This window comes from Burkholderia sp. MSMB2157WGS (assembly GCF_001532755.1).
Lineage (GTDB): Bacteria > Pseudomonadota > Gammaproteobacteria > Burkholderiales > Burkholderiaceae > Burkholderia.
The window spans coordinates 57,672-115,342 of the sequence record NZ_LPJG01000001.1; the positions used below are offsets into that span (position 1 = coordinate 57,672).

Annotated in this window: 48 protein-coding genes, 1 pseudogene and 2 riboswitches (1 of these 51 only partly in view); of the genes and pseudogenes, 19 read left to right on the forward strand and 30 right to left on the reverse strand. The window is 65.1% G+C overall.

Translation table 11 applies throughout. The features are described from left to right. Positions 1-159: 159 nt before the first annotated feature. Positions 160-1,092 (forward strand): LysR family transcriptional regulator, encoded by a 933-nt coding sequence (locus WT53_RS00215; RefSeq protein WP_034209018.1) that lies wholly within the window; start codon positions 160-162, stop codon positions 1,090-1,092. A 132-nt stretch (positions 1,093-1,224) separates the two neighbouring features. On the opposite strand, the gene WT53_RS00220 is transcribed toward WT53_RS00215, so the two are convergent. Continuing rightward, positions 1,225-2,187 carry a helix-turn-helix domain-containing protein gene (locus WT53_RS00220; protein ID WP_034209017.1) on the reverse strand — a complete coding sequence of 321 codons (963 nt, stop codon included), beginning with the start codon at positions 2,185-2,187 and terminating at the stop codon, positions 1,225-1,227. A gap of 41 nt (positions 2,188-2,228) precedes the next feature. On the opposite strand from WT53_RS00220, the pseudogene WT53_RS00225 reads away from it, so the two are divergent. The 5 genes and pseudogenes from WT53_RS00225 to WT53_RS00235 all read left to right on the forward strand — a co-directional run. Next, positions 2,229-2,462 (forward strand): annotated as a pseudogene (locus tag WT53_RS00225) (NADP oxidoreductase coenzyme); the annotation flags it as partial. Between the two features lie 310 nt (positions 2,463-2,772). Beyond that, positions 2,773-3,324: a hypothetical protein gene (locus WT53_RS33240; RefSeq protein WP_155294502.1), complete on the forward strand. Its 552-nt coding sequence runs from the start codon at positions 2,773-2,775 to the stop codon at positions 3,322-3,324. 167 nt (positions 3,325-3,491) lie between these two features. Then, the gene (locus tag WT53_RS00230) at positions 3,492-4,166 is read left to right on the forward strand and encodes a hypothetical protein (protein ID WP_034209468.1); all 675 of its coding nucleotides are present in this window, start codon (positions 3,492-3,494) and stop codon (positions 4,164-4,166) included. 252 nt (positions 4,167-4,418) lie between these two features. Continuing rightward, positions 4,419-4,766: a hypothetical protein gene (locus tag WT53_RS33245; protein WP_155294501.1), complete on the forward strand. Its 348-nt coding sequence runs from the start codon at positions 4,419-4,421 to the stop codon at positions 4,764-4,766. Between the two features lie 277 nt (positions 4,767-5,043). After that, a complete protein-coding gene (locus WT53_RS00235) occupies positions 5,044-5,277 on the forward strand; it encodes a hypothetical protein (protein ID WP_011549124.1) in 234 nt (77 codons plus the stop codon). Positions 5,278-5,355: 78 nt separating this feature from the next. On the opposite strand, the gene WT53_RS00240 is transcribed toward WT53_RS00235, so the two are convergent. The 7 genes from WT53_RS00240 to WT53_RS00270 form a co-directional block, all read right to left on the reverse strand. Continuing rightward, entirely contained in the window at positions 5,356-6,093 is a 738-nt protein-coding gene (locus WT53_RS00240) for a transporter substrate-binding domain-containing protein (protein WP_060258096.1), read from the reverse strand. 206 nt (positions 6,094-6,299) lie between these two features. Continuing rightward, the gene (locus tag WT53_RS00245; RefSeq protein WP_034209015.1) at positions 6,300-7,211 is read right to left on the reverse strand and encodes an ABC transporter ATP-binding protein; all 912 of its coding nucleotides are present in this window, start codon (positions 7,209-7,211) and stop codon (positions 6,300-6,302) included. A gap of 45 nt (positions 7,212-7,256) precedes the next feature. Further along, on the reverse strand, positions 7,257-8,231 hold the full coding sequence (locus WT53_RS00250) for an ABC transporter permease (RefSeq protein ID WP_060258099.1): 975 nt from the start codon (positions 8,229-8,231) through the stop codon (positions 7,257-7,259). Positions 8,232-8,295: 64 nt separating this feature from the next. Next, the gene (atzF, locus tag WT53_RS00255; RefSeq protein ID WP_034209013.1) at positions 8,296-10,167 is read right to left on the reverse strand and encodes an allophanate hydrolase; all 1,872 of its coding nucleotides are present in this window, start codon (positions 10,165-10,167) and stop codon (positions 8,296-8,298) included. Beyond that, on the reverse strand, positions 10,164-13,775 hold the full coding sequence (gene uca / locus WT53_RS00260; RefSeq protein ID WP_034209012.1) for an urea carboxylase: 3,612 nt from the start codon (positions 13,773-13,775) through the stop codon (positions 10,164-10,166). Before uca ends, atzF begins: the two co-directional genes overlap by 4 nt. 199 nt (positions 13,776-13,974) lie before the next feature. Beyond that, positions 13,975-14,631, reverse strand: coding sequence for an urea amidolyase associated protein UAAP2 (locus WT53_RS00265; RefSeq protein ID WP_034209011.1), 657 nt, complete (start codon positions 14,629-14,631; stop codon positions 13,975-13,977). An 11-nt stretch (positions 14,632-14,642) separates the two neighbouring features. Beyond that, on the reverse strand, positions 14,643-15,398 hold the full coding sequence (locus WT53_RS00270; protein WP_034209010.1) for an urea amidolyase associated protein UAAP1: 756 nt from the start codon (positions 15,396-15,398) through the stop codon (positions 14,643-14,645). A gap of 57 nt (positions 15,399-15,455) precedes the next feature. Beyond that, positions 15,456-15,587: riboswitch (guanidine-I (ykkC/yxkD leader) on the reverse strand. 432 nt (positions 15,588-16,019) lie between these two features. Beyond that, a riboswitch (guanidine-I (ykkC/yxkD leader) is annotated at positions 16,020-16,141 on the forward strand. A gap of 139 nt (positions 16,142-16,280) precedes the next feature. Between WT53_RS00270 and WT53_RS00275 the strand changes: the two genes are divergently transcribed. After that, entirely contained in the window at positions 16,281-17,303 is a 1,023-nt protein-coding gene (locus WT53_RS00275; protein WP_034209009.1) for an ABC transporter substrate-binding protein, read from the forward strand. Between the two features lie 386 nt (positions 17,304-17,689). Beyond that, positions 17,690-18,385 (forward strand): alpha/beta hydrolase, encoded by a 696-nt coding sequence (locus WT53_RS00280; RefSeq protein WP_034209008.1) that lies wholly within the window; start codon positions 17,690-17,692, stop codon positions 18,383-18,385. Positions 18,386-18,646: 261 nt separating this feature from the next. On the opposite strand, the gene WT53_RS00285 is transcribed toward WT53_RS00280, so the two are convergent. From WT53_RS00285 to WT53_RS00305, 8 genes are all read right to left on the reverse strand, one after another. Beyond that, positions 18,647-19,081, reverse strand: a complete 435-nt coding sequence (locus tag WT53_RS00285; protein ID WP_230624952.1) for a hypothetical protein — start codon at positions 19,079-19,081, stop codon at positions 18,647-18,649. Between the two features lie 667 nt (positions 19,082-19,748). Further along, positions 19,749-20,618 (reverse strand): LD-carboxypeptidase, encoded by an 870-nt coding sequence (locus WT53_RS00290; RefSeq protein ID WP_034209006.1) that lies wholly within the window; start codon positions 20,616-20,618, stop codon positions 19,749-19,751. A 766-nt stretch (positions 20,619-21,384) separates the two neighbouring features. Further along, positions 21,385-21,693 (reverse strand): hypothetical protein, encoded by a 309-nt coding sequence (locus WT53_RS31535; protein WP_034209005.1) that lies wholly within the window; start codon positions 21,691-21,693, stop codon positions 21,385-21,387. A gap of 205 nt (positions 21,694-21,898) precedes the next feature. Further along, positions 21,899-22,234 carry a toxin-antitoxin system YwqK family antitoxin gene (locus tag WT53_RS31540; protein ID WP_306453920.1) on the reverse strand — a complete coding sequence of 112 codons (336 nt, stop codon included), beginning with the start codon at positions 22,232-22,234 and terminating at the stop codon, positions 21,899-21,901. 359 nt (positions 22,235-22,593) lie between these two features. Further along, positions 22,594-22,944, reverse strand: a complete 351-nt coding sequence (locus WT53_RS00295; RefSeq protein ID WP_034209004.1) for a hypothetical protein — start codon at positions 22,942-22,944, stop codon at positions 22,594-22,596. Between the two features lie 105 nt (positions 22,945-23,049). After that, the gene (locus WT53_RS33250; protein WP_155294500.1) at positions 23,050-23,412 is read right to left on the reverse strand and encodes a hypothetical protein; all 363 of its coding nucleotides are present in this window, start codon (positions 23,410-23,412) and stop codon (positions 23,050-23,052) included. A 214-nt stretch (positions 23,413-23,626) separates the two neighbouring features. Further along, a complete protein-coding gene (locus WT53_RS33255) occupies positions 23,627-24,334 on the reverse strand; it encodes a hypothetical protein (RefSeq protein ID WP_155294499.1) in 708 nt (235 codons plus the stop codon). A gap of 359 nt (positions 24,335-24,693) precedes the next feature. Continuing rightward, complete coding sequence (locus WT53_RS00305) at positions 24,694-25,821, reverse strand: sensor histidine kinase (protein WP_034209002.1); 1,128 nt, start codon at positions 25,819-25,821, stop codon at positions 24,694-24,696. A gap of 414 nt (positions 25,822-26,235) precedes the next feature. Here WT53_RS00305 and WT53_RS00310 point away from each other — a divergent pair, with 414 nt between their 5' ends. Beyond that, entirely contained in the window at positions 26,236-27,354 is a 1,119-nt protein-coding gene (locus WT53_RS00310; RefSeq protein WP_034209001.1) for an alpha/beta fold hydrolase, read from the forward strand. 48 nt (positions 27,355-27,402) lie between these two features. On the opposite strand, the gene WT53_RS00315 is transcribed toward WT53_RS00310, so the two are convergent. The 6 genes from WT53_RS00315 to WT53_RS00340 form a co-directional block, all read right to left on the reverse strand. After that, positions 27,403-29,172: a histidine kinase gene (locus WT53_RS00315; protein ID WP_034209000.1), complete on the reverse strand. Its 1,770-nt coding sequence runs from the start codon at positions 29,170-29,172 to the stop codon at positions 27,403-27,405. 86 nt (positions 29,173-29,258) lie between these two features. Next, positions 29,259-30,671 (reverse strand): HD domain-containing phosphohydrolase, encoded by a 1,413-nt coding sequence (locus WT53_RS00320; RefSeq protein WP_060258106.1) that lies wholly within the window; start codon positions 30,669-30,671, stop codon positions 29,259-29,261. A gap of 121 nt (positions 30,672-30,792) precedes the next feature. Further along, positions 30,793-31,242 carry a GNAT family N-acetyltransferase gene (locus tag WT53_RS00325; protein ID WP_060258108.1) on the reverse strand — a complete coding sequence of 150 codons (450 nt, stop codon included), beginning with the start codon at positions 31,240-31,242 and terminating at the stop codon, positions 30,793-30,795. A gap of 396 nt (positions 31,243-31,638) precedes the next feature. After that, positions 31,639-32,043, reverse strand: coding sequence for a hypothetical protein (locus tag WT53_RS00330; RefSeq protein WP_060258113.1), 405 nt, complete (start codon positions 32,041-32,043; stop codon positions 31,639-31,641). A gap of 170 nt (positions 32,044-32,213) precedes the next feature. Continuing rightward, a complete protein-coding gene (locus tag WT53_RS00335) occupies positions 32,214-33,452 on the reverse strand; it encodes a dicarboxylate/amino acid:cation symporter (protein ID WP_082725049.1) in 1,239 nt (412 codons plus the stop codon). Next, positions 33,436-34,098 carry a GntR family transcriptional regulator gene (locus tag WT53_RS00340; protein WP_034208996.1) on the reverse strand — a complete coding sequence of 221 codons (663 nt, stop codon included), beginning with the start codon at positions 34,096-34,098 and terminating at the stop codon, positions 33,436-33,438. Before WT53_RS00340 ends, WT53_RS00335 begins: the two co-directional genes overlap by 17 nt. Before the next feature lie 148 nt (positions 34,099-34,246). Between WT53_RS00340 and WT53_RS00345 the strand changes: the two genes are divergently transcribed. The 3 genes from WT53_RS00345 (at position 34,247) to WT53_RS00355 (ending at position 36,880) form a co-directional block, all read left to right on the forward strand. After that, positions 34,247-34,711: a GNAT family N-acetyltransferase gene (locus tag WT53_RS00345; RefSeq protein WP_060258152.1), complete on the forward strand. Its 465-nt coding sequence runs from the start codon at positions 34,247-34,249 to the stop codon at positions 34,709-34,711. Between the two features lie 617 nt (positions 34,712-35,328). Further along, a complete protein-coding gene (locus WT53_RS00350; protein WP_060258117.1) occupies positions 35,329-35,619 on the forward strand; it encodes a hypothetical protein in 291 nt (96 codons plus the stop codon). A gap of 94 nt (positions 35,620-35,713) precedes the next feature. Beyond that, positions 35,714-36,880: a porin gene (locus WT53_RS00355; RefSeq protein ID WP_059830188.1), complete on the forward strand. Its 1,167-nt coding sequence runs from the start codon at positions 35,714-35,716 to the stop codon at positions 36,878-36,880. A gap of 141 nt (positions 36,881-37,021) precedes the next feature. On the opposite strand, the gene gcvA is transcribed toward WT53_RS00355, so the two are convergent. Then, positions 37,022-37,978, reverse strand: a complete 957-nt coding sequence (gene gcvA, locus WT53_RS00360; protein WP_034208994.1) for a transcriptional regulator GcvA — start codon at positions 37,976-37,978, stop codon at positions 37,022-37,024. 36 nt (positions 37,979-38,014) lie between these two features. Beyond that, a complete protein-coding gene (locus tag WT53_RS33745; RefSeq protein ID WP_179948978.1) occupies positions 38,015-38,197 on the reverse strand; it encodes a hypothetical protein in 183 nt (60 codons plus the stop codon). Here WT53_RS33745 and WT53_RS00365 point away from each other — a divergent pair. The 3 genes from WT53_RS00365 to WT53_RS00375 all read left to right on the forward strand — a co-directional run bounded on the left by WT53_RS00365 (position 38,118) and on the right by WT53_RS00375 (position 41,183). After that, entirely contained in the window at positions 38,118-39,329 is a 1,212-nt protein-coding gene (locus WT53_RS00365) for an MFS transporter (protein ID WP_060258159.1), read from the forward strand. The genes WT53_RS33745 and WT53_RS00365 overlap by 80 nt on opposite strands. A 5-nt stretch (positions 39,330-39,334) precedes the next feature. Next, positions 39,335-40,231 carry an oxidoreductase gene (locus WT53_RS00370; protein WP_060258156.1) on the forward strand — a complete coding sequence of 299 codons (897 nt, stop codon included), beginning with the start codon at positions 39,335-39,337 and terminating at the stop codon, positions 40,229-40,231. Between the two features lie 217 nt (positions 40,232-40,448). Continuing rightward, positions 40,449-41,183: an ABC transporter substrate-binding protein gene (locus WT53_RS00375; protein WP_060258120.1), complete on the forward strand. Its 735-nt coding sequence runs from the start codon at positions 40,449-40,451 to the stop codon at positions 41,181-41,183. A 56-nt stretch (positions 41,184-41,239) separates the two neighbouring features. On the opposite strand, the gene WT53_RS00380 is transcribed toward WT53_RS00375, so the two are convergent. Together WT53_RS00380 and gltP are read right to left on the reverse strand one after the other, a co-directional pair. Continuing rightward, positions 41,240-42,499, reverse strand: coding sequence for an aminotransferase class V-fold PLP-dependent enzyme (locus WT53_RS00380; RefSeq protein WP_060258123.1), 1,260 nt, complete (start codon positions 42,497-42,499; stop codon positions 41,240-41,242). Positions 42,500-42,552: 53 nt separating this feature from the next. Next, positions 42,553-43,881: a glutamate/aspartate:proton symporter GltP gene (gltP, locus tag WT53_RS00385; RefSeq protein WP_060258126.1), complete on the reverse strand. Its 1,329-nt coding sequence runs from the start codon at positions 43,879-43,881 to the stop codon at positions 42,553-42,555. A 175-nt stretch (positions 43,882-44,056) separates the two neighbouring features. Between gltP and WT53_RS00390 the strand changes: the two genes are divergently transcribed. The 3 genes from WT53_RS00390 (at position 44,057) to WT53_RS00400 (ending at position 47,537) form a co-directional block, all read left to right on the forward strand. Further along, positions 44,057-44,974 (forward strand): LysR family transcriptional regulator, encoded by a 918-nt coding sequence (locus WT53_RS00390; RefSeq protein ID WP_060258128.1) that lies wholly within the window; start codon positions 44,057-44,059, stop codon positions 44,972-44,974. A 300-nt stretch (positions 44,975-45,274) separates the two neighbouring features. Continuing rightward, a complete protein-coding gene (locus tag WT53_RS00395) occupies positions 45,275-46,582 on the forward strand; it encodes a dicarboxylate/amino acid:cation symporter (protein WP_034208991.1) in 1,308 nt (435 codons plus the stop codon). Positions 46,583-46,595: 13 nt separating this feature from the next. Next, positions 46,596-47,537 (forward strand): amino acid ABC transporter substrate-binding protein, encoded by a 942-nt coding sequence (locus WT53_RS00400; RefSeq protein WP_060258131.1) that lies wholly within the window; start codon positions 46,596-46,598, stop codon positions 47,535-47,537. A gap of 88 nt (positions 47,538-47,625) precedes the next feature. Here the strand turns inward: WT53_RS00400 and uvrA are convergent, their stop codons facing one another. After that, positions 47,626-53,520 (reverse strand): excinuclease ABC subunit UvrA, encoded by a 5,895-nt coding sequence (gene uvrA, locus WT53_RS00405; RefSeq protein WP_060258134.1) that lies wholly within the window; start codon positions 53,518-53,520, stop codon positions 47,626-47,628. A gap of 252 nt (positions 53,521-53,772) precedes the next feature. Further along, a complete protein-coding gene (locus WT53_RS00410; protein ID WP_034209464.1) occupies positions 53,773-53,988 on the reverse strand; it encodes a DUF3820 family protein in 216 nt (71 codons plus the stop codon). A gap of 202 nt (positions 53,989-54,190) precedes the next feature. Between WT53_RS00410 and WT53_RS00415 the strand changes: the two genes are divergently transcribed. Further along, positions 54,191-54,379 carry a hypothetical protein gene (locus WT53_RS00415; RefSeq protein WP_059504075.1) on the forward strand — a complete coding sequence of 63 codons (189 nt, stop codon included), beginning with the start codon at positions 54,191-54,193 and terminating at the stop codon, positions 54,377-54,379. Between the two features lie 197 nt (positions 54,380-54,576). On the opposite strand, the gene WT53_RS00420 is transcribed toward WT53_RS00415, so the two are convergent. After that, positions 54,577-55,239: an OmpA family protein gene (locus WT53_RS00420; protein ID WP_059830068.1), complete on the reverse strand. Its 663-nt coding sequence runs from the start codon at positions 55,237-55,239 to the stop codon at positions 54,577-54,579. 115 nt (positions 55,240-55,354) lie between these two features. After that, a protein-coding gene (locus WT53_RS33260; RefSeq protein ID WP_060258137.1) for a YadA-like family protein crosses the window boundary here: on the reverse strand, positions 55,355-57,671 show its 3' portion. It continues 2,165 nt past the right edge of the window; the window shows 2,317 of its 4,482 coding nt (coding positions 2,166-4,482); its start codon lies off the right edge, out of view; the stop codon is at positions 55,355-55,357.

Below are 57,671 nucleotides of genomic sequence, written 5' to 3' on the forward strand. Positions count from 1 at the left end.
ACGAAACAAAACGACATGGATGGCATCAGATCAGTGACAACGTGTCATCAATTGGGCATGATCGACGCGGACGCCCGGCGGCACCGCGCCGCGCAGCGTTCGCGCGTCGGCCGTCCGTGGGCCGCTCGCCACCCGCTCCCCGTATTCACTCGAACGACGATGAGATCCAGTAGCGAAAAACTGTCCGGCAGCATCAGCGTGTTCGCCGCCGTGGTCGATGCCGGGACGTTCGCGGCTGCCGCCGACGTGATCGGCATGACGCCGCCGGGCGTCAGCCGAGCGATTGCCCGGCTGGAAAGAAGGCTGAACATCCGGCTGTTCAACCGAACGACGCGATCCGTGTCGCTCACCGAAGAGGGCCGCCGCTTTTACGAGCAGGTCATGCCGCATCTCGCCGGGCTGGAGGAAGCCGCCGCGGCGGCCGCAGGCGGCGCCTCCGTCGTGCGCGGAAAGCTGCGAATCAATCTGGATCCGGTCGTCTACCGGGCCATTCTCGGGCCACGGCTCGATGCGTTCATGGACGCGCATCCCGAGCTCGACATCGAGCTCATCGCGCGAGACAGCCTCGGCGACCTCGTCATGGACGGCTTCGACCTCGCCGTGCGATTCGGCGAACCGCGGGCGTCCAGCCTGATCGCGAGAAAGCTGCTCGACACCGGCGTCGTGACGGTCGCGGCGCCCTCGTACATCGCGCGCCGGGGACGGCCGGCAAAACCCCAGGACCTCGAGAACGGACTCCACCGCTGCCTGGAATTTCGCAACCCCGAGACAGGCAAGCCGTTCGCGTGGGAATTCCATCGCAAGCGCAAACGCATCGTGGTCGACACCCGCGGACGCCTCACGGTCAACGATCCGGGCGCGCTGCTCAATGCATGCCTCGCCGGTTCCGGAATCGCGCAGATGCTGTTGCTCGGCGCCGAGCCGCTGATCGCCGACGGCCGGTTGATCGATCTCTTTCCCGAATGGGCCGACGAGCGGTATCCGTTGTACGCGTACTACCCATCCCGGCATCACGTGCCGGCAAAGACGCGCGCGTTCCTGGATTTCATGATCGAACTGACGGGCGTTCACGCGGACGTCGGCACGCGCTAGCGCGGTTCCGGCGGAGCCCACGGAACCTTGCCTCGGCATGCGCGGCGTACGACGGCGCCGCCGTCGACGCGGCGACGGCGTTCGAGCCCAGTCGCCCGCGTTGGCGAAGCAACACCGGCCGTACCGAGGACGCTACCGATTGTCGGCGCGCAATTCCCGCACCCCACGGCCGAGCCGGCGCCGCAACAAGGCCCGCAACGTCGCCGCATCCGCATAGCCGACCTCGCTTGCGATCGTCTCCAGGTCGTAACCCATCGACACGAGGTTCTGCGCCCGTTCGATCCGGAGATCCTGGAAGAACGCCAGCGGCGACTTCCCGAGTACCGCCTCGGTACGACGCTGCAACGTGCGCGGTCCGACGGCCAATGCCGCTGCGGCTGCCTGAAGCGAGAAACCCCGGGAAAGATTCTCGCGAGCCCAGCGCTCGAATCGCGCGACCAATGGATCGGCGTGTGCAAGGTAATCCGGAATGATGTATTCGGCTTGCGACGCGCGCTTGTCGATCAACATGAAGCGCGCCACGAGCGTGGCCAGCTCGGGACTGGCCTGACGCAGCAACCACAGCGCCAAATCCAGATGGCCCATGGCCGATCCTGCCGTGATCAGGCGATCCGCGGCGACGACCATGCGTGACTCGTTCAGATCGACCGCCGGATAACGTTGACGGAAAAAAGGCGACAGCGACCACGTGGTCGTCGCCTCGCGATGATCCAGAAGCCCGGCTTCGGCCAGCACGAACGTACCGATGCAGGCGGCGGCCACGCCGATGCCGCCAGCATGCCACGCACGAAGGTGCGCCATCGCATCGCGCACGTCTCGACGCTCCAGCGCCTGGGCCAGGCGCTCCGGCTCCCGGATACCGGGCGCGGGCACGACCACCCAGTCCGGGTGGCGCACGCCGCTTGCCGATTCCACCGGCATCGACAATCCATGCGCGGTGCGAATGCGTTTGCGCACGCCCGCCACCGTCACGTCGAAGGGTGGCGCGGCAAAGCCTTGAGCAGCAGCCAGTTCGTTGGCCATCGCGAAGGTATCCAGCAGCACCGTGAGCCCGGTATCGAACAGACCGTCGAGGGCCAGGATAGTCAATCTCATGTCGTAGACGTCGCTATGGATATCGTTTACGACTATAGCCCAACCATCTGGTCGCCTCCGTTCTCGGCCAGGACCCGGCCGTCCACGGTGGCAGGAGAGTCGTGTTTCTGGCGAGCGACGACGACGAGGCCGCGGCGGAGGTCGGTGCGCTGGCGGAACAACTCGGCTTCGCGCCGATCCGGCTCGGCCGGCTTTCGGAAGGCGGATGGCTGGTGCACGCGCGCGGAAAAAGCTGGGGATACCTGATCTTCAAGGACCTGATCAGCTTTGGCTGACGGAGCCCGGTTTCCACGTATTTCGCCGAATCGAATGGATCGTTGCCGGGCGCCGCCGACGCCCGAACGGCGACGTGCGCGAATGACCGAACGCGTCCGGCTACAGTCGGACGCGTTCGGCTGTTGCCGACCCGGAGCGGTCCTTCGATCCAGACGGCATATACGACCGGTTCCAACATAGAAGAGTCACTCGGGAGCGAGGGATGATCAACGCCTCATGGGCAATTTCCATTGATGGCTACGCCATCGACCGGATAGGATCAGGGACCGAGAACGTTGTGGACTTCCGCGAACGAGTGGCGATCAAATCATGAACTATTTGGACTCTGCATTTGCTCAACTGGCCTTCGCAGCAAAGCTTTATGACTACGCCGAGCATGAAAAGCTCGACATCGCGGAACTTGACCAGCCCTTGACATTTGAGGACGGACCTAGCGTTTGGGTCCTTCCAGACCAAATCTTCCACTCGTATGACGATTTGCGACTGGCCTGCGCAAACCAACTCTCGGTTGCATTCGGCGCCGCCGCAATAACCCTCAATCGTTGCAGGGAAGAATATGAGCAAGCAAGCGGCAGGTCACTACTAGCCACCAACGGCGCTGTGCCGACCTCTGAGGATGAGCATTTCGCAGAACTGGTCTATCAAATCCGCAATGCATTCGCGCACGATATTTCTGAGCCCCGTTGGGAAATCCGTGGCGCAGCGCGTCGGCGTCCATACATGGTCGACCGAGTAGGCGATACGGCCCGCATCATGGTCGATCTAACAAATTTACATGGGCACGCGTTTGAGTATGCCCACATCGACGGGATTGACACACTTCACCGGCTGCGAGAATTTGGTCAACGTTATTGGGGATAACGTCGACGGTGCTGCTATCCCCAAGCCAGCCGAATTTGGAACCTCGTTGGCAGTCGAACATCGACGAGATCATTGTCCCCGCGATTTTCCGTAGTCAAGCATCTGGAGAGAGGGCAAGACCGACGCGAAAGTCGGCAAACGCAAGACGTCTAGGAAGGAGCGCAATGATGAGCAAAGATGACAAAATGAAGAGGCTGCTGAACGATGAGCTAACCGACAAGGAAACGTACTTCGTCGGCAAGATTGTCGCCGCTTGGGCCTCTCTGGAACATGAGGTGTTCGTACAAACACTACATACGTACGTACCCGCTGATGACCGAGAGGAATTGCCGAAGCTGCCTAAAGAGATGAACAACATACAGTTCACGGGCGTGTTGCGCCTGTGGAAAGAGCGTGTGGTGGATCATGCCAACAGTAAGCGCCGGGAGAAGTTGGAAAGGGTCCATGAGGGCATTTTGCGAGGTCTCGAGTATCGCAAAGCGATAGTGCACGGGATGTGGCACTGGTCACTGGACAATGTCGAGCGCATCACGTCAACGCGTATCGTCGGAAAACAGATTATCTCTGTTCACTTCGATGCCGAAGGGCTTTATTCATTCATGACAGATCTGCAGGAGATCAACTTCGATCTCCATTATCCGCGCGGACCGGGTGAACTTGCCATGCAGAGAAGCAAAGAGGGACTTCACATTAGTCGCCGGTTCGCCGCGATGATGACCGGGAAGCTTGACGATGCGTGGCTCCCCGTGCGGTCCGGGAAAACATTAGAGCAAACGCTGCAGATTGATACGCGCGGCTCGGGAGACGAAGAAGACAAGAGCACAGACGATCCGAACCCTTAATTGTCGCCAACACATCTATCGACATTGCGCTCTGTTTGCTGCGACAGGTGCCAGTGGCTGAAGCCGCCAACAAACAGGCATTCAAGTGACCGGCACGCATGGCGGCCAAACGGCCGTTTCTGGCCGGATGCCGCTCTATGCTGCCCCGCGCCGCTCCACGACACCTTCGCGCCCTCCTTGCGACCACCCGGCTTTCTCCTAAGCCGTCATTCGTGTTAGCGTAATCCACTCCCTACCGTTCCGGTTTCTGCCGTGGCTTATCAACTGCACATCGAACGTGATCCGTCCATCTCGCTGGATGAATGGCGGGCCGCTATCCTCGGGCAAGCCTCTTTAAAAGAAGACGAGCACCCGGTCACGTCGGTGAATCCAGTGACGGGCGAAAGGATTTCGATTCCGGGAAGACCTGGCGGTGTCGCGGTCCTTGTCGATGGCGAATGGATCAAGGCCTTTAGCTGGAATCAGGGCCGTGCAAGTTTCAACGCGCCTCGGAATCTATCCGCGGTCGATCCAACGATGGCGGCGGCTATGCAACTGGCCGTGGCGCTTTCTGCCGTCATCCGGGGCGACGAAGGCGAGGTCTACCCGCTTGCTGGCTGAATTCCGCCGGCCGCTGCTCTGCGACGGGCGACTTCCGACCCAGAACGGCCCTTCAGATTTATCCAAAGCAGCCAATCGTTGTGACCTGCGGCGGGGTTTTATAGCCACGCTCGATGAGTATCTTGGCCTCGGCGCGACTGCGGAATCATTCCCGATTAAATCGCTTCTCCCGCAGCGTGCCGTTGGAACCTTCAACGGAGTCGTTCTGCCAAGGGCGGCAAGAACGGACACAGCGTGTACGATCTGGTCTTCAAGAAAACCATCCAAGGAGAGAGGAATGAATCCGGAACAGGCCCGAGCCGAAGAAACCCAGGCGATGGAGCGCATGGTGGCCGCCACGCTGCGCGTGCAGAGTACGTTCGCCTCGATGCAGAAGCAATTTCCGCCGCAAGGCAGCGGCGAGCCTTCGCCGTTCGCGCTGCAAACCTTTGATGCCGCTCTGCAGGAACTTGAAGACGCACAGGCCGCGTTCGATGCGCTGCTGAACGATCTGATCGACGGTAACCGCTAAAGGCTACGCCCTTATCCGCACCGATTGTCGACGATCTAAAAAGCTGTGTCGAACGGCCGTTCGCGGCCGCGTGCCTACCTATCCTGTCTGCAACACGGCCGGATCGATTTCGCGCGCGGTCAGCCCGAATTTCGCCATGCGGGCGCGATGATCCGGCGAGCCGAGATATGAACGAAGCCGTCGGTTAACCGCCGTCAGAAGATCCCGGTTTTCCCGGTTGAACGAAAACGCGCCCAGCGGAGGCGTCCGCTGGTTGCCGTTTACCTCCGGCTCGTGCCCGACGTCCTCGATCATCGAGCGGCCTATCCGGCTCGCAACGATCCGGTTTCCCAAAGCCGTGCTCGCGTAGGCGTCGATCACGCCGGAGAGAACGGCCGCGATCGCGTCGGCTTGCTGTTCGAAGACGACGATCTGCCGCCGACTCACGCCCGACGCGATCGCGGAATCATGCTGCACCTGCCCTGCAATGATGCCGAGACGCGCATCGGGACGTTCGGCGATCGACGCATAGCTGCGCAGCGCCTTCGGGTTGCCGGGCCGGACCAGAAAGCCGTCGTCGATCGCCCACACCGGCACGCTGAACGCGACGGTATCGGCACGCTTCGGCGTCACGAAAAGCGGCACGTTCATGTCCCAGCGACCTGCTTCGACGCCCGGCAGCAATTCGCTAAACGTCGTCGGGCAATACTCGATCCGGGTGATGCCTATCTGCCGGAGAATCGTCCCCGCGAGGTCGAGATCGGCGCCGGTGGCGGTGCCGTCCGCTTCGGTCCAGCCGAACGGCGGTTCTTCGATGTATGCAATGGTCAACTTCATCGCTTTCTCTCGCAAGCCGAAGAATCGATCGGGAATTCATCAGCTTACCGTGGGAAGTCGAGGTCCACTAAGGTCGACAAAATTATTCCGGGTGTATGCAGGTTGATGACATTTTCTTGACGCAACCGCCGATGAAGTCATCGATCCGGACATCGACCGCCTGATGCGATAGGCGTGCCGGCGTGGCGGAACGAATTGGCTCCGCGCTATTCGACGTTATCCGCGACATCCGTCATCCGGATCATGTGAGGCTTGATGCCGTCGTCTTCCGCCGTCGCGGCTTCCTTCGGATGGATCAGCGCCTCGAGCCGCGCCTTCGTCGCGATGAACTCCGGCGTATTGACCTGCGAATAATCGCGCGGCCGCGGCACCGGCACCTCGATCAGCTCCTGTACCCCGCCCGGATTCGCCTTCAGCACGAGAATCCGGTCGGCCAGAAAGATCGCCTCGTCGAGGTCGTGCGTGATGAACAGGATCGTCACGTCGATGTTGCGCCAGATGTCGAGCAGGTGCGTCTGCATCCTTGCACGCGTCTGCGCGTCCAGCGCGCCGAACGGCTCGTCCATCAGCAGGATGCGCGGACGATTTGCGAGCGCGCGCGCAATCGCCACGCGCTGCTTCATGCCGCCCGACAACTGGTGCGGATACACGTCGGCAAAACGCGTCAGCCCGACGAGATCGAGCCACTGCAACGCCTCGCGCTCGGCCTCGCCGCTGCCGCTGCCGTTCATGCGCAGGCCGAACATCACGTTCTTCTTCACCGTGAGCCACGGAAACAGCGTATAGCCCTGGAATACCATCCCGCGATCGGCGCCCGGCCCGTCCACCGGCTTGCCGTCGAGCAGCACCTCGCCGCTCGTCTGCGCGTCGAGCCCGGCGAGGATCCGGATCAACGTCGACTTGCCGCAGCCGGACGGGCCGATCACGCACACGAACTCGCGCCGGTGCGTGCGGAAGCTGATGTCGTCGAGCGCGACGCACTCGCCCTGCGGCGTCGCGAAACGCTTGCCGACGTGCCGCACGTCGAGTATCACGTCGCGGGCCTTCAGGCGTGCGAAGCGCTCGCGCACCGCGTCGGATTGAATCAGGTAATCGGGAACGGCTTGCGGGTTCTGCATGATGCCCTCTGCGGAAATCGGTCGATGGATACGTGCGGGCGGCGCTCACGCTTTCAGCGTGCGGTCCCACGGAAAGAGCCGGCGGCCGAGCAGCCCGAGCACGATGTCGGTGCCGAGGCCGATGATCCCGATCATCAGGATTGCCGCATACACGTTGTCGAAATGCTGGTAGCGCGCCTGCTGACTGATGTACCAGGTGATGCCCGAACTCGTGCCCACCAGCTCGGCGACGATCAGGTAAGTCCACGCCCAGCCGAGCAGGATCCGCTGATCGCGATACAAATCCGGCAGCACGCCCGGAATCACCACGTGCGTGAGCAGCTTCAGCTTCTTCGTGCCGAGCGTCATCGCGGCCTCGAACAGCCCGTATTCGAGCTTGCGCGTGGTGTTCGCGACGATCAGCACCTGCTGGAACAGCGTGCCGATCACGATGATCGCGATCTTCGGCGCGTCGTAGATGCCGAGAATCGCGACCATCAGCGCGCCGAACGCGGGCGCCGGCAGGTAGCGGAAGAACTCCAGGAACGGCTCCTGCAGCCGCGCGAGCGCGCTGAACGTGCCGCAAACGATGCCGAGCGGCACGCCGATCGCCGACGAAATCGCGAAGCCCCAGAAAATGATGCGGATGCTGTGCCACAGGCTTTCGTGCAGCCACACGCCGTCGCGCGATGCGGGCGGTGTCGTGAACGCCGTGTAGAACGCGCGCAACACCTGATGCGGCGCCGGCAGGTAGACCGGATTCGCGCGCACGCCCTCCGGTACCGCCGCATGCGTCGCACGCGCATGCGCGAGCTCGTCGTCGAACACGTCGCGGTCGATCTGCATGCCGGTCTGGAAATAGTCGACGCTTCCCGGGTTCGTGATGCGCATTTGCGGATGCCAGACGAACGGTACGTAGCTGATCAGGCACCAGACGGCGAACGGCAGCAGGAACGACGCCAGCCCGAGCGTCCATTTGCCGCGCGTCGTCAGCTCGCGGCGTACGGCGAGCCATCCGGTCGTGTTGCGGGTCATTGTCATCGGGATCTCCGTATCGTTTCGGATGCCGGTCGCGCGGATACCGCGGCATCGCGCGACCGTGCGTTCATTGCAGTGCGCCGCCGGCGGCTTGCGCGCGATAAGCCCGCCAGCCGCCGAAGCGCGTGATGTCCTGCGCATCGTCGAGCGCCACGCTCTCGCACAGGAAGCCCTGCACGCGCGAACCGTCGGCGAGTGTCAGCGTGCCGATGCCGAGCGGGGCAGCAATCCCGGCGACGAAGCTGCCGTAAGCCTCGACCGGCATCTCCCAGACCTCGACCGCGATCGGCGCGCCTCCTTCCGGCACGCGCACGAGCCCCGGTTTGGCGACGCCGCCGCTTGCGTCGGCGGACAGCGCATAGAGGCGGTAGGCCGGCGCGGTCGTGGTCGCGGCGACGAAGCGCGCGCCGCGCTGCGTGAGCTGCCCGTTCAACGGCTCGCCGCGCAGGTGCGCGCCGACGACGGCTACCCGCACGACACCCGCGGCTGCGACACGCGCCGACATCGCGGCCGCAGGCGGCGGAACGTCGTCGACGGCGGCCGCGCCGTCGCCCCACGCGTGCGCGAGATCGAGCAGCCGCGCATCGTCGTGCGCGCGGCCGACGAACGTGATCCCGAACGGCAAGCCCGCATGCGGCCCGGTTGCACACGTGCCCGCCGGCACCGCGATCGCCGACAGGTCGAGCAGGTTCACGAAGTTCGTGTAGTAGCCGAAGTGCGAATTGATCGCGATCGGATCGGCTTCGAGCGCATCGACGGTCGCGGTCGTCGCCGAGGTCGGCATCACGATCGCGTCGAGGCCGTCCCACGCGCGGGCCGAGTCGACGCGCAGTCCGGCAAGCCGATCGAATGCGGCGAACGCATCGGCGGCGCTGAAGCGCGACGCACCGCCGACGATCTCGCGAATCACCGGATGCAGCGCATCGGGTTCCCGCGCGGCGAATGCGCCGATCGCGGCCAGCCGCTCGGCGACCCACGGGCCGTCGTACAGCAGCCGCGCGGCGGCCAGGAACGGGCCGAAGTCGATCTCGACGACCCGCGCGCCGGTCGTACGCAGTCGCTCCAGCGCCGCGCCCCACGCCGCACGGTACGAGTCGTCGCCGAAGAATTCGAGCTGATCGGCTCGCGGCACGCCGAAACGCAATTGCCCGAGCGGGCGTGCCGGCTGCGCGCGCAAACCGTCCGCACCCAACAGCGGCTGCCACGCGCGCCCGTACGGATCGCCTTCCGTCACGCCGTGCGCGGCGGCGAACACGGTGCGCGCGTCGTCCGCCGAACGCGCGAACACCGACACGCAATCGAGCGACCGGCAGGCCGGCACCACGCCGAGCGTGCTCAGCACGCCGCGTGTCGGCTTGAGCCCGACGAGCCCGTGAAACGCGGCCGGCACGCGCCCGGAGCCGGCCGTGTCGGTGCCGAGCGAGAACGTCGCGACGCCAAGCGCGACCGCCACGGCCGACCCCGAGCTCGATCCGCCCGACGCATAGCGCGGATCGAGCGCGTTGCGGCACGCGCCATAAGGCGAGCGCTGCCCGGAGAGCCCGGTCGCGAACTGGTCGAGATTGGTCTTGCCGACGGGAATCGCGCCGGCCGCGATCAGTCGCTCGACCACAGGCGCGCTGCGCGCCGGCATGTACGCGTAAGCGGGGCAGCCTGCCGTCGTCGGTATGCCGGCGAGATCGATGTTGTCCTTGATCGCGAACGGTACGCCGTAAAGCGGCAACGACGCGATGTCGCGCCCGACGAGCGCGTCGGCATACGGCATCATCTCGTCGCGCGTCAGCGGCCGGATCCACGCATGGTGCGGGTCGCCCGCGTCGAAATGCGCGGCGATCGCGTCGACGAGCGCAGGCGGCGTCAGGCCGCCTGCCGCGTAGCGCGCGCGCAGCGCGGCGATCGAGTGCAGCCCGGGCAGGATCGAGCGTTGTGTCGTGCTCATGCGACCTCCTCGGCGGCGCCCGCCTTCATCACCATCAACCGCTGGCCGGCCACCACCGCCGCGCCGGGCGTGCAATCGATCGTCTCGATCGTGCCGTCTTCCGTTGCCGTCACCGCCACCTCCATCTTCATCGACTCGACGATCGCGACGACCTGCCCTTCGGTCACGCGCTCGCCGGCTTCCACCAGCACCTTCCACACGCTGCCCGATACGTCCGCGGCAATCGCCCGCTGCGTGCCGTCGAGCGCGGCCGCTGCCCGGTCCGCTTGCGCGTCGCCCTGCTCCGCGTCGCCGACGTATTCCGCATGGCCGGCCGCACGCCACCGCTCGCGCTCCGCGTCGAATGCTGCCTGCTGCGTTGCCTTGAACGCGGCGATCGAATCCGCTTCATCGCACAGCAAGCGGTTGTATTCGCGCAGATCGAACACGGATTCCTCGATCTTCAGCGTCGCGCGGCCCGCAATGAAATCCGCCCGCAACGCACTCAGCTCGGCCTCGCTGACTTCGTAGAAGCGGATCTCGTCGAAGAAACGCAGCAGCCACGGCTTGCCGGCCTCGAATTCGCGCGTGGTGCGATGGCGATTCCACATCTGCACGGTTCGGCCGACGAATTGATAGCCGCCCGGCCCTTCCATCCCGTACACGCACAAATACGCGCCGCCGATGCCGACCGCGTTCTCCGGCGTCCAGGTGCGCGCGGGGTTGTACTTCGTCGTCACGAGCCGGTGCCGCGGATCGATCGGCGTCGCGACGGGCGCACCGAGGTAGACGTCCCCAAGCCCCATCACCAGATAGCGCGCGTCGAACACGATGCGCTTCACATCGTCGATGCTCGGCAGACCGTTGATGCGCCGGATGAACTCGATATTGCTCGGGCACCACGGCGCATCGGGCCGCACCGACTGCATGTAGCGCTCGATCGCGACGCGCGTCGACGGGTCGTCCCACGACAGCGGCAGATGGACGATGCGGTTCGGCACGCGCATGTCGGCCACGTCGGGCAGCTCGCGTTCGGCGGCTTGCAGATGCGCGAGCAACGAGGCCAGCGGCAGCGTCCGTGCGTCGAACTGCACCTGGAGCGAGCGGATGCCCGGCGTCAGGTCGAGCATGCCGGGCAGCCGGTGCGCGTCGAGCCAGCACATCAGGGCGTGCACGCGAAAGCGCAGGTTCAGGTCGAGCACGAGCGGCCCGTATTCGACCAGCACGTTGCGATCGCCCGATCGCCGGTAGACGACGCCGATGCCGCCGCCGGCCGATGGGTCGCGATGCAGCACGCAATCGCCGGATGCGGCAGCGGCAACGTCGCTCGCCGACTGCACGACCGCGGCGGCCGATTTCCCGTCCGGCATCCCGGTCGACACGCCCGCGCGCACGAACCGCACGGTGTCGCCCGGCCGCAACTGCCCGAGCTTCCACAGCTCGTCGCGCACGACCGTGACCGGACACACGAAGCCGCCGAGGCTCGGCCCGTCCGGGCCGAGAATCACCGGCATGTCCCCGGTGAAATCGACGGCGCCGATCGCGTACGCGTTGTCGTGGATGTTCGACGGATGCAGCCCCGCCTCGCCGCCGTCCGCACGGGCCCATTGCGGCTTCGGGCCGATCAGCCGCACGCCCGTGCGGCTGGAGTTGTAATGGACGGTCCACTGCGTGCCATAGAGCATCGCGATATCGTCCGGCGTGAAGAAATCCGGCGCGCCATGCGGACCGTCGAGCACGCCGAGCGTCCACGCATGCGTCAGCGCGGGCACATCGGCCGCGGCCAGCGCCGCGCCGGCGTCGCCGCGCCCGGCGTCCGCGTGCAGATGCAGCACGTCGCCCTTGCGCAGCGCACGGCCGGCATGGCCGCCGAACTGGCCGAGCGTAAAGGTCGCCTTGCTGCCGAGATAGTCGGGCACCTGCAACCCGCCCTTGACGGCGAGACACGCGCGCACGCCCGCGCCCGTCACGCCGCCCAGCTTGAGTATCGCGCCCGGTCGTGCGCGCACGACCTGCCAGAACGGCGCCGGTTCACCGTCGAGCGTGGCCGCGAGCGGCGCGCCGCCGAGCACGAACAGCGTCGCGGTATTGAAGCGCAGCGTCGCGCCGACCATCGTGAATTCCAGTCCGGCCGCGTCGCGCGCGTTGCCGAGCAGCGCGTTCGCGAGGTCGAACGCGCGATCGTCCATCGGTCCCGATGGCGGCACGCCGACGCTCCAGTAACCGACGCGCCCGGGCGCCTGCTGCACGGTGGTCTGCACGCCGCCGTCGAGCACGTCGATCGTGTGCGGCGCGAACGCGAAACGCGACAGGAAGGCCGTCGTCGGCGCACCGCGCGCGAACGTGTCCGACCCGACGACGGCACGCAGGTAGTCGAGGTTGGTCTCGATTCCGTACAGCTCGGTACGGTCGAGCGCGGCACGCAGCGCGGCCAGCGCATCGCGCCGCGTGTCGCCGCGCACGATCAGCTTCGCGAGCAGCGGATCGTAATGTGCGCTGATCTCCGTGCCGGCCTCGATCCAGCCGTCGACCCGCACGTTCTCGGGAAACGCGACGTGCGTGAGCAGCCCGGCGCTCGGCTGGAACTGCTTGTGCGGATCTTCCGCGTAGAGCCGCACCTGGATGCTCGCGCCGCGCGGTGTGACGGCAAGCGTGTCGAGCGGCGGCAGGTTGCCTTCGGCCTGCAGGATCATCCATTCCACGAGATCGACGCCCGTCACTGCCTCGGTCACGCAATGCTCGACCTGCAGCCGCGTGTTCACCTCGAGGAAATAGAACCGCCGCGCGGTCGCGTCGAACACGAATTCGACCGTGCCGGCCGACGCGTAGCCCACCGCGCGTGCGAGCCGCACCGCGCTTGCGTGCAGCGCGTCGCGCTCGGCGTCGGTCAGCTCGGGCGCGGGCGTTTCCTCGATCACTTTCTGGTTGCGCCGCTGCACGGAGCAATCGCGTTCGCCGAGCGCGATCGCGCCGCCGCGGCCGTCGCCGAAGATCTGCACTTCGATGTGCCGCGCGTGTTCGACGAACTTCTCGAGATAAACGCCCGCATGCGCGAAGTTCGCGGTGCCGAGCCGCACGACGGATTCGAAAGCCGCGGCGAGTTGCGCGGCATCGCGGCACAGCGACATGCCGATGCCGCCGCCGCCCGCGGTGCTCTTCAGCATCACCGGATAGCCGATCGCGTCGGCTTCGGCGAGCGCCGTTGCCACGTCGTCGAGCAGCCCGGTGCCGGGCAGCAGCGCGACGCCGTGCGCGGCGGCGAGTTCGCGCGCGGTGTGCTTGAGGCCGAACGCGCGCATGTGATCGCCGCGCGGCCCGATGAACCGCAGGCCCGCCGCTTCGCATGCGTCGGCAAAGCCGGCGTGCTCGGACAGGAAACCGTAGCCGGGGTGCACGGCCTGCGCGCCGGTCTCGCGCGCGGCGGCGAGGATGGCCGCGACGTTCAGATAGCTGTCGACCGCCGGTGCGGGGCCGACACGCACGGCTTCGTCGGCGAGCGCCACGTGGCGCGCGTCGCGATCGGCATCCGAATAGATCGCGACCGACGCGATGCCGAGGCGCTTGAGCGTGCGGATCACGCGGCACGCAATTTCGCCGCGATTCGCGACGAGGACTTTAGCGAATCTCATGTTGCCTCCCGCAGGGCCGCGCCAAGGGGCGTAGCGGGGAATTCGCGGAGCATCGCTCCGCGCCCGCGCAGCCGACCGGCTTTGCAAAGCCGGCCGTGGATGGCAACGGCGCCCTCTGGGCGCGGCGAACGAGTCGATCCGGCGTCGCGCGTCGGTGCGTGCTCCGGTCCCATGCAAAGCCGGTGAGCGTGACGATCATTCATTCGGCCTCCCAAATCATGAGGCGCACGGGCGTCGGGTTGTAGCCGTTGCATGGGTTGTTGAGCTGCGGACAGTTCGAGATCAGCACCGTGACGTCCATCTCCGCACGCATCTCGACGTACTTGCCGGGCGCGGAGATGCCATCCTCGAACGTGAGACCGCCGAGCGACGTGACGGGCACGTTCATGAAGAAATTCACGTTACCGACCAGGTCGCGCTTGGTGAGCCGCGCGCCGGCGCCGCACGTGCAGTGCGCGATCGCGTTGAGGAAGCTGTCGCGGCAGTTGTGCATGTAACGCTTGTCGAGCGCATAGCGCACCGTGTTGCTCTCGGCCGCGCAAGCGCCGCCGAGCGTGTCGTGGCGGCCGCACGTGTCGGCGACGATCGTCGCCATCGGGTTGCCGCGGTTCGACACGAGCACGCTGCCCGCGCTCAGGTACAGGTTGCGCTGCGCGCGGATCGTGTCCTGCGCGCTGTAGCGCTCTTCCGTATCGTCGGTGCGGTAGAACAGCGTGTCGACGGCCTGGTTGCCTTCCAGGTCGAGAATGCGGAAGGTCTGCCCGCGCTTCAGGTCGTGCAGCCACGGATCGCCCGCGTTCAGCGTGATGTCGTGGATCGCTTCGCGCGGGTCGAGCCGGCTTTCGATGATCGGCATGGTCTCGGTCCTCATGCAAACAGACGGTCGGTATTGGCGAACCCGCGCGTGTTCTCCACGCATGCGCGCCGGCACGGGTCGTCTTCGGGCGCCGCGCCATCGGCCGGATACGCGCGATACGCGATCAACTTCACGGCTTTCGGCGCGTAGTCGGGACGCGGATCGAGCGGATGCGGCGCGGTAGAAAACGCCGCGAGCGTATTCATCTCGAAGCGCAGGTCGAACGCGCTGCCGGCCGGCGAATGTCCGGCGACGAATTCGAGCGTGCCGTCGTCGCGCGTGGCCAGCTTGCTGAAGAAGTTGACGTTCGCGGCGAGATCGCGCGCCGACAGGCCGTATTTCGCGAGCTCGAGCACGAGGCTGTCGCGGCCGTTGCGGATCATCGCGTTGCGGTCGGCCTGGTACGACGTCGTGCCGTACTTGTGCGCGAACAGCCGCGCATCGCCGACGCCGCCGAGCGGATCGTGCCAGCCGAGCGTGTCTGCCGTGATCGACGCGATCACGCGCCCCATGTCCGTATACAGCGCATGGCCGCGCGTGAGATGCGCGGTATGCTGTGCCTTCAGCGTGTCGGCCATGTTGTAGCGTTCGAGCAGGTCTTCCTGGCGATGAAAGACGGCGGACAGGTTCGCGCCGCCGTCGACATCGACGATGCGCAGCGCGAGACCGCGGCGCAGGATGCCTGACCAATGGGTTCCGGCGGGAATCAGCGTTTCCCACGCGACGTGTGGCGGTGGGGCAAGGACGGCTTGGGGGCTCGGCGACATGGCGGCTCCGGGGTCGGTTGGACAAAGGGCGTGAGAGGGCGACCGAACGACATCGCGACCTCCCGGGCTTTTATCCCTCCGTGGAGCCTCGCCGTTTCCTCGCATCGAGGCGAAGGCAAGACCGGATTGCTCTCGGACCAGGCATCGCGCGGCGCACGCCGCACGACCGGAACCCTAGCGATCCTGAAGATGATGCAAATTGCTTCGCACCTCTCGAGCGTCGAACAAGCGAGTTGCGTGCCAGCCGCTGTCCAATCACCGCACAACGCGGCCCGGCGGCGCGATGCCGCGCGATAGGCGAACGGCGGACGCATTCGCTTGCCCTCGCAGCGGGCGCGCGGCGCACCATGCGCACGCAACCGCGCACCGGCGCAGTGCGCATCGCGGGCTCGCGCACCGCGCGATCCGCGATGGCATGGGCATTGCTGAATCCGTGCACCTTCACCTCGTCGCCGATCCTTCATGAACAAGCTCGACCTGCTCCGGCGCGTACTGCACGCGCTGTTCGCCGCCCGCTTCATCGAACTTCAGCGCCCCCTGCGCCGCCGTTGAATCGCATTGCCGCGCGACGTTGGCACGCTTCTCGCTCGGCATGACGCCGAGAGGTGCGGCGGCGTCGCATCTTAGGGGTGCTAGGGTTCCGGTTCGTCGAACGTCTGGTCCGAGAGCAGCCCGGCACGCGTTCATCCTGTCGCGAGACCGGATGCGCACGTGCTACACGGCGGGACAAAAGCCCGGGAGATTGGCGATGGCAACGGCCGTCGCGCCTCTCCGTGGCCGCTTCGTTCGTTCCGCATCCGCAGGAACCGGTCACGCGGCCGGACCGTGTGCGCGCGCACAGTCCTATCGACGATCCCGATCCCGGTCTCCTGGAGTACAACGATGACCCGTCCCGCCCCGGCGTTCCGCCGCCTGCCGTCCTTCCGTTTCATCCGCCACGCATTGGGTGCCGCCGCCGCGGCGGCCGCGCTATGGGCGGCGCCTGCCGCGCAGGCGGCCGCGCCGCTGAAGATCGGCTACAGCGACTGGCCCGGCTGGGTCGCATTCCAGGTCGCGCTCGACAAGGGCTGGTTCAAGGAAGCCGGCGTCGACGTCGATTTCGAATGGTTCGATTATTCGGCGTCGCTCGACGCGTTCTCCGCAGGCAAGCTCGACGCGGTCGCGGCGACCAACGGCGATGCGCTCGTGACGGGCGCATCCGGCGCGAAGAACGTGATGATCCTGCTGACCGACTATTCGGCCGGCAACGACATGATCGTCGCGAAGCCGCCGCTGCGCACCGTCGAGGCGCTGAAGGGCAAGAAGATCGGCGTCGAGCTCGGCCTGGTCGACCACCTGTTGCTCGAAACCGCACTGCGCAAGCACGGGCTCAAGGACAGCGACGTCACGCTCGTGAATGCGAAAACCAACGAACTGCCGCAGGTGCTCGGTTCGTCGGCAGACATCGCGGCGGTAGCCGCATGGCAACCGAACGCCGGCGAGGCGTTGAAGCGCGCGCCGGGTTCGCGCGCGATCTTCACGTCGGCGGATGCGCCGGGGTTGATCTACGACGCGATCACCGTCGCACCGGCGAGTCTGGCCGCGCGTCGGGCCGACTGGGCGAAGGTAGTCAAGGTCTGGTATCGCTGCGTTGCGTACATCAACGATCCGAAGACGCAGGCCGACGCAGTCAAGATCATGTCGGCGCGCGTCGGGCTCGCGCCGGCGCAATATCTTCCGCTGCTGCAGGGCACGCACTTGCTCGACGAGGCGGCCGCGAAGCGTGTGTTCCGCAAGGGCGACGGGCTCGACTCGATCTACGGCTCGACGCGCAATGCAAATGCGTTCAACGTGCGTAATGCCGTGTACAAGCAGTCGCAGGACGTCGACGCGTATATCGATCCGCGGTTCACGGACGCACGTTGACGGTAACCCACTCGCCTGCGCGGTTGCGCGCCGCGCAGGGGGACAATTCCGGTCCGGTCGAATGCTTTGTACTGCAGTACCGATCGTCTCGCTGCCGTGAGCCTTCGGTAATGTAATGTGCGCGGTTGAACGGCTGCGGCGCTCGCGTAAATTTCGGAAAAAACGTCTATCGAATGCGGCTTGGCCACTTCGAGAACTCCGTTCCTCCGCTCCTTGCTCTGGTGTTTCGGCATAAAGTTTGGCGTTTCAGTCGTAGATTTTCCACTTTCCTAAGCCAATAATTTGGTCGGTCGATGCAGTTCTGTCCAGATGCATGCCGACCACAGTGATCCCCTGACTCACGGGGCTTTTCTTCGTATGAATCGAGAATCACCACGGAGACGCACATGAGTACCAAACCCGCAATTCTGCTCGTCCATGGATTTTGGGGAGGAGCCGCGCACTGGGGCAAAGTGATTGTCGAGCTGGCGCGCAAAGGCTACTCGGATCTCCACGCTGTCGAACTGCCGCTGACGTCACTGGCCGACGATGCCGAGCGCACGCGCAAGATGATTGCCCAAATCCAGGGGCCGGTGCTGCTCGTTGGGCACTCTTACGGCGGCGCCGTCATCACGCAAGCCGGCAATGCCGACAACGTGGTGGGCCTGGTTTATATTGCCGCTTTCGCTCCCGACTCAGGCGAAAGCCCCGGTGCGATTACACAGCAACATCTGCCGGCGGCCGCAGCCAATCTCGCGCCGGATAGCGACGGCTACTTATGGATCAAGGCCGACAAGTACCACGAGAGTTTCTGCCAGGATTTGAGCGCAGAAGAGGCGCTCGTGATGGCCGTGACGCAAAAGGCGCCGCTTGCCAGCACCTTCGGCGACAACATCGGTACACCCGCGTGGAAGAACAAGCCGTCGTGGTATCAGATTTCGAGCGAGGACCGGATGATCGCGCCTGCGAACCAGGAGCACATGTCGGGTCGGCTGGGTGCACGTAAAGTCATCACGCTTGCAACCAGTCATGCGTCGTTGGCATCGAAAGCGGTGGAGGTGGCCGATCTAATCGACGAAGCAGCAAGCGCTACGGCCGCATAAGGGCATCATCGCGACATAAAGGCATAGCCGACATCTGGCGCATCACATTGACTTGAACAGATGTCGGCGGCGAGCCGCCTAGATTTCCTGGACAGGGCCGAGCGTGAATGTTCGCTCTTTGAAGATGCAATTGTGAGTGTCTCTTCCTGGCCGAAGTCGAGCGCATCGCCGGGTGCCCGAACGCTTCGAATGTGGATGCTGCGTCATGCGTCAACCGACCGCCGAGTCAACAGAACGAGTGCCATCTACACTGACGCGTATTCAACGACGCTCCGTAATCGAACCCTCAGCGTCAACTGTTCCAACGGCGCCGATGGCGCCGCCAACGGAAATCGGTCCACGTGCTTCCAGATCCCCGTGCACGGTCAGCGGGCCATGCACGGTGAGTGGACCGTGAAACGTATTTTCTCCCTGACGTCTGCGTATGGCATGACCGTCGGCAGGAATCCGTTCAATCGAGGCCGCGGTGACCGGGCCGCTGGCGGAGATGTCGCCGGCCACCGTCAGCGAGCCGTCGACAGTAACCGGCCCGAGGACGACGAGCGATCCGTCGACGCTGAGTGGCCCCGTGACGACCGGCTCGGCATGCCCTGACGTGACGAAGACAGCGGACGCCAGCAGAACCGCGCCCGCCATCGCGCTCCTTGCCCGCCTCGATGCCATGCTCTTTCCTGGGGCCAGATTGAAGCATTTCACATGTCCTCCTGCCCGGTGTCTACTTACGCGAGCGCCAGCGGTCCACTGACTCGCGACGGGCGGCTGCCGCTGAAGCACGCCCGGGCGCTATTGATCCAGTCTAGTCACGGAGTTGGCGAGTACAAGCGGCATCGGCGCGATAGCGCGACGCGCGCGATCTGCGACTGAACGTCTGCAGTGCACCGGGAAGCGACCGGTCGAGCGTTTGCCGGCGCACGCCGACGAATGATGGATATGGCCGAGCGAGCATCGACACGTAACGTCAGCGAGTCGAGCATGAGGAGTTCGTCAACAGACGGCAGCATGTCAGGAGATCCGTGCGATAAAGGGACATTCCAGGAGCGCCCTTCGAATCAAATTTGTCGCCAATTCATGTCGGTTCGTCGAATGCCCGCTTCTGGCCGAACGCGGCCGGCCGCCGCCCTGTGACGCACGACCGGCGCCGATCGCTCCACTTCGGCCCTCCGCCCCGGCGGAAACTCAACGGCGATTCCGAAGTGTACTGCGGCCGTTCGCTCGATTAGGTTGATCGGTGGCTGTTCGGCGACCCTGTCGAGAACTTGTGGCACGCGGTTATCGAATCGCTGGCAGAAAACTCGGGATTTCCGATTGGCCTGCAGACCGCTCGCAAACATCGGTTATGCATTGCGACAGAACCGATTCGACGCTACGCGACGAACTGGATCGCGCTGTTCTCGATGGCAGCCTGGTTGCCGTACTGCCAAGTGATGTTGCGGTGTTCATGTCCGATCGGCAGACCCGAGTAGATCGGCAAGCCGAAGCCGCCCAGCACGTCGACAAGCATCTGCTCGAGCGTGAAATCCGCGCCGTCCGGGATCGGGCAGCGCGTGAATTGCCCGAGCACGAACGCGCGGGCCCCGTCGAACGCGCCGCTCAGACGCAGTTGCGTCAGGCTGCGGTCGAGCCGGTAGCCGAACTCCGTCACGTCTTCCAGCAGTACGATCGCGTCGCGTGAGCGAAGCGACCAGCGTGTACCCGCGACGCTCGCGAGCACCGTCACGTTGCCGCCGCACAGACGTCCCCGCACCGCACCACGGGCGCCGGACAAATGCCGCAGGCTCAGCGGGGAGCGTTTGCCACCGGTCAGCACGGCGCGCATGTCGGCACGCGTCGCGTCGTCGACCTTGGTCGCCAGGCTGTGGAATGTCGGACCATGCAACAAGCGCACGCCGGGCCGGTCGGCGAGCGCGCAGAAAAGCGACGTCGCGTCGGAAAAACCGATGATCGTCTTCGGCGTCGCAATCTCGTCGGGCAGGTGCTCGAGCAGATGCGCGCAACCGAATCCTCCCCGCGCGAGCCAGACGATGTCGATCGACGGGTCCATCAGCATGCGCCGCAGATCGTCCGCGCGCTCCTCGGCGGTACCAGCGAAATAGCGGTACCGGCTGCCGAGATGCGCGCCCGTCGTGACCTTGAAGCCCCAGCTCTCGACCAGCGCGATGCCACGCTCGATGGCTTGCGGATCGGGCACACCCGCGGGCGCGACTACGCCCACTGTCTTGCGTCTTGATTCCATTGAACGGATACCGTAAGGATAAAGAACCCGCTGACTATACCCGACACCGCCCGCGCGCCGCGCACCCCTGCAAGGCGGCATCGAACGCGTTGGGAGGCCCGTCTCCGGCGTCCGCGCATCCGTTTCGCTGCCAGCGCCCCTTTAGAATTTCCGTCGATGCGAAGTCGCCAACCGAACGATTGAATGGCCGTTTGCACAGTGCAACTGCCATGGGGGCGGTCGCTCAACGCATCGGCCGAAGGTCCGTTGCTGGCCGACGTTGGACATTTCGATATGGATTGTGGCGCGGCGTAGTCGGCGTTGATCAAAAGTATGCTGGGTCGAAGAATTCGGGACGGGCTTCATCAGGCGGAGAACCCAGTCGATCACGAAAGCATTGGCCGTGGCAAAACCAAACCTGCGATTTTCGAGGTCCCTCAGCAGTTGTAACGCAGACCTCGCACGGATCAGTTTCGGTCTTCTCTATCGACTGCCCGCAAAAGCAGCATGGTCCCCAAACGATAGCCATAAGCGCTGAGAATCTCCGTAAATTAGCATCGACGCTCACAACGGAGAGTCGCGACCAAGGCAATGACAGGTCGATCGTCAACGATCGAGGCAACCCCGTCGACTGTCCGTTCATGGCCAGCTGCAGCCAGACGCGTTCGGCTATAGCCCCGAAGCGGTCGGTCGGTCCTGCACGAAGCGGTCATTTAGTTCATCGGCGCAGGTAACGCATGTGAGACTTCTGATCTACGCTGGCGCGTCGTGCGCTAAAAAAATCTCACTATCGCAAATGGCTTCCGTTAGGATTGACTGCCTCATCGTCTTTCCTGGAAGGACAGTATTTCTTCTTCTGCTCAAGCCCATAGAAGAGCGTGCCGTGAATACCGCTCGCCTCCTTCTTTTTCACCGGACGAGTCCATATCTCGGCGAAAGCAGCATTCAACGACGCCTCATCCGATCGGCCATAAACCTCGTCGATGAATGCAATGTCAGTCTCGTTCGGAAATATCAAGTCAAACTGCTCGTCTGTTGCTGCAAAAATGTCATAAACACAATTTTCTGCGCCGTCAATGATCTGAATATTTTTCATTGCTGAAGCTCGCCTCCAAGCAGCGTCTGGCCCACCAGATGCAGCACGATTATGCGCGATCACGATAGGGCATGGACTTGAACGACCGTCTCTGGCCGGCAGCAGCCGCTTGACCGGATGTCCGCGCCCACCGCAAGGGCCATCAGGGGCCGTTAGTAGCCACTCCTTCCCCGTTTTCGAGAGCAACCAATGTTGCGATCGCCCGTCACTTTATCTCGCGTCGCCCTTCAGCATCCCAATACGTCCAGTTCCCTGCCTCGGTTCCGTGATCGTAGTCCCCAAGGGCGGCTAGTTGTCCGTTTGGATGGAAATCCTTCCAGACTCCGTGCTCAACGCCGTGTTCGTACGTTCCTTCAGACGCGAGAGTGCCATCCTCTCTGTATTCGACGAAGAGGCCATGCCGAATCCATCGCCGCCCATCAGTGGCCAGGTATCTGCTATAGCGGTATCTAAGTGCACCGCTTGGATACAGAACTTCCGCGATGTTCAATTCCGCCATTGCACCCTCCGCTTTGCAGCTCTTCGTCAGCCAGCACATCATTCAAGACTGCGCCGTAATCGCGACATCATTATGTTGCCCATGTGAGACGAGCATTGCGAGAGCGACTTTGTCAGCTCCTGTTCATAAGGAATGTCAAGACTCTCGACCCCGTGAACAATGCTCCACAGCACTCCCGCCCCATCACTATCGGGGAATCGTTCAAAAAGACCGAATAGAACACTCAACGATTTTTCCGACACCCCGACGCTCCAGAGATCTTCCAAAAGACGCTCGAGCGGTAACCAGTCCCCGCCGGCCGGACTAAATTGGGCGATTTGAGAAAGAACTTCTTGCTCTGACCGAAACGGGCGAGGCTGACTGTCGACGCACATGATGGGTGGTAAGTATCTCGCAAGCGGTCACTCAAAGTCCAATGCGATCTCTGCGGTGGCCTTGTACCAGCATAGGAAATTTTCGAACTCGCCGACGCATTCCCACCCTGGCGACGCGAAATCATGAACGATCTGCACTCGTTCGCCCTTGCCCGCCTCCCAACAGGCTATGTCGTCGCTACTCGTATCCCGGAAGAAAGGAACCAACTGCCGATCGGGATATCGCGTAGCCAGCCCTTCCAGCCGAACGCGGAGCCATTTTCCCTCCAGTAGCTGCCACGGATCCAAATTGAGGATATTCAGTTCAACAGCCCGGACAAAGTGGCGCGGATAAGCAAACCATGTTGGTCGCTCGGTTTCATTAAGTAAATCGGGCATCACGGATTCGCTCGCAGTAGTCGTTGGGAAAAACGTCGGTCGCTGTGGTGATTGTTGCCGATACAAGACGCGAGGGCTACCGACCGCTCCTGGCCGCCAATTGCCTTACGATCTTTCTGCGACACCCGTCGCATCGACGGTGATGCAGAAATGTAGTCGATCCGTTGTTTCTGGATGCATTTTCGTCCAGTCCAATGCGGCAGCGCAGATTGTCCGACGACAGAAGTCGGCCGCATCGCGCACCGAAAGACCTTCTAGACTCGTTGTTCCTTGCTGTGCATTGCCGTGACCGACCCGCCCATCCGCAGACCGAATCCATCCTTCCCAACCGAGGATGGGAATCTGGTTGATCGCACACCAATCGACTGCGGCAATAGCCGCGTCGAACGGAAGGACGATCTCCCTATGTGAAATTGAGTGCCGCGCGATCTCGGGCGGCAACATTTTCAACATTTGCGACTGCGGCATGTGACATATCCGACAAGGTCCGAAACGCAGGATTGTCAGCAGTCTTGCGTCGAATGTCGAGCGTCTTGTTCCGACCCATAAGAGACAGTCGCCTCTACGTATTGCGGTCACTTTCGATCTACTGCTGGCCGCCACGCGCGCTGCCGTGTAACAACGCGTACCCCGTCGCCCTCAAAGCTTTACTTCACGAACTGCTGCCTGGAAAAGCAATTCGTCACGCGTGACCAAGAACAAACCGGGGTGTGCCCGATCCAAGCACGTGCAGAGGTTCCAACTTGGCAACCTGTCTCCAGAATTCTTCGGTGTATTTGTCATTGACGTTGAGCGGGTTAAAACCTACACGATTCACGAAGTTTGAATGGGGTTCAAACTTAATAAGCCGATCGTACACATACCACTCATCAAAGCCTGGCATCGGAAGCTGCGATACCGCCCTGACTGATGGACTGACCGCGAGTTCGCCGAATTTTGACCATCCCGCCGTGAATTCCTCATCGGTCGGCGTATATGGTCCGCTGTCACAACTTGCAATTGCGACATATCGCCCGAGCACTAATTCCGGACAGCGTAGCACTAAGTCCTCGATAGCCCCGTCAGTTCCGTCGTTCCATTCGACAATCCGATAACCGGCACGTTCGCCCGTTCGCGTTACTCTCTCCCCGTCTTCGTCCGTCAGATTATCGATCATCTTTTCTAGTAATGCCCGCACATGTGCTTCCGCTTCTTCGCGCGTGCCCTCGAAGTCAAACCTACTAGCGCCGTTTCCGAATCGAAAATCGGTTGCCTCCTGCACGACTTCGTAGCCGAATATGAATGTCCCGTCGTTGCGCTGATATACGTGAAATCCAACGTTGTACGTCAGGCCGTGCGCGTTTTGTCGCACATACTGAAACGTCTGATCATATCCGGCCTGGAGTTTCATCTGGTTGTCCCGTTCGACAGCAATTGAGACTTACGATCTGGATTTCCGCGTCCGGCCATCGACAGACCGGCACGGCCATTGTCAACGATCTAGGCGTTGACGTCGATTGTCCGCTTCCGGCCGGTAACACCCTATCACCATCCCCGATCGCAAGCCGGCTGGCAAACCTCGAGCGATCGCATGCGGGCCACTGCGAACTCATCGGCTAAAGCAACTCGTCGCGATTCACTTGAGCCCACCGGCAGCAAACAGCCGCAACCGCCGCCCCAAACGACGCCGCACCACCATCCCACGAGCCTCCGAGCGGACTCGCCCGAAGCCAACACATCCCCGGCCCATGCTCCCCCGCGTCACACGGCTCACACACCTCTCGGCAGCCGCACCGCGAATACGGTTTCCGTCCGATCGGAACGCGCGTCGATCCGGCCGCGATGCGCCTTGGCAATTTCGTTGGCGATGAACAAGCCGAGTCCCAGGCCGGCATCGTCACCCGTCCTTTCCGAACCATCCGCTCCGCGCTGGAGCGGATCGAAGATGCGGTCCAGCGTGAGCCGATCGATGGCCGGGCCGTTATTGCTATTGCCGACCTCGATGAGCACTTCTGCGCCGCTCGCCTCGGCCATCACCCGCACCGGTGTCCCGGCCGCGCCGTACTTGACGGCATTGCTCACCAGATTACTCAACAGTTGCTGCATTCGCTGATCGTCCCATTCACCTCGAAGATCGCCGCTCATATCGAGCGTAATTTCGCGATCGGGATGACCTGCCCGCAATTCGTCCACCACATTGACGAGCACGTGCGCGAGATCGATCTTGCGGGGAACGACGTTGATGCCCAGTCCGAGCTGGGTTCGATTGAAATCGCAGAGATCCTCGAGAAGGCCGTGCATGCGGGCGCCGCTTCTGATCAGGCGCGCGGCTGCTTCCGATACCTCCTCCCCTGCATTGAGCGCGGCGAGATACGACGCCGTGACCAGGATCGTCTGCAGCGGCGTGCGCATGTCGTGGCCCAGCATGCCGAGGAGCAAGTTGCGAGCCTGCTCGACCTCTTCGGTAAAAAAGGCGACGGATTCCGCCAGCGCTTGATCGATCGCCTCGTTGAAGCGAATCACGTCGTCCAGATGGGGCACGCCCGGCCGACACTCGTCGATCCACAGGCGCAGCACACTGGCCCGCAGCGCCCGATACTCGGCTGCCAGCTGGTTGATGTTGAAGCCCCGCCGGGCACGCAGGGTGGCATGAGTCTCGGCGGCCGTCTCTCCGGCATTCACCGGCTCGGGCGCGTGCCCCAGCGATTTTAGGCGTTGCGCTTCTCTCGTTTGGGGCGTCGCGATGTCCCTCGCGACGGCGGTCAGAATCTCACGCGCGTGATCGCGTAGCCCGATCGAGTTCATGTTCCTCGCGGCCGGTAACAGGGTGGCGGCGAACGCTTCCCACTGCACCAGGATCGGTTCCATGTTCCGTACGATGAAATCAGCAAGCCGCATGGCGCTCCTCACAACGGAATGAACGATGGGCACTTCGGTCGAACCGCACGATATTACGTGAATATCGGTGTCAGCCGGCGATTCGATCGCCGTGGTCGTTTTCGGCGGCGTGGGCGAAGCGCGTCGAGCGGCCGCTTCGATCGACCGCGCGCCCGCCTGCCGCTGTCGAGCGCCGATATCCGGCGCCTTTGGACGATATGCTACTGAATGGCCGGTCGCAACAGGGCCGAAGCGACCTTCGATTCGCACACACGTCACGCCGGGCGGCTAGCATGACCGACGATCGGTGCGACGCCGTTCGATTGCCGCGGCACCGGCAGCACGAACCTTGCGCCGCGCTCGTTCGACTTTCATCCCGACGCCGGATTCGGCCATATTTTCCTGCCACGGCCGACCGCCGGCACGAAACTGCACATGCCCAGGAAAAAATCCAGCCTCTGGTTGCGGCCTCTCGACCTGTTTGCGATCGCGACCGGCGCGCGCCCGAAGAAGCCGGTCGGCAGGTCGCGGCCGGTCGTCAAGAAGGCGACCAAAAAGGCCGCTCCGCGGACCGCCAAGCCCGCCACCACCGCCGCCCGTACCGCCAGCCGGACCGGCTCCACGCACGGCGCGCGCGCCCCGTCGGCCAAGCCGCCCGGCACCTGGCTCCGCTCGTTTCATTCCGCCGGCCCGAGCGCCGGCCGGCTCGTGAACCATCTTGCGTACGCGCTGTATCTCCCCGTCGCCCCGGCGGCCACAGCGGGCATGCCGGCCATCGTGATGCTGCACGGCTGCAAGCAGACCGCCGAATCGTTCGCCGCGGGCACGCGTATGTGCCGTCTCGCGGAGCGGTCCGGGTTCGCCGTGCTGTTTCCCGAGCAGGCCAAGACGGCCCATGCGCATCGCTGCTGGCACTGGCATGGCGACACGACCCAGTCCGAAGCCGCGGCCGTCGCATCGCTGGTCGACGCCATCGTGCGGCGCCACGGCTTCGATCGCGACCGGATCTACGTGGCCGGCATGTCCGCGGGCGCCGGACTCGCCGCGGCGCTGGCGATACGGTATCCCGACCGCTTCGCGGCGGTCGGCCTGCACTCGGGCCCGGCCCTCGCGCCGCCGTCGTCGACGATGGCCGCGATGAGCCTGATGCGTCGCGGCATCCGCGACGATCCGATCCAAGTGCTCGACGCGTGCGTCGACGTCGCGTCCTATCCCGGCATGCCGGCGCTCGTCGTGCACGGCGCGCTCGACACGGTCGTGACCGACCGCAATGCGACGCAGCTCGGCATCGCGTTCGCACGACTCAACCGGCTCGTCGACGAACACGGCGCGATCCGCGTCGGCGAGCAACGCCGCTACGCGCAGGACGAGGCGGACTACATCGATTATCTGAAGCGTGGACGGCTGGTCGTCAGGGTGTGTGTCGTTCGCGGGCTGCGGCATGCATGGAGCGGCGGAGATCCGGACGAGCCGTTCCATTCCGCCACGGGGCCGGACGCGACCGCGATGTTCTGGCATTTCTTTCGCCGTCAGCGCCGCAAGCGATCGGCATGACACACGGCGCCCGCGACCGCGGCCGCTCGCCGTCATGTCGTCGTGTCGTCACGCCCGTTGCGCCAGCGCGACCGCGTTCGCGCGGTCGCCCGCACGTCGAACCGGCAACCGTATCCGAAAGGTCGTGCCGCGCCCCGGCTCGCTGGTCACGTCGATGGTGCCGCGATGACGCTCGACGATGCCGTGCGATACCGACAGTCCGAGCCCCGTGCCCTGCCCGACCGGCTTCGTGGTGAAGAACGGATCGAAGATCCGTCGTGCGACGTCGGGCGTCATGCCGGCGCCGGTATCGCTGATCGCGATCGACACGTGATCGCCGTCGCTCGACGTGCGGATCGTGATCACGCCGCGCTCCGGAATCGCCTGCGCCGCGTTGACCAGCAGGTTCATGAAAACCTGATTCAGCTGCGACGGCAGGCATTCGACGTGCGGGACATCGCCGTAATCGCGCACGATGTCGGCCTTGTACTTGAGTTCGTTGTGGACGACGTTGAGCGTGCTCTCGAGGCCCGCATGGAGATCGACCACGCTCCATTCGTCGCTGGCCGGCCGCGAGAAATCGCGCAGGTCCTGCACGATGCGCCGCACGCGTAGCGCGCCGTCGATCGATTCGTCGATCAACATCGCGATCTCGTCCCGGACATAGTCGAGATCCGCCGCGCGGCGCACGGCCGTCAACGCGTCGCGGGCGGCGGGGTCGAGCTGCGGCAGCACGGCTTCATGTGCGGCGATCACGTCGAGCAGGCTGCGCACCCACGTCTTCAACGTATTGAGGTTCGCGCTGACGAAGCCGATCGGATTGTTGATCTCGTGCGCGACGCCGGCCGCGAGCTGGCCGATCGACGCGAGCTTTTCAGACTGCAGCAACTGGTCGTGCGTTTCCTCGAGCGCCTGCAGCAAACGCCGCTGTTCGTCCTTCTCCTGTTCGAGCAGCGCGTGCGCGGCCTTGCGTTCGTCGATCTCGGCCGCCATGTTCTCGCGCGTGCGTTGCAGCATCCGTGTCGTTTGCTCATAGCTATGCAGCGCGCGTTCGAGTTCGCTCGTTCTCACCCGCACGAGCCGTTCGAGCGTGTCGGTCATCCCGCGCAGGAAAGTCGTGCGCGCATCGAAACGGCACACCAGCAGCGTGACGACCAACGTCGCCATCGTAAACAACGCGACCGTCGTCGCGAGCCACGGCGCGTCGACCCCGTTCGCGGCGCCGCACCGCGCATCCGGCGCGAAATGCGCGGCCGCCATCGCCGTGTAGTGCATGCCGGTAATCGCGATGCCCATGACGACGGCCGCGCCGATGCGTTGCGCGGTCGCATGGCGCGCCTGCTGCATGCGCAGCGCCTGCGCGATCCACAGTGCGGCCGTCGACGCGATCACCGCGATGCCGATCGACGCGGCGAACAGCGCGGCATCGTAGCGAATGCCGGGCTGCATGTGCATCGCGGCCATCCCCGTGTAATGCATGCCCGCGATCCCGCCGCCCATCAGCGCGCCGCCCGCGCACAGCCGCCACCAGGCGAGCCGTGCGCGCGTGACGACGTTCAGCGCGAAATACGATACGAGCGCCGCGATCGCCAGCGATGCGCCGGTTTCCTGCCATGCATAGCCGAGCGGCACCGGCAACGAAAACGCGAGCATGCCGACGAAATGCATCGACCAGATTCCGGTGCCCATCGCCGCCGCGCCGCCGCCCAGCCATGCGCGCTTGAGCTTCGGATCGTCGAGCAGCGAGATGAACGCGGCGAGGTCGAGCGTCGTATAGGACGCAAGCGTCGCGATCGCGAGCGACAGCAGGACGAGCGGAACGTTGTAGATGCCATGCATGATCGGACGCCCCGAACGGGTTGAATGCATCGCCGCGGCGCGGGCGGTCGCGCGCACCCCGCGGCGATCGGGCCGGCGTTTCGACGTCAGGCCGGCGGCGCGCCTGCGTGGGGTGCGTGCGGCTGCCCGGCCGGACGGGCCAGTACGAGAATGTCGAATGGCGTGCCCTCGCGCGTCTCGAAGCGGCGCACGAGCTCGATCTGGTGCGCGGACATCACGCTGCCTTTGGTCATCAACAACACGCCGCGATGCGTGCGCAGATCGTCGGCGAGCTGCATCCCCTCGCGCAGTTGAGCCGACCGGATTTCCGCGACGGACGCCGCGATGCCGAGACTCGCCGGATCCCGCATCAACTCGACGAAGCGCGCGACCAGTTGCGGGTCGTAACGCACGCTCGCCTGCGAGCGCAACACGTCGATCGCCTGTTCGATCGAATGCGGCGCACCGATTTCGCCGTTGCGCAGCCCTTCGAAATCGCGTGCGATCGCGACGATCCGCGACCCGACCGGGATCGCGTCGCCGACCAGACCGTCCGGTGTGCCACGGCCGTTGAAGCGCTCGTACTGGTGCAACACGATCGACGCGACCTTGTGCAGCTGCGCGACCGGCGTGAGCACCATCTGCGCACGCAACGGATGCTCCTGAAACATGCGGTGCTCGTCCGTCGTCATCCGCGCGAGCGGCTTGTGCAGCAATTCGTCCGGCAGCGACAGCTTGCCGATGCCGTGCAGCAGCCCGGCGAAATAGACGTCCTGCGCATGCAGCTCGCTCATCCCGGCCGCCAGCGCGAGCCGTCGCGCGATTTCGCCGACCCGCATCGCATGCCCGCTCGCGGCCCCGCAGCGCAGCTCGATCATGCTCGCGCACACCTGGACCATCGCCGTGAAACTGCTTTTCAGGTCGCTTTGCGCCGCCTCGAGAAACATCACCGTCTGGCCAAGCTCTTCGGTGCGCGCGCGCACCTGCGTTTCGAGGTCCGTATTGAAACGGCGCAGCGCTTCGTTCTGCGCCTCCGTCAGCGCCGCCAGCCGGGCCGCTTCGCGACGCAGACGGCGCTGCTCCAGCGCCTGCTCGATGGTCAACAGCAGGTCGTGATCGTCCCACGGCTTGTTCAGGTAGCGATACACGCCGCCTTCGTTGACGGCCTGCATGACCGACGCGATCTCCGCATAGCCGGTCAGCAAAATGCGCATCGTGTCCGGATACAGCCCCCGCGCGCGCGCCAGGAATTCCGCGCCGCTCATGTGCGGCATCCGCATGTCGGACACGATCAGGTCGATGTCGGTCGACGCCAGGATCTCGAGCGCGGCCTCGCCGCTGTCGGCGGTCACGATGTCGTAGCCGGTGGGCCGAAACACACGCCTGAGCGCCGACAGCACGTTCGGTTCGTCGTCGACCAGCAGGATCGACGGGACGCGGGCGGCGTCGCCGGATGCCGCCGCGCTGTCGGACGTTTCGAGCGGCACGGCATTCGCGTCGTTTGTTGCAGATGTCGTCATAATCGGCCTCGGATCAATTATTTACGCCCTCTCTGCAACATCGGCCGACTCCGCATTTTCCGCATTGGTGGAAACGCTAATGTGCGCGTGTCGATTTCAACCGGCCTGCATCGCACACGCGCTATGTCGTCGACGCGCCGGGTCCGCGCCGGTAGTAGATGTCCCACTCCGCTTCGTCGGTTCGCACGAAGCCGTGCCGTTCGTAGAAGCGGTTCGAGTCGCTGCCGCGCAATGCGCCGACGCGAACGGACATCCGATGTGCGTCGGCTTCGGCAAGGATCTCGCGCAGCACGGCGGCGCCAATGCCCCTCCGCTGATGCGCGGGCACGATGTACAGGTGATCGAGCAACCAGTGATCCGCCATCGGCCGAAGCGTGTAGAAGCCCGCACGCGAATGGTCGACTTCGATGAAACGGCAGAGCGCCGGATCGAACGACACGAGAAACCGGTCGCGCGCACGCTGCGGATCGAAACGGCCGATGCGTTCGAGGCTGTCGCGCATCGCGGCGATGCGGATCGCGACGAGGGTTTCGGCGTCGGCGTGCGTGACGGGGACGAAGGTCGGGGTCATGGCAATCAGGCTGGCGGAATGCACGGGAAGGCGAGCGCTCCGCTTGGCGGTGCGGAGCCAGCCGGGCACCGAGGATGATGCGCTCTCCTCCGGGCGGCTCGATGCGTCGCGCTCGCGTGCCGACTCGCGGCTTCTTCGCTCGAAGGAGACCTCAGCGCCGCGCGCCCCTCCTGATCGGAGGGCGCGCAGCAAGCGAACCGATTCAATCGGCTCAATGAATAAAAAGCGCTGACCGATGAACTGGCCAGCAAATCGGTCCTGGCGATCCGAGGTTGAGTGTGCCAGGACCGCATGCATCAGACGACGTACGCGTGCGGACAGACGGGCATGTCGAACGATCGGGCCCACCGATCGGGGTGTTCCGGCTCAAGCCCGCGCACAAACTGTGATCGCAGTTCAGGCCGGGCTAACCGAAGCGATCATGCCTGCACCGACGTCCGTCAACCTGAACGCATCGACTGTCTTCGGCACGTCCCATGTTGCGATCATCGCGTCGGTCGGCAGATAGTCGGGATCGGCTGACGCGACCCCGGCCCACACGCCTTGAGACACCCGTCTGCCATGGAGATAAAAGTGCAGCTCCCGGCCGCCGCGCTCGCACGTACACTTGATTCTCTCCACCGATCGGCCCAATCCTCGAATCCGTGCGACCTGGTTGCGATCCAGCTCGAACGTGGCGCTCATCACCCCGTCGCAATCGACAATGCCGATCATGTTGCTGTCATCGGTGAATGTCCACGACGGATGCGGCGTGCCTAAACGCAGCATGAAAAAATCTGCGGATTCCGAACCAACCATCATGTTTCTCCTGCAATGATACGTCGCTCTACCAACTACCACTCGATCGATACGCTCGTTCATCCAACCCGGCCCGCGCCGTGCCCGGATGCCCGAGTGGACGCACGCCGGCGCCTCGCACCGGGCGCGCGCAACGCCGAAACGCGTGCGGGCGCCCGGCGGTTTCGACGCACCTACGCGCTGGCCTGACGCGTCACGGTCTCCGCGGCCATACTGTCCGAACCGGAAAGCCTCACCGCAACGGCCGCTGCCGCCGTGCTTCCGTAGACGTTGAGGGCGGTTCTCCCCATGTCGAAAAAGGCGTCGACGCCCAACAGCAGCAGTACCGCATCGGCCGGCAAGCCGATCGACGTGAGGACGATGGTGATTGCCACGATCGCCCCGGAGGGCACATTGGCCGCTCCGTCGATGGTGACGATCGTCAGGATCAGAATCGTGATCACCAGCGGCCAGGACCAGGCAAGGTGATAGGCGTCGGCCAGGTAGCCGACCGCGAGGGCCGTATAGAGCACCGCGCCGTCGCGATTGAAAATATATGCCAGAGGCAAGATCGTGGACGCCACGCCGTAAGGCACGCCCAGTTCAACCAGCTTCTTCAGGTGCAGCGGATAGGTAATTTCGGACGAACGCGTCGTGAAACCGAGGATCAGCGGTTCCCTCACCTTCCTGAGCACGGCAAGCGGCGACTGACCGGCGACGCGAATGACGATGGTGAGTACCACCGCCAGCACCGCCATGCCGAGATAGGCCACGCCCAGCAGCTCGACGAGCGAATGCGCGCCCGCGAAGCCCTTGGCCGACAACAACTGCGCGATCGCGGCGAAGATCGCGAGCGGCGACCATGCGATCACCCACTGGATCATCTTGAACAAGCCCGACAGCAGCGCCTCGAAAACGGCGATCGCGGGCTCGGCACGCTCCGGGGCAGCCGACAATGCCGCGCCGAAAATGACGCCGAACACGAGCACCGGGAGAGAATTCCCTGCGGAAAGCGCGGCGACGATGTTGGCGGGGATCAAATCGACGAGAAATTTCGTCCAGTCGATGCTGGACGCGAGCGCCGCGGGCATCGATCCGGAGTGCGTCATGCTCGCCCCGAGACCCGGTCGAAACACGAAGTTGAGCAGCAGCCCGAACGATGCGGCCAAGCCCGTCATGCAGACGAAGAAGCCGATGCTGAACAGTGCGACCTTGCCAAGCCGCTCGCGAAGCCTGCCCGCACGAAAGACCCCGACCGTGACCGACAGGAAGATCAACGGCATGACGACCATCTTGATCGCGTGGCCGAACATCGTGCTCAGAAATCCCAGCTTCGCGGCAAAGCCCGGCGCAAACACGCCGCAGGCGGCGCCCAGCACGAGGCCGCCAAGCATTTGCATCGGAAGAGAAAGCCCTTTATTTTTCGTGTTCATGCCGCGCCTTTAGCAGTTTTATCCGTGCCGGCGTACCGTCAACGATGTGATTCCACATATGCTGACGCGCAAGCTCGCCGTCGTTCGCTTCGATTGCTTGAAAGATGTGCAAGTGCTCGATCGTGCCGCGCCGGACGGTTTCGGCGTCGCCACGCGGGAGTTCGTTCAGGGCCAAGGTCTGAGCCCGCAATAGACCATACGCCGATGAGATTCGCGCGTTCCGTGCGGCAGCAAACAACTCTTGATGAAACACCCAACCGATACGCTGTTCGAGCATGATGTCCGAAACGTCCTGGTCGACCAGTTTCCGCATTTTTTCCGCCGCCTCGCGAAGACCTGCCGTGACACCCGATCTCGCGGCAAGAAACGCTGCGGTACTCTCCAGGGCCAGCCGCATTTCAAAAATTTCGCGCAGATCGCTGGTCGTCGGCGACGCGACATAAGTGCCGCTCTTTTCGATCACGACGACCAGCCCTTCGGATTCGAGCAAATGCAATGCGCTGCGCACCGGCATTTGGCCGAAACCCAGTTCGTCCGACAGGCCTCGGTGGGATACTTTCTGCCCAGGCGCAAGACGGCCGTCGAAGATCCTCGATCGAATCTCGTCGTAGGCCAGTTCTGCATCTGTCGAGACTTTCGACGTCATCTGTGATCGCAGTTAGCGTATGATTCAAAAAAGAAACTGATAGGAAATTACCCTTACTGGGCGTGCCCGGCAACTGCTAATTTTGCGAGTGGGCATGCCGAAAGAGAATTGGAAGAAAATCTGCGTCACGAAGAGAGCCGATAATTATATGACTTCACAAGATGTGCGCTTTACCATCTGTGCCGTCCGTGCAGAAGAAACCTATCCCCTGAGGGCCGCGGTGTTGATGGCCGGAGATGAAGAGGGAAGCGCGCTGGACGGAGACCACGCTCCAACGACCCTGCACTTTGCCGTTCGCGACAACGACGATATCGTTGCCGTGGCATCGGTGTGTAAAGAAGAACAATCCGGCGTTTCGAACTCCGGAGCGTGGCGCCTTCGCGGCATGGCCGTCCATCCGTCGGTACGCGGGCTGGGATTCGGACGCCTGCTGGTCAATCTGTCCATTCGCCATGTTCGCAAACAGCGCGGCACCCTGCTCTGGTGTACCGCGCGCGAATCGGCATACCCGTTCTACGAAATGCTCGGCTTTGAACGCGATCCGATACCGATTTCAATGCATGGCCGCGACGACATGAAATTCTATCTAATGCAACGCCAAATCGCGGGCTGATTTCGTCTGCGATCGAAGTTCGATCGCCGCCACCGGGGGCCGATACCGGGCGCTGGCTGGCTGCCCGGAAATACCGGTTCGCCCGGCGTCCTCATTACCCGTTCGCCCGCGCGAAGATCGAGTTCGCGTGCGACGACGGCTGTCGCAACGCTCGCCTCCTTCAGCGCACCGCCGCACGGTAGCGTCATTCGCTCGTTTCGCGAGTTTCTGGCCAATACGGGCGGGTACTCGACGATCGCCTTTTCCGCTTCGATTATTGCAATCCGAGAGAAAATGGAACGGTTACCAAGGACTAACCTTGGCGACCGATTTTCGGCGGCGGCTCTCCGCTGGTCGATCGATCGAATTTGACTGATATTGCGCATTTGTCACCACGAACTGCCGACCGGTACTTTCCTTTCCGAGATCGTTGCTCTTCGTAGCGGTTCTTGCAGCCCGCTATCGCCCCCTCGCCCGCATTCGCTTGCCGTCGCCGACATCATCAGCGTGATGGCGCGCACCTCGATAACACTTCGCTCTCGCGCCGCCCCTTATAGGGGAAACTCCGTAAGGCGCCAGGTCATCAAACGAGATTAACTTATATCAAACAAATTTTGACGGGAATTTATGTTCCTGATATGGTTTTTCCACTTGCAAAGCGCGACCACGCCTTATTGACGCTCGGCGAAACGATTGGCGCACGTCGCCAGTGGCTGAACCTGACGCTCGGTCCGTCCGCAAGGATCGCCGATATTTCCAGCTCGTCTTTCGTCGCAGGTGGAGCAACCTCCGGTTTCGCCGCCGCCGGCCTGGCGCGCAAGTATGGCGCGGGCATGGCGTTCGACGGTCGAGCAGTTCGGCGGTTCTCCACGCATATTTTTAAGGATCACGAAATGATCGAACTCGATATGCCGCTTTGGCGAACATGACGCCGGCCGTCACGACCGAGACGACGCGCAAGCCGTGAATACGACAAAAGCCGTTTCAACCCATCCCGAAACCACCCCTGACCGTGAAATGCAGATGAAAAACAAGAAAATCAACATCAGCGTCATCGCCGTTGCCGCCTTCGCAGCATCTTCGGCAGCCATGGCCCAGTCGTCGATCACGCTGTATGGCATGCTCGATGCCGGTATCGGCTATACGTCGAACATCAATGGCCACAGCCGGTTCGGCCTCGACGGCGGCGCCTCGGGTTCGAACAAGTGGGGCCTCAGGGGGCAAGAAGACCTTGGGGGCGGCCTCCAGGCGGTATTCAAGATCGAGAATGGTTTCAACATCGCGACAGGCGGGATAGGCGGCCAAGGGCCCATCGGTTCCACGCGTTCGCTGTTCAACCGCCAGGCCTACGTGGGTCTCGCGTCCGATCAGTATGGCGCGCTGCGCATGGGGCGCCAGCTCGATGCCGTGACGGAAATGGTTCAGGTCCTGACGGGCGACGCCATTTCCGCGTCGACGTTCTCGACGCCGGGCGACGTCGACAACAACGACAACACGACGAACCAGAACAATGCGGTGAAGTACATTTCGCCGATCATCCACGGCTTCCAGGCCGAAGGTGCGTACTCGTTCGGCGGCGTTGCCGGTTCAATGGGCTCGGGTCAATCGTGGTCGGCGGCCGCGACCTACGCTCAAGGTGGCCTGACGGTCGCCGGCGGCTACTTTCACGCGGCCAACCAGGGCGAGAACGGTTGGTTGAACGCAACCGCTCAACCGAGTTTCGGTGGCGCGCTCGGCTATCCGAGTTCGGGCTACAACGGCGGCAATGCGTTCAAGAGTGCGGGCATCGCGCAAATCGCCGCCCAATACCAGGTCGGTCCGTACACGGCGGGCTTGCGCTACTCGAACGCTCAGTACCAGGGCAACGACGGCCAGCCGTCGATCCACTTCAACGTGCTGGGTGCGCTCCTGCAGTACCGGGTCACGCCGGCGCTGTCGCTGGCGACGGGTTACACGTATGTATACGGTTCCGCGGCCACGCCCACGCAAGCGGCCGAAGGTCGCACGATGGCCTCGATCAACCAGGTGTCGCTGGGTGCGACGTACTCGCTGTCGAAGAGTACCGCGCTGTACGCGATGGGCGCCTACGTCCATGCCAAGGGCGCGCAGGCTTCGGCTGCCGACTTTGGCAACACCTCGTCGGGCGGCAACCAGGTTCAGGTCAACATCGGCATGTTCCACGGCTTCTGATCGCCGATCCGCCAGTCCGGGGTAGTGACCGCACTACTCCGGCGAAGCACGCTGCCGTTGGTAAAACCGTCGCCGGTTTTTCAATCTCGTCATCAGGAATCCAAAGAAACCCTTGGACTGCGTTCGCTCGCGGGCGCAGCATCACCGCCCGCTCTGATCCGCGAGCCTGGCCCCCTCCTGATTCGCCATGCCTTCCATCCATGCGTCGAACGCGGACACGGCCGCATCGTCGGCGCGATCGGCGTTCGTCACCAGCATGTAGTCGTCGGCGCGCCATACAGGCGATGGGATGGGACACACGAGGCGCCCCTCGGCAAGATCGCGCGCGATCAGCGGCAGCGACGCCAGCGCCACGCCGAGCCCTTCGACGGCCGCGCCAAGCTGAAGATTCACGTGATCGAATTCGACATGGCGCGCGGCTCGCAGATCGGAAGCCCCCGCTTCCTTCAACCAGTGCGACCAGGCGGAGCGCGTCGTGGCCGAATGCAGCAGCGTGTGATGGCGCAGGTCGGTCGCGCTCTGGATGGGATGCTGGCGCAACAACGCGGGATTGCAGGCCGGTACGCGCAGGTCGGGCATCAACGGGCGCGACACGACGCCCGCGCCTTGCTCCGGCCCGGAGCGAACGCCGATATCGAAAGCGTCCGCGACATAGCGCAGCTTGCGCGAGGTCGTCGACACCCTGACGTCGATGTCGGGATACCGCGAATGGAAATCGGCGAGCCGCGGCAACAGCCAGCAAAGCGCAAAGCTCATCGGCACATTCACCCGCACGACGCCCGATATCCGGTGCGCGAACGGGTTGTGACGCAGCCGCACCACCGCGGTGCCCAGGCGCTCGAACGCGTGGCTGACGTCGTTCAGCAACGCGGCCCCTTCGTCGGTCAGCACGACGCCACGCGGGCGACGATCGAACAACGGCAGGCCGAACCAGTCCTCCAGCAACCTGATCTGTTTTCCGACGGCCCAATGGGTCACGTGCAGCTCCGCCGCGGCACCCGCGAAGCTGCCGTGCCGCGCAACCGCGTCGAACGCGCGCAGCGCATTGAGCGGGGGCAACTCGTCCCGGTGCTTCGCGGCGCCTCGGTTTTCGTTCATGACGTGACTTTTTCTCTCTGTCGACGGGATTTTAGCTCAATTGAAACGGCTGGCATCCCGGTCATAGAATTTACCCGTCGCGCCTGAAAAGCAGACCACGAGCGGCCTTTCATCCACCGCTCGTCCGGAGAGAATGACGATGCGCTTGCCGGTTTTTTCCCCTCCCGTCGTGCGGGAGACGTCACCATCGCGGCCGCGCGTGCTGTGGCTATCCTGCATTGCCCATGCCATGCATGACGGCTATACCGACATGATTTACGCGTTGCTACCCGTGTGGCAGTCGGAATTCGGGCTCGACTTTGCGGCGCTGGCTATCCTGCGCGGCGTCTATGCCGGTACGATGGCGACGCTGCAGTTGTCCGCCGGGCGTCTCGCACAACGTCTGGGCAGCCGCGCGACGCTCGCAGTCGGTACGCTGCTCGCCGCGCTCGGCTATGCGATCGCGGGCCTGTCGGGCGGCCTGCTCGGCCTCGGCGTCGCACTGGCGATTTCGGGCGGCGGCTCCAGCACCCAGCATCCGATCGCATCGGGCGCCGTCTCCCGCATCTACGGGCGCAACGCGAGAGGCCCACTGAGCCTCTACAACTTTTCCGGCGATCTGGGGAAATCGGCACTGCCGGCCGTCATTTCGCTGCTCGTCACGATGATGTCGTGGCGTCGCGCGCTCTGGATCGTCGCCGGACTGGGCTGCGTCGTGGCCGCCGTCATCGCGCTCTGGTTTCCCACCGTGCCGCGCGGCGCCGCAACGGCGCCGGCAAAAGAGCCCGCGTCCGCTCGACGCGGCGGCACGGGGAGAAGCGGATTCGCCGCGCTGTTTTCCATCGGCGTGCTCGATACGGCCGTACGCATGGGACTGCTTACCTTTCTGCCTTTTCTGCTCCAGGCAAAGGGCGTCTCGCCTCACCTGCTGGGAACGTCCCTTGCACTCGTTTTCATCGGGGGCGCGGCCGGCAAATTCATGTGCGGCTGGCTCGGCGCGCGCATGGGTATGGTGAGGACGGTGCTGCTCACGGAGGGCGGTACGGCTGTGTGCATCGTCGCGACGATGTATCTTCCGTTGATGCTGACCATGGTGCTGCTGCCGATCCTGGGCATGATGCTCAACGGCACGTCGTCGGTGCTGTACGGAACCGTCCCGGAAATGTCTGCGCCCGAGCGCACCGAGCGCGCATTCGCAATTTTCTATACTGGGACGATCGCGTCGGGCGCGATATCTCCGGTTCTCTACGGTTTCCTGGGCGACAGGATCGGTGTGCACGGCGCCACGTATGCGACCGCGTTGACCGCGCTGGCGATTTTTCCGCTCGCCCTTGCACTGCGCCCCTATCTGGCAGATCACTCGACAGGATGAACACCATGACGAAGTCTGACTACCCGAGCGTCGCCCTCGTCGGTCCCGGTGCAATCGGCACGACCGTCGCCGCGGCCCTTCATGAAGCCGGCCGCACGCCGGTGATCTGCGGCCGCTCGGCGCACGCGCACCTGACGTTGCGCTTCGACGGCGGCGAGATCGTCGTGCCCGGGCCCGTACTGACCGATCCGCAAGCGGTCGAGAAAAGGGTCGACGTCGTGTTCGTCGCGGTCAAGTCGACGCAGGTGGCGAGCGCGGCACCCTGGCTCGCCGCGCTATGCGATGCGCATACCGTCGTCTGCGCGCTGCAAAACGGCGTCGAGCAAAAAGCCGCGCTCACACCGCATGCGGCCGGCGCCGAGGTCGTGCCGTCGGTCGTCTGGTTTCCGGCGCAGCGCGAATCGGGCGCGTCGGTGTGGCTGCGGGGCAAGCCTCGACTCACCCTGCCCGATACGCCGGCGAGCGACGTGGTGGTTTCGGCTTTGCGCGGCACGCGATGCTCGCCCGAGGTCGCGGCGGATTTCATCTCGCTCGCGTGGCGAAAGCTTTTGCAGAACGCAGTGGCGGGACTCATGGTGCTGACCGGTCGCCGCGCCGGCATGTTCTCGCGAAGCGACATCACCGAACTGTCGCTCGCCTACTTGCGGGAATGTCTCGAGGTCGCGCGTGCGGAGGGCGCGAAGCTGGGCGATGACGTGCCGCAGGAGATCGTCGACGGCTTCCATGGTTTTCCGCCCGATTTGGGCACGTCGATTCTTGCCGACCGGCAGGGCAACCACCCGCTCGAATGGGACTGCCGAAATGGCGTCGTGCAGCGATACGGACGAACGCATGGAATTCCGACGCCGATCAGCGATCTGGTCGTGCCGCTGCTCGCGGCCGCCAGCGACGGGCCGGGCTGATCGCGAGGAGCGCTCTATCCGGCCCGATCGGCTTGAATTCGATCGAACGGGCAATGAGCCGGGGACGAGCGCCCCCGTGTCACGCGGCCGGCCCGACGTTTCGACGCACGCAAGCCCGCGACACGCGCCACCCGGCGTCCGGGTGATAAGCTCGACATCGGCGCGCTGTCGCGCAGCCCGTCACCCTATCGACCCTACGCCTCCCGCGAGTCCGCTCATGCCCATCGCTCCTGCTGTCGTCTCCGCCTTCACCCCCACCGGCAAGCTCCGCGCATCGATCAACCTCGGCAACCCGATCCTCGCGAACCGCGATCCGGCAACGGGCGAACCGTTCGGCGTATCGATCGACCTCGCCCGTGCGTTCGCCGAGCGCCTGTCGGCCGACCTGGAACTCGTGGTGTTCGACGGCGCCGCCAAATCGGTGCAGGCGCTGACCGATGAGCGCGCCGATTTCGGCTTCTTCGCGGTCGATCCGCTGCGCGGCGAAACCGTCGCGTTCACCGCGCCGTATGTGCTGATCGAAGGCTTCTATCTCGTGCCGGACGCATCGCCGATCCGCACCAACGCGGACGTCGATCAACCGCACAACCGCGTGGCCGTCGGCAAGGGCAGCGCGTACGACCTGTTCCTCACTCGCGAACTGAAAGCGGCGCAGATCGTGCGCGCACCGACGTCGCAAGCCGTCGTGCCGACGTTCGTCGAGCAGCAACTGGAAGTGGCGGCCGGCGTGAAGCAACAGCTCGAGGCCGACGCCGCGAAAACGCCCGGCCTGCGCCTGCTCGACGAGCGTTTCATGGTGATCCGGCAGGCGATGGGCGTGCCGAAGAGTCGCGGCGACGCGGCCGCCGCGGCACTGGCCGCGTTCGTCGAGGAGATGAAGGCGTCGGGCTTCGTCGCCGATTCGCTGCGCCGGCACGGCATCGCGGGCGCGTCGGTCGCGCCGGCCGCCTGATCGGAAAAATCGCGCCGGAGGCGACACGGCCCGCGTGATCCGGGCCGTGTCGTCGATCAGCGGTGCGCCGCGAGCTCTGCGGTTATCGCGACGAATCGCGCGATATCGTCCGGCGCGTGACAATGGAGCGGCGAGATCCGCACCGCGCCGGCGAGCCCGAACGATTTCAGCATCCGGCCAGAATACAGGCTCGTTGCGACGCGCTCGTACACGATCACACCGCGCTTCTCGTACTCGCGCACCGCCTGCGTCGGTTCGAGATGCGCGAAGCCGATCCCGACGATCAGGTCGCGCTGCGTCAGGTCGTCATGATCCCAGTAGACGTCGACGCCGTCGATCGCGCGCAAACCGTCGAGCAATGCGGCGAGCAGTGCGCGCTCATGCAGTTCGATCCGATGCATGCCCTCGACGAACAGCGTGCGCCGGTCGTCCGAATCGATGAAATACCGGCCGATCCAGGCCACGTAATCGACGATCGCCGATACGACCGCAAACTGCGCGGGCGCCGGGCTGCCGAGTTCCCATACGCCGCTCTCCTTCGCGGCGAGCCGGTGATGCGGCAACGCCGCCGCACGCGGCGACAGCCACGACATGCCCGAGCCGCGGCATCCGAAGAACTTGTATGGGGCGAAGTTGATCCCGTCGACCGGCGTGCACTGCAGATCGACGATCCCGTGCGGCGCATGCTGGACCGCGTCGACGACGATGAACAGGTCGGGCTTCTTCTCGCGCGCACGCGCGACGATCGTCTCGATGTCGAATTTCGCGCCGGAAATGTTCGACGCCGCCATCACGCTGAGCAGCGCGGTATCCGCGTCGACCAGCGACACGATCGCATCGACGTCCACGCCGCCGGTCTCCGGATTGCTCGGCGCGATGCGCAGCGTCTTGCCGGTGCGTTCCGCGTAATACGTCATCGCATCGTAGGACGACGGATGCTCGAGCACGGTCGTCACCGCATTGGTGCCCGGCACGTTCTCCATGATCGCGCGCACCATGTCGAACATCGCGCCCGATGCGGTCAGCGACGCATACACGCTGCCGCCCTGCGCGTTCAGGATCGTTCGAACGTCGTCCTCGCCGCGCGACTGGGTCGCCTGCAGATCGAGTGCGCGCGCGTGGATGCGCTCCGGGCAATCGGGCAGCGCATCGACCCGTGCGTACGCGTCGATCGCCGCCTTCAACCGGAACGACCCGCCCGCGTTGTCGAAGAACAGCCGCTCGCGGCCGTCGACGTCGCGATCGACGTGATGAAAGCGCGACTTGATCTGCTGCATCAGCGCGTCTGGAAAAAGTGCTCCATGAGGACTGCTCATCTTAGATGCTCCTGTTTGCTTCCGAATGTTGTGCGATGCGTGCATGGCGGCTGTCAGCCGCGCAGCGATTCGACGTACGCGCGGCCCTTTTCCGCGTCGTACCGGCCTTCCCATTTCGCGATGACGAGCGGCGCGAGCGCGTTGCCGACGACGTTCAGCGCGGTGCGGCCCATGTCCATGATCCGGTCGACGCCGGCAATGAACGCGAGCCCTTCGAGCGGCAGCCCCGCGCTCGCGAGCGTCGCGAGCATGATCACGAACATGAAGCCCGGCACGCCGGCGGCGCCCTTCGACGTGACGACCATGGTCAGCGTCAGCAGCACCTGTTGCTGCCAGCCGAGGTGCACGCCATAAAGCTGCGCGACGAACAGCGTGCCGATGCCGAGATAGATCGACGCGCCGTCGAGGTTGAACGTGTAGCCGGTCGGCACCACGAACGTCGTGATGCTCTTCGGCACGCCGTAGTCCTCCATCTTCTTCATCAGCTGCGGCAGCACCGTCGCCGAGCTGCAGGTCGAGAACGCGATGATCAGCTCGTCCTTGATCACGCGCAGCAACGTGAGGATGCGGAATCCGAACAGCCGCGCGGTCACGCCGAGCACCGCGATCGCGAACAGCAGGATCGCGAAGTAAGTGACGGCGACCAGCTTCAGCAGCGGCAGCAGCGATCCGAAGCCGAAGCTCGCGACAGTCACCGCGATCAGCGCGCACACGCCGACCGGCGCATAGCGCATCACCATGTTCGTCACCTTGAACATCGCATCGGCGACGCCCTTGAGCATCGCGAGCACCGGCTTGCGATGCTCTTCCGGCACCGACTGCAGCCCGAGCCCGAACAGCAGCGAGAAAAAGATCACCGGCAGCAGGTCGCCCTTCGCCATCGACGCGACGATGTTGTCCGGGATGATGCCGAGCACCAGCGCCATCAGCCCGTGGTGCGCCTGCTGCACCTGTTGCGTGGTCTGCTGGTAACGGGAAATGTCGGTGTGCCCGAGTTGCGACATGTCGGTGCCGACGCCCGGCTGCAGCACGTTGCCGATCACGAGCCCGAGCACGATCGCGATCGTCGTGATCGCCTCGAAATAGAGCAGCGTCTTGAGGCCGAGACGGCCGAGCGACTTGCCGTCGCCCACGCCGGCGATGCCGATCACCATGCTCGTGAACACGATCGGCACGACGATCATCCGCACCAGCTTGATGAAGATGTCGCCGGCCGGCTGCAGCAATCCGGACACGGCGGTGTCGCGCAATTGCGGAAACCGGTTCAGCACGAGCCCGGTCGCGATGCCGATGACGAGGCCGATGACGATCTGCCACGCAAGACCGACGCGCGGCTTGCGGGCCGCGCCGGCGGCGGGCGGGGAATCGATGACGGTGTCCATGCAATCTCCAGGAATGGGGGTTCGATTGAACGATGGGTACGAGGCGGTGCGTTTTCTGATGAACGCACGCGCCAGGCGACGCAACGGGAGCACCTTAAACAGCCGAAATATGTAAAAAAAGCGATTTTTTGACATGAGAACATATCGCTTTTCTTCATCTATCGAGTGACCCGCGATGCTGACGTTCAAGCAGATGGAAGCGCTGTACTGGATCGTGCAGCTCGGCTCGTTCGACGCCGCGGCGACGCGCCTGAACACCACGCAGTCGGCCGTATCGAAGCGGATCCAGGAACTCGAACGCGCGTTCGACCTGACCGTGTTCGATCGCGCGCATCGCAGCGCGCGGCTCACCGACAAGGGCGCGGAGCTGTTCGACCATGCGAAGGCATTGCTCGAGCAGCGCGACCGCGTGGTCGAGCGGATGAGTTCGAAGGAAGCGCTGGTGCGGCATGTCCGGATCGGCGTGACCGAACTGACCGCGCTGACGTGGCTGCCGCGCCTGATCGCGGCGATCCAGGCCGCGTATCCGCGCGTGCACGTGGAGGCCGAGGTGGACCTGACTGCGACGCTGCGCGACCGGCTCGCGGCCGACACGATCGATCTGATCGTGGTCCCGCAGATTCATGCGGCGGACGCGTTCACGGCGACGGCGGTCGGCGAGGTCGACAACGCGTGGATGTGCGCAGCCGGATTCGTGCCGACGTCCCGGGCCGCCCTGTCGTTGACGGATCTCGCGCGGTTTCCGCTGATCCTGCAGGGCAACCTGTCGGGCACCGGGCACCTGTACACGCGCTTTCTGCAGGAACACGGCGTCGCGACTCAGCGCGTGCTGTCGAGCAACAGCCTGCTCGCGCAGATCGGCCTGACGCTGTCGGGCCTGGGAATCAGCTATCTGCCGAAGGCATGCGTCGCGCACCTCGTCGCGTGCGACGCGCTGGAGATCGTGCGCACGCAGCCGGCGCTGCCGCCGGTTCGCTACGTCGCGCTGCATCGCGCCGAACGTGCCCATTCGTTGACCGCCGAGATCGTCCGGCTCGCCGCGCAGTCATGCGATTTCAACACGAGCCTGCTGGATCCGCGGGCGCACGACTAGCGCGGCATCGCGGCAACGCAACATGCCGGTCGATTGGTGTATGACGGTCGAGAATAGCGAATCCGCGCTAGTCGCCGCCGTCCGGCAGCCGTCGAACAGCCAATATGCTGCTCCGCACAAATCGGTATTGGATTGCACAGGCGTCGTGTCCGGAAGCGCCGCCGGCGCAATCGCCGTCGCCCAGCCGGCCATGACCCGACGCTAGCGCAAACTCGGACCCGGTTGCACTGTTCATCGCCATTCTGGTCCTGTATCGTCCTCCCATCCCCGATTGCGAAACCGCTGCATGGGAGGCTCACGATGCGAAAAAAGAATGCTGCAGCCGTCTGGATCCTGATCGCGATGGCGGTAGGCATCGTGATCGGCTACATGATCTTCACGAGCTTTCCGGACAGGAAAGCCGCCGCCGAAATCGCCGGCTACATCTCGCTCGTGTCCGACGTGTTCCTGCGGCTGATCAAGATGGTGATCGGGCCGCTCGTCTTCTCCACGCTGGTCGTCGGCATCGCACACATGGGCGACGCGGCGTCGGTCGGACGCGTGTTCGCGAAATCGATCGGCTGGTTCGTCACCGCGTCGCTGGTCTCGCTGCTGCTCGGGTTGCTGATGGCGAACCTGCTGCGGCCAGGCGAGAACCTCGGCTTGCCGCTGCCGGACATCGGCGCATCCGCGAACCTCGCGACGTCCAAGTTCACGCTGAAGGATTTCGTCGGCCACATGGTGCCGAGATCGATCGCCGAGGCGATGGCGAACAACGAAATCCTGCAGATCGTCGTGTTCTCGATGTTCTTCGGCGTCGCGCTCGCCGCACTCGGCGAGCGCGGCAAGATCCTGATCGCCGCGATCGACCAGTTGTCGCACGTGATGCTCAAGATCACCGGCTACGTGATGAAGCTCGCGCCACTCGCGGTGATGGCCGCGATGGCCGCCACCGTCGCGGTCAACGGGCTGTCGGTACTGCTGAAGTTCGCGGTGTTCATGGGCGACTTCTACATCAGCCTGTTCCTGCTCTGGGCATTGCTCGTCTGTGCGGGATTCCTGTTCCTCGGCCCTCGCGTGTTCAAGCTGCTCGTGCTGATCAAGGAAGCGTTCATGCTGTCGTTCGCGACCGCCAGCTCCGAGGCCGCGTATCCGAAGATCCTCGACGCGCTCGACCGGTTCGGCGTACGCCGCAAGATCTCCAGCTTCGTGATGCCGATGGGCTATTCGTTCAACCTCGACGGGTCGATGATGTACTGCACGTTCGCGTCGCTGTTCATCGCGCAGGCGTACAACCAGCACCTGTCGCTCGGCACGCAAATCACGATGCTGCTGGTCCTGATGCTCACGTCGAAGGGGATGGCCGGCGTGCCGCGTGCGTCGCTCGTCGTGATCGCGGCCACGCTGCACCAGTTCGGGCTTCCGGAGGCCGGGCTGCTGCTGATTCTCGGCGTCGACACGTTCCTCGACATGGGCCGCTCGGCCACCAATGCGGTGGGCAACTCGATCGCCAGCGCGGTGGTCGCGAAATGGGAAGGCCAGCTGCTGTCGGAAGCGGAAGCCGACGCCAACGCGGCGCGCATCGAAGCGGAACAGGAAGCGACGATCGCACATCCGACGGAAGTCTGACGGAGGCCCGGCGATGAAGATGCAGCGATTCTGGCGTGCGCTCGCGCTCGTGGGCCTGCTCGCCACTGGCGCGACCGCGCGCGCGGAAGATGCGCCGTCGACGCCGCCGCGCGTCGAGCCGGTCGCGCCGGCTCAACTGACGGGCACGCTCGCGAAGGTGCGTGGCAGCGGCACGATCGCGCTCGGCTATCGCGACGCGTCGATCCCGTTCTCGTACCTGAACGCGCGCAACCAGCCGATCGGCTATTCGATCGAGCTGTGCAAGGCGCTCGTGTCGTCGATCGAGGATGCGGTCAACCGGAACCTGACGATCCGCTGGGTGCCGGTCACGTCCGACAACCGTATCGACGCGGTGGTCAGCGGGAAAGTCGATCTGGAATGCGGCTCCACGACCAGCAACCTCGAGCGCCAGAAGCGCGTGGCGTTCTCGCCGATCATCTTCGTGGCCGGCACGAAGGTGATGGTGAAACGAGGCGCGCCGATCCGCTCGTTCCGCGATCTCGCGGGGAAGAAGGTCGCGGTGACGGCCGGCACGACCAACGAGAAGGCGCTGCGCGACCTGAACGATCGGTTCAGGCTCGGGATCCAGCTACAGGTGGTGCCGGATCATGCGCAGGGCTTCGCGCTCGTCGCGAACGGCAGCGCCGACGCGTTCGCGACGGACGACGTGCTGCTGTACGGGCTGATCGCCGAGAACGCGAACAAGGGCGGCCAGTACGACGTGGTGGGCGACTTCCTGTCCTACGACCCGTACGGAATCATGTTCCGCAAGGACGATCCGCAGCTCGCCCAGCTCGTGAAAAGCACGTTCCAGGAGCTGGCCGCCGACGGCGAGATCGCGCGCCAGTACAAGCGCTGGTTCCTGCGTCCGCTTCCGTCGGGCCTGAGCCTCAACCTGCCGATGAGCCCGCAACTGGAAACCATCATCGAGACGATCGGCGTCAACGGGAGTTGAGCGGCGTCGACATGAGCGACGCATGACGAAACAAGCACGGCCCCGATGCGTCGCCAGGCACCGGGGCCGCTCGCCGGATGCAGCGCGCTCAGCCGACTCGCGCCGCGCCCTGCCGCGCCGCTTCGGCGCCTTCGGCAGCCGTTCGCGCCAGCACCGGCTTCAGCGCCTGCCCGGTATGGCTTGCCTTCACCTGCACGAGCGCTTCCGGCGGCGCCGCCGCGACGATCGTGCCGCCACCCACCCCGCCTTCCGGCCCGAGATCGATGATCCAGTCGGCTTCCGCGATCACGTCGAGGTCATGCTCGATCACGACGACGCTATGCCCCGCATCCACCAACCGGTGCAGCACGCGAATCAGCTTCGCGACGTCCGCCATGTGCAGGCCGACCGTCGGTTCGTCGAGCACGTACAGCGTGTGCGGCGCCTTCTGGCCGCGTCGCGTGACGTCGTCGCGCACCTTCGTCAGCTCGGTGACGAGCTTGATGCGCTGCGCTTCGCCGCCGGACAGCGTCGGCGACGGCTGGCCGAGCGTCAGATAGCCTAGCCCGACATCCTTCATCAACTGCAGCGGATGCGCGATGTTCGAGATCGGCGCGAAAAATTCCACCGCCTCGTCGATCTCCATCGTCAGCACGTCGCCGATGTTCCGCCCGCGCCACGTGACGGCGAGCGTTTCCGGATTGAAGCGCTGCCCGTGGCACACGTCGCACGGCACCTTCACGTCGGGCAGGAAGCTCATGCCGATCGTGCGCACGCCTTGCCCTTCGCACGCGGGGCAGCGCCCGTCGCCGGTATTGAACGAAAAACGCGACGCCGTATAGCCGCGTGCGCGCGCTTCGAGCGTATCGGCGAACAGCTTGCGAATCGTGTCCCACACGCCGATGTAGGTGGCCGGGCACGAACGCGGCGTCTTGCCGATCGGCGTCTGATCGACTTCGAGCACGCGATCGATCTGCTCGAAGCCGCTCAGCGACTCGCAGCCCTGCCACGTATGCGTGACGTTCAGCGACGGCCGCGGCGCGCGGCGCGCGAGCACGCTCGAGCGGCGCTCGGCGGCCGGCGCGTCCTGCTGCGCCGCCTTGCGCGCCCGCCGCGTGGCCGGCGACGACAGCACCGAGCGGCCGACCGCATCGAGCAGGTTCGTCATCAGCACGTCGCGCGCGAGCGTCGACTTGCCCGACCCGCTGACGCCCGTCACCGCGACGAGCCGCGCGAGCGGAATGCCGACCGTGACGTCGCGCAGGTTGTGCAACCTGGCGCCATGCACGGTCAACCACGCTTCCGGCACCGTCGCCCCGCCCTTCTTGCCCGGCAGGCTCACGCTGCGGCGCGGCTGCAGCGGATGCAGCATCGGCTGCGCGAGCAGGCGGCCCGTCACCGATTCGGCCTGCGCGGCGAGATCGGCGACCGCGCCTTGCGCGACCAGCGTGCCGCCGCGCTTGCCGGCGCCCGGACCGACGTCGATGATGTGATCCGCGCGGCGGATCGTGTCCTCGTCATGCTCGACGACGACCAGCGTATTGCCCTTGTCGCCGAGCTTGCGCAATGCGTCCAGCAGGATCTGGTTGTCGCGCGGATGCAGGCCGATCGTCGGCTCGTCGAGCACGTAGCAGACGCCCTGCAGGTTGCTGCCGAGCTGCGCGGCCAGCCGGATACGCTGCGCTTCGCCGCCCGACAGGCTCGGCGCCGCGCGGTCGAGGCTCAGATAGCCGAGCCCGACTTCCTCGAGAAACGCGAGGCGGCTGCCGATCTCGCTGACGATGTCGCGCGCGATCTGCGCGTCGCGCCCGGCGAGTTCCAGCGCGTCGATCCAGCGGCGCGTGTCCGACACCGTCCATTGCGCGACCTCGACGATCGGATGCGCATCGAACGTGACCGCGCGCGCGGTCGGGTTCAGCCGCGTACCGCCGCAATCCGGGCACGGCTCGTTGCCGACGCCCTCCGGCTCCTGCTCGTCCGACGGCAGCGTCTGTTCGCGGCCACGGCCGTCCTCGGCGAGCACCGTGTCGTCGTACGCGGCGCGCTGTTCGCGCGTGAGCGTGACGCCGGTACCGACGCAAGTCGTGCACCAGCCGTGCTTGCTGTTGTACGAGAACATCCGCGGGTCGAGCTCCGGATAGCTCGTGCCGCACACCGGGCACGCGCGCTTGACCGACAGCACCTTGACCGCGCCGACCCCGGCGGTCGAATGATCGTTGCGCATCGCATCGTGCAGCCCGTCGAGCGGCGCGAGCAGGTGCATCACGCCCTTGCCGAGCTCGAGCGCCTCGTCGAGCCTGCGCCGCAACTCGGCTTCGTTGTCCGGCGACACGACGATATCGGCAACCGGCAATTCGATCGTGTGCTCGCGGAAGCGGTCGAGCTTCGGCCACGGGTCGACCGTAACGAACTCGCCGTCGACGCGCAGATGCGTGCTGCCGCGCGCCTTCGCCCACTTCGCGAGATCCGTGTACACGCCCTTGCGGTTGACGACGAGCGGCGCGAGCAACCCGACGTGTTCGCCGCGATGATCGCGCAGCAGTTGCGCGGCGATCGATTCGACGGATTGCGACGTGACCGGCGTGCCGTCGTGGATGCAGTGCTGCAGGCCGAGCTTCACATACAGCAGCCGCAGGAAATGCCACACCTCGGACGTGGTCGCGACCGTGCTCTTGCGCCCGCCGCGCGACAGCCGCTGCTCGATCGCGACGGTCGGCGGAATGCCGTACACCGCGTCGACCTCCGGGCGGCCGGCCGGCTGCACGATCGAGCGCGCATACGCGTTCAGCGATTCGAGATAGCGGCGCTGGCCTTCGTGGAACAGGATATCGAACGCGAGCGTCGACTTGCCGGACCCCGACACGCCGGTGATCACGTTGAACTTGCCGTGCGGGATGTCGACGTCGAGCGACTTCAGGTTGTGCTCGCGCGCGTTGACGATCCGCACGACGTCCTCGCCCTCGACCGCACGGCGCGCACGCGCCGCGCTCAGCACGGCCTGCAGCGGCACGCCTTCGTCGGCAGCCGCCGCTGCGCCGTCCATCGCGCGGTCGTACTGCAGCAGCGCCACGCCCGTATGCGATTCGGCGCAGGCTTTCACGTCGTCGGGCGTGCCCGCGCACAGCACGCGGCCGCCGCCGTCGCCGCCTTCCGGGCCGAGATCGATCAGCCAGTCGGCCGCGCGGATCACGTCGAGATTGTGCTCGATCACGATCAGCGAATGGCCGGCCGCGAGCAGCTTGCCGAACGCCTGCATCAGCTTCGCGATGTCGTCGAAGTGCAGCCCGGTGGTCGGCTCGTCGAACATGAAGAGCTTCGCGCGCGCGATGCGCGCCTCTTCCGTCGCGACCCGGCGCCCGTTGGCCGCCGCCGCCGACTCGGCGAGGAAGCCGGCGAGCTTCAGGCGCTGCGCCTCGCCGCCCGACAGCGTCGGCACCGGCTGGCCGAGCTTCACGTATTCGAGGCCGACGTCGACGATCGGCTGCAGCACGCGCAGCACCTCGGCATCGGTCGCGAAGAACGCGGCGGCTTCGCTGACGGTCAGGTCGAGTACATCGGCGACGTTCAGCGCACGGCCGTCGCGCGCGATGCGCACTTCGAGAATCTCGGCGCGGTAGCGGCTGCCGTCGCAGTCCGGGCAACGCAGGTAGACATCGCTCAGGAACTGCATCTCGATGTGTTCGAAGCCCGAGCCGCCGCAGGTCGGGCAACGGCCATCGCCCGAGTTGAAGCTGAACGTGCCGGCGCCGTAGCCGCGCTGCAGCGCGAGCGGCGCCTTCGCGAACAGCTTGCGGATTTCGTCGAACGCGCCGACGTAGCTCGCCGGGTTCGAGCGCGTGGTCTTGCCGATCGGCGACTGGTCGACGAACACGACGTCGCCGACCTGGTCGGCGCCCGTGAGGCGGCGGAACGCGCCCGGCGACTCGGTCGCCTTGCCGTGGTGCCGCGCCATCGCCGGATACAGCACGTCCTGCAGCAGTGTGGATTTGCCGGAGCCGGATACGCCCGTCACGCACACGAGCCGCTGCAGCGGAATCTCGACCGTGACGTCGCGCAGGTTGTGCTCGGTCGCGCCTTCGAGCACGATGCGCGGCGTGCTCGCATCGACCGGACGGCGCGCCCAGTTCGACGCATGCGCGACCTGCTTGCGGCCGCCGAGATACTCGCCCGTCAGCGTGTGCGCGGAACGGATGTCGCCCGGCGTGCCGTCGTACACGATCGTGCCGCCGCGTTCGCCCGGGCCGGGGCCCATGTCGATCAGTCGATCGGCCGCGAGCATCACCGACGGATCATGCTCGACCACGACCAGCGTGTTGCCCGCGTCGCGCAGCCGCTGCATCGCCTCGACGATCCGCGTGAGATCGCGCGGATGCAGCCCGATGCTCGGCTCGTCGAGCACGAACAGGGTTTTCGTAAGCGACGTGCCGAGCGCGGTCGTCAGGTTGATCCGCTGCACCTCGCCGCCCGACAGCGTACGGCTCTGCCGGTCGAGCGTCAGGTAGCCGAGCCCGACGTCGCACAGGTATTTCAGCCGCGTGCGCACTTCGGCGAGCAGCAGCTTCAATGCATCGTCGAGCAGCGCGCTCGGCAAGACGATTTCGTCGAAGAAGCGCCGGATGCGCTCGATCGGCAGCAGCATCAGGTCGTGCACGGTCAGGCCCGGCAGCGCTTCGAGCTGCGCGCGGCTCCAGTCGACGCCGCGCGGCATGAAGCGATCGGCCGGTGCGAGCACGCTGTCGGCATTCTCTTTCGAGCCGAGCCGCCATTGCAGCGATTCCGTCTTCAGGCGCGCGCCGCCGCACACGTCGCACGGCGTGTAGCTGCGGTATTTCGACAGCAGCACGCGGATGTGCATCTTGTACGCCTTCGATTCGAGGTAGCCGAAGAAGCGCTTCACGCCGTACCACTGGCTCTGCCACTTGCCGTTCCAGTCCGGCGAACCGTCGACGACCCAGTCGCGCTCGGCATCCGTCAGCTCGGACCACGGCACGTCGCGCCGGATGCCGGCCTTCGCCGCGTAGCGCATCAGGTCGTCCTGGCACTCTTTCCACGCGGGCGTCTGCATCGGCTTGATCGCGCCGCCGCGCAGCGTCTTGCGCGCATCGGGAATCACGAGGCCGAGATCGACGCCGATCACGCGGCCGAAGCCGCGACAGGTTTCGCACGCGCCGTACGCCGAGTTGAACGAGAACAGCGCCGCTTGCGGCTCCGCGTAGCGCAGGTCGCTGTCGGGATCGTGCAACCCGGTGGAGAAGCGCCACACCTGCGGCTCGGCGACCGCGTTGTCCGCCTCCGGCGCCAGCACGTACACGTTCACGCGGCCCGCGCCGCGCTTGAGCGACGCCTCGATCGCCTCGACCACCCGCACCTTGTCGGCCTGCTGCACGCGGAAACGGTCGGCCACCACGTCGAGCACCTTGCGCGGCCCGGTGGGCGACGCGATTTCGCGCTGCGCCTGCACGCGCGTGTAGCCGCTCGCCGACAGCCATTGCGCGATTTCCTCGTCGGACACCGCTTCCGGCAATTCGACCGGGAACGTGACGACGACGCGCGGATCGCCCGCCTGCGTACGCGCGACGAGTTCCGCGTAGATCGTCTCCGGCGTATCGTGCCGCACCTGCCGCGCGGTCTTGCGGTCGAACAGCTCGGCCGCGCGCGCGTACAGCAGCTTCAGGTGGTCGTTCAGCTCGGTCATCGTGCCGACGGTCGATCGCGAGCTGCGAACCGGATTGGTCTGGTCGATCGCGATCGCGGGCGGCACGCCGTCGACGCGCTCGACCTGCGGGCGATCCATCCGGTCGAGAAACTGCCGCGCGTACGCGCTGAAGGTTTCGACGTAGCGCCGCTGGCCCTCCGCGTACAGCGTGTCGAACACGAGACTCGACTTGCCGGAGCCCGACGGGCCGGTCACGACCGTCATTTCGCCGGTGCGCAGGTCGAGATCGAGATTCTTGAGGTTGTGCTGACGTGCTCCGCGAATGCGGATCAGATTGCTGGATGACAATTTGCCTGCCCGTCTGAATGAGTTAGCCAGAGTTCACGGTGCCGGAACGCTGCGGCGGATGCCCGCAGGCGCGGCGCGGGCCGCGACGAGGGATGCCTGCGCGCGGCCCGGTTCGACGCATACTATACTGTATATTCATACAGCTTTCCATGAACGGGTCATGAACGGGCGTTTGTCGCCGGGGCGCGAAAGTACACGACCGCGCCGCCCGCCGTCGCCGAATCGAGCGACCGACCGGGCGCGACGCTCGTGCTACGCGGGTTTGCGCAGCGGCTCCAGCAGGTGCCGCAAGCCGTTATGGTCGAGCTCGTGCATGAGCGCGAGCTGTTGGCCGAGTTCGCCGCGCGGGAACCCTTCGCGAGCCAGCCAGTTGAGGTAAGGTCCGGGCAGGTCGGCAATGAGTCGGCCCTTGTATTTCCCGAAGGGCATGGTGACGGCGACGAGGCGCTCGAGATCGGGGGCATGCATGCGCGTATTGTGCACGGCTTTGCGCTCTTCCGCGCGTCGCCGCCGCGCCGCGCGCCTCGCCGCTCCATGCCGGCCCATGGCCGCGAATCCGGCCCTTCGCGGCAGCCGAATCGACGAACCGACCCCGGATGACGGCCGGGACTCGCGACTTCCTTCCTGCCTGCTAGACTGGAATTTCCCCCTGCACACCCTGGAGGGAATCATGATGTCCACCTACGTCGTGAAGACCGGCGAGCAGTTCCTGTGCACCGCCGAGGACGGCGATATCGGCATGGCGCCGGCCATCGAGGATGCCGCATCCTTTAGTTCGTACGACGAAGCGGAGAAAGCCGCGAGCGCGCATGCCGACCCGGGATACGAGATCGTGGCCGTCTGCATGATCAGGCACTGAACGCCGATCCGCGGGCTGGTGCGGATAACGGTCCGCGGGCCGGGCGCAACTCGCCGTGCGGGCGGCGCCCATGCGACCGCCGCACGCGCACGCCGCGCCGGGCCTGTCCCGCCGCCTTCGTCCGCACCGGGCATCCTTGCCGCAAGCGAGCCGTCCGGCTTCGACGGCCGCGCTTGCGGCGACCCGGTCGCGGCGTCCTACTTCTGCAGCGAGATTTCCACGCGACGATTGCGCGCGCGCCCTTCGGCGGTATCGTTCGATGCCGCCGGATTCGCTTCCCCGTGACCGGCGGCGGCAAACGAATCCGCCTTCAGCCCGCGTTCGCGCAAGTAGGCGGCGACGGCATCCGCCCGGCGCTTCGACAGCGCCTGATTGTGCGCATCGGAACCGGTCGCGTCGGTATAGCCGTCCACTTCCACGCGGGAGAAATGCCGGTCGGCCTGCCGGTTCAGCAGCGTGTCGAGCGCGGCGGTGGCCGCGGGCGTCAGCACGGCCGAGTCGGTCGCGAAATACGCATCGCCGGTCAGGCTCACCTTCTCGACCGGCGCGGGCGCCGGCGCAACGGCCGCGGCGGCCGGCGCGGGCGCCGCGCCGCACTGGAACACGATCGAATGCGGATCGGCGCCGTCGCGGTACGGCGTGGTGGTGTCGACGAGCCGTACGGGCTCGTTGCCGCACATGCGTGTCGCGACCTTCATGCAGGTCTTCGCGGTCGACAGGATGCCGTGGCAGTCGACCTGGAACGTGCGGATGCCGTTGCGCGACTGCAGTTCGTACGCGTTGTACGTCGGCCCCGACGCACTCGAACAGGCCGCGAGGGAAACGACGGACGCCAGCAGTGCAAGATGGATGTTTTTCACTTGATTACTCCGAGAATGCGATGGGCGCAGCGTGCGGCGCGGCCGCACGCGCATGCGTTTGCGTTCGGCGCGGCCCGCCCCGGCAACGCGTGCCGGAACGAGCCGCTGCGCGCGATCACTTCCACTGATACAGCATGCCCGCGCCGACGACGCGCTGGCTGCCGGCGAAACCACCGTTCAGCGTCGCCTTCAGGTTCTCCGTGATGCGCGCCTGCATGCCGACCGCCATGGCCTTCTGGCCCTGGAACGTCGCCGTGCCGACCCCCATCGCGAAGTTCGAATCGCGGTCCATGTGCGGGATCGACGCCATCGCGGCGGTCGCAGCGATCCCCTCGCGGGCCATCGAATCGGTCTGCTGGATCTGCTGCTGCATCTGCGTGAGCTGGTTGTTGACCGTGTTCAGCGATTGCGTGAACTGGTTCGATACCGCATTCAGCTGGTTCACGTTCACCGCGTCGGTGCCTTGCGTGCCCGCCGCGACGTTCACGACTTGTCGCGCCGAATCCGCCGAGCCGACCGCGACCACGTTCGAGCGCCCGCCGTCGTTGCTGCCCGTGCCGAGCGCGGTCGAGTTGTTGCCCGATGCCGTCGAACCCACGCCGATCGCCGTGGAGCCGTTGCCCGACGCGAGTGCACTATTGCCGACCGCCGTGCTGTTCGAGCCCGATGCCACCGCCCCCGACCCGCCTGCCGACGAATTCGGCCCGGTCGAGCCCGGCGGCACGTTCGCGCCGGTCGGGTTCGTCGTGTACTGCCCGCCGAGGTTGGTCGTGCGCTGGTCGATCAGCGTCGTCAACTGGCTCGCGACCGAATCGAGCTGCGACACGTTCACCGCGTCGGTGCCGTTCTTGCCGGCGGCCAGCCCGGTGATCTGGCGATTGCCGACGTTCACTTCGCCGGCCGACGACTGCGGGCTGCTCAGCCCGTACGCGACATAGTTCGTCAGCGCGCCGACCGTGGTCAGCGAACCGGCGCCGAGCGCCACGCTGTTCGCGAACGTCGCCGATGCGCCGGCGCCGAGTGCGAGCGCATCGGTCGCCGTGCTGCGTGCGCCTGAGCCGAGCGCGACGCTACCGACGCTGACCGCCACCGCGTTCGCGCCCTGCGCGACCGACTGCGCGCCCGTCGCCGTTGCGCCGCTGCCCAGCGCGATCGCGTCGGCCTGCGCGGAACTCGCCGCCTGCCCGATCGCCACGCCGCCCGGCGCGGTCTGATCGACGATCGCGCCGTTGCCGATGCCCACGCCGTTGTCGCCGTTGACGACCGTCGTCGGTCCCACCGCGACCGATTCTGCGCCGACCGCGAGCGAATCCGCCGCCGTCGAGTTCGCGTGGAAGTACTTCTGCCCCGTGACCGCGAACGACTGCAGCGCGCCGGTCAGCTGCCGCACCGTCACCGCATCCTGCTGGCCGGTGCCGTCCGCGACGTTGGTGATCTGGCGGTACGTCTTGTTCGTCGCATCGCCGACCGATACCGCGCCGAGCAGCGTCTGGTCGGTCGTGTTGAACGGGATCGACGCGGTGCCGTTGCGGATGATGCCCGAGGACGGCACCACCGCGCGGTCGGCCACCGAACCCGAGCCGAGCGCGATGCTGCCGTCCACCTTCGAGATCGCGTTCGGACCGATCGCGACGCTGTCGACGCCTACCGCCTGGCTGTCCGGCGCGGTCGAATTCGCATGGAAATACTTGATGCCGTGCGCGTTGATGTTGTCGATCGCGGAGCCGACGTTGTTGTTGATCGTCGTTGAGCCGTCGCTGTTGTACGTCACGTACGACGGCGCCGAGATCGCGCCGGTGGTCGGATCGTAGGTGGCGCCGCCGCCGATCGCGCCGGCCGTGCTGTTGCCCAGGTTCGTGTTGTTGTTCGCGATCGAGCTCAAGCCCGTCGACAGCGAGCTGATCCCGGTCGACGTGGCGGTCGACAGCGAAGTCAGGTTGCTGTTCGTCGAGCTCAGGCCGGTGGACAGCGAACCGACGATCGTCGAGGTCGACGTGGACAGCGACGTGATCGAGCTGTTGGTCGAGCTCAAGCCGGTGGACAGCGAGCCGACGACCGTCGAGGTCGACGTGGACAGTGACGTCAGGTTGCTGTTCGTCGAGCTCAGGCCGGTGGACAGCGAGCCGACGACCGTCGAGGTCGACGTGGACAGCGACGTCAGGTTGCTGTTGGTCGAACTCAGGCCGGTGGACAGCGAGCTGATGCCCGTCGACGTCGACGTCGACAGCGACGTCACCGTGCTGTTGGTCGAACTCAGGCCGGTGGACAGGGAGCTGATGCCCGTCGACGTCGACGTGGACAACGACGTCACTGCGCTATTGGTCGAACTCAAGCCGGTGGACAGCGAACCGACGACCGTCGACGTCGACGTGGACAGCGAGGTGACCGCGCTGTTCGTCGAACTCAGGCCGGTGGACAGCGAACCGATGCCC

Bases quoted from the DNA above. Each gene is read 5' to 3' on its own strand.
- WT53_RS31535 (WP_034209005.1), bottom strand. From the start codon at position 21,693: ATGAAAAATATTCAGATCATTGACGGCGCAGAAAATTGTGTTTATGAC.
- gcvA (WP_034208994.1), bottom strand. From the start codon at position 37,978: ATGAACGAAAACCGAGGCGCCGCGAAGCACCGGGACGAGTTGCCCCCG.
- WT53_RS00235 (WP_011549124.1), top strand. From the start codon at position 5,044: ATGAATCCGGAACAGGCCCGAGCCGAAGAAACCCAGGCGATGGAGCGC.
- WT53_RS00325 (WP_060258108.1), bottom strand. From the start codon at position 31,242: ATGACCCCGACCTTCGTCCCCGTCACGCACGCCGACGCCGAAACCCTC.
- WT53_RS00400 (WP_060258131.1), top strand. From the start codon at position 46,596: ATGAAGATGCAGCGATTCTGGCGTGCGCTCGCGCTCGTGGGCCTGCTC.
- WT53_RS00365 (WP_060258159.1), top strand. From the start codon at position 38,118: ATGCGCTTGCCGGTTTTTTCCCCTCCCGTCGTGCGGGAGACGTCACCA.
- WT53_RS00375 (WP_060258120.1), top strand. From the start codon at position 40,449: ATGCCCATCGCTCCTGCTGTCGTCTCCGCCTTCACCCCCACCGGCAAG.
- WT53_RS00350 (WP_060258117.1), top strand. From the start codon at position 35,329: ATGGTTTTTCCACTTGCAAAGCGCGACCACGCCTTATTGACGCTCGGC.
- WT53_RS00230 (WP_034209468.1), top strand. From the start codon at position 3,492: ATGAGCAAAGATGACAAAATGAAGAGGCTGCTGAACGATGAGCTAACC.
- WT53_RS00270 (WP_034209010.1), bottom strand. From the start codon at position 15,398: ATGTCGCCGAGCCCCCAAGCCGTCCTTGCCCCACCGCCACACGTCGCG.
- WT53_RS00275 (WP_034209009.1), top strand. From the start codon at position 16,281: ATGACCCGTCCCGCCCCGGCGTTCCGCCGCCTGCCGTCCTTCCGTTTC.
- WT53_RS00215 (WP_034209018.1), top strand. From the start codon at position 160: ATGAGATCCAGTAGCGAAAAACTGTCCGGCAGCATCAGCGTGTTCGCC.
- WT53_RS00280 (WP_034209008.1), top strand. From the start codon at position 17,690: ATGAGTACCAAACCCGCAATTCTGCTCGTCCATGGATTTTGGGGAGGA.
- WT53_RS00290 (WP_034209006.1), bottom strand. From the start codon at position 20,618: ATGGAATCAAGACGCAAGACAGTGGGCGTAGTCGCGCCCGCGGGTGTG.
- WT53_RS00370 (WP_060258156.1), top strand. From the start codon at position 39,335: ATGACGAAGTCTGACTACCCGAGCGTCGCCCTCGTCGGTCCCGGTGCA.
- WT53_RS33745 (WP_179948978.1), bottom strand. From the start codon at position 38,197: ATGCAGGATAGCCACAGCACGCGCGGCCGCGATGGTGACGTCTCCCGC.
- WT53_RS33240 (WP_155294502.1), top strand. From the start codon at position 2,773: ATGAACTATTTGGACTCTGCATTTGCTCAACTGGCCTTCGCAGCAAAG.
- WT53_RS00380 (WP_060258123.1), bottom strand. From the start codon at position 42,499: ATGAGCAGTCCTCATGGAGCACTTTTTCCAGACGCGCTGATGCAGCAG.
- WT53_RS00330 (WP_060258113.1), bottom strand. From the start codon at position 32,043: ATGATGGTTGGTTCGGAATCCGCAGATTTTTTCATGCTGCGTTTAGGC.
- WT53_RS00345 (WP_060258152.1), top strand. From the start codon at position 34,247: ATGACTTCACAAGATGTGCGCTTTACCATCTGTGCCGTCCGTGCAGAA.
- WT53_RS00220 (WP_034209017.1), bottom strand. From the start codon at position 2,187: ATGAGATTGACTATCCTGGCCCTCGACGGTCTGTTCGATACCGGGCTC.
- WT53_RS33255 (WP_155294499.1), bottom strand. From the start codon at position 24,334: ATGAAACTCCAGGCCGGATATGATCAGACGTTTCAGTATGTGCGACAA.
- gltP (WP_060258126.1), bottom strand. From the start codon at position 43,881: ATGGACACCGTCATCGATTCCCCGCCCGCCGCCGGCGCGGCCCGCAAG.
- WT53_RS00265 (WP_034209011.1), bottom strand. From the start codon at position 14,631: ATGCCGATCATCGAAAGCCGGCTCGACCCGCGCGAAGCGATCCACGAC.
- WT53_RS33250 (WP_155294500.1), bottom strand. From the start codon at position 23,412: ATGCCGCAGTCGCAAATGTTGAAAATGTTGCCGCCCGAGATCGCGCGG.
- WT53_RS00335 (WP_082725049.1), bottom strand. From the start codon at position 33,452: ATGAACACGAAAAATAAAGGGCTTTCTCTTCCGATGCAAATGCTTGGC.
- WT53_RS00315 (WP_034209000.1), bottom strand. From the start codon at position 29,172: ATGCATGGCATCTACAACGTTCCGCTCGTCCTGCTGTCGCTCGCGATC.
- WT53_RS00320 (WP_060258106.1), bottom strand. From the start codon at position 30,671: ATGACGACATCTGCAACAAACGACGCGAATGCCGTGCCGCTCGAAACG.
- WT53_RS00340 (WP_034208996.1), bottom strand. From the start codon at position 34,098: ATGACGTCGAAAGTCTCGACAGATGCAGAACTGGCCTACGACGAGATT.
- WT53_RS00240 (WP_060258096.1), bottom strand. From the start codon at position 6,093: ATGAAGTTGACCATTGCATACATCGAAGAACCGCCGTTCGGCTGGACC.
- WT53_RS00245 (WP_034209015.1), bottom strand. From the start codon at position 7,211: ATGCAGAACCCGCAAGCCGTTCCCGATTACCTGATTCAATCCGACGCG.
- WT53_RS00390 (WP_060258128.1), top strand. From the start codon at position 44,057: ATGCTGACGTTCAAGCAGATGGAAGCGCTGTACTGGATCGTGCAGCTC.
- WT53_RS31540 (WP_306453920.1), bottom strand. From the start codon at position 22,234: ATGATGTGCTGGCTGACGAAGAGCTGCAAAGCGGAGGGTGCAATGGCG.
- WT53_RS00295 (WP_034209004.1), bottom strand. From the start codon at position 22,944: ATGCCCGATTTACTTAATGAAACCGAGCGACCAACATGGTTTGCTTAT.
- uca (WP_034209012.1), bottom strand. From the start codon at position 13,775: ATGAGATTCGCTAAAGTCCTCGTCGCGAATCGCGGCGAAATTGCGTGC.
- WT53_RS00410 (WP_034209464.1), bottom strand. From the start codon at position 53,988: ATGCATGCCCCCGATCTCGAGCGCCTCGTCGCCGTCACCATGCCCTTC.
- WT53_RS00415 (WP_059504075.1), top strand. From the start codon at position 54,191: ATGATGTCCACCTACGTCGTGAAGACCGGCGAGCAGTTCCTGTGCACC.
- WT53_RS00395 (WP_034208991.1), top strand. From the start codon at position 45,275: ATGCGAAAAAAGAATGCTGCAGCCGTCTGGATCCTGATCGCGATGGCG.
- WT53_RS00355 (WP_059830188.1), top strand. From the start codon at position 35,714: ATGAAAAACAAGAAAATCAACATCAGCGTCATCGCCGTTGCCGCCTTC.
- WT53_RS00310 (WP_034209001.1), top strand. From the start codon at position 26,236: ATGCCCAGGAAAAAATCCAGCCTCTGGTTGCGGCCTCTCGACCTGTTT.
- WT53_RS00250 (WP_060258099.1), bottom strand. From the start codon at position 8,231: ATGACAATGACCCGCAACACGACCGGATGGCTCGCCGTACGCCGCGAG.
- atzF (WP_034209013.1), bottom strand. From the start codon at position 10,167: ATGAGCACGACACAACGCTCGATCCTGCCCGGGCTGCACTCGATCGCC.
- WT53_RS00305 (WP_034209002.1), bottom strand. From the start codon at position 25,821: ATGCGGCTTGCTGATTTCATCGTACGGAACATGGAACCGATCCTGGTG.